Annotated in this window: 51 protein-coding genes and 1 riboswitch (2 of these 52 cut by a window edge); of the genes, 22 read left to right on the forward strand and 29 right to left on the reverse strand. The window is 63.8% G+C overall.

Annotated elements, in window-relative coordinates; all coding sequences use genetic code 11:
• Together ACNFCJ_RS01870 and ACNFCJ_RS01875 are read left to right on the forward strand one after the other, a co-directional pair.
• Nucleotides 1–506: the 3' portion of a chemotaxis protein CheB gene (locus ACNFCJ_RS01870; RefSeq protein WP_416769452.1), read on the forward strand. It extends 514 nt beyond the left edge of the window; only the last 506 of its 1,020 coding nucleotides appear in the window; the start codon falls outside the window, past its left edge; its stop codon occupies nt 504–506.
• A 10-nt stretch (nt 507–516) separates the two neighbouring features.
• On the forward strand, nt 517–987 hold the full coding sequence (locus ACNFCJ_RS01875) for a chemotaxis protein CheW (protein WP_143504588.1): 471 nt from the start codon (nt 517–519) through the stop codon (nt 985–987).
• Nucleotides 988–1,067: 80 nt separating this feature from the next.
• On the opposite strand, the gene ACNFCJ_RS01880 is transcribed toward ACNFCJ_RS01875, so the two are convergent.
• From ACNFCJ_RS01880 to ACNFCJ_RS01890, 3 genes are all read right to left on the reverse strand, one after another.
• Nucleotides 1,068–2,549, reverse strand: a complete 1,482-nt coding sequence (locus ACNFCJ_RS01880; RefSeq protein WP_416769454.1) for an alanine/glycine:cation symporter family protein — start codon at nt 2,547–2,549, stop codon at nt 1,068–1,070.
• A 207-nt stretch (nt 2,550–2,756) separates the two neighbouring features.
• A complete protein-coding gene (locus ACNFCJ_RS01885) occupies nt 2,757–3,482 on the reverse strand; it encodes a 16S rRNA (uracil(1498)-N(3))-methyltransferase (protein WP_416769456.1) in 726 nt (241 codons plus the stop codon).
• Between the two features lie 67 nt (nt 3,483–3,549).
• On the reverse strand, nt 3,550–4,953 hold the full coding sequence (locus ACNFCJ_RS01890) for an adenosylmethionine--8-amino-7-oxononanoate transaminase (protein ID WP_416769458.1): 1,404 nt from the start codon (nt 4,951–4,953) through the stop codon (nt 3,550–3,552).
• Nucleotides 4,954–5,207: 254 nt separating this feature from the next.
• Here ACNFCJ_RS01890 and ACNFCJ_RS01895 point away from each other — a divergent pair, with 254 nt between their 5' ends.
• Together ACNFCJ_RS01895 and ACNFCJ_RS01900 are read left to right on the forward strand one after the other, a co-directional pair.
• On the forward strand, nt 5,208–5,753 hold the full coding sequence (locus ACNFCJ_RS01895; protein WP_416769459.1) for a cytochrome b: 546 nt from the start codon (nt 5,208–5,210) through the stop codon (nt 5,751–5,753).
• 57 nt (nt 5,754–5,810) lie between these two features.
• A complete protein-coding gene (locus ACNFCJ_RS01900) occupies nt 5,811–6,386 on the forward strand; it encodes a YceI family protein (protein WP_106733649.1) in 576 nt (191 codons plus the stop codon).
• A gap of 235 nt (nt 6,387–6,621) precedes the next feature.
• Here the strand turns inward: ACNFCJ_RS01900 and ACNFCJ_RS01905 are convergent, their stop codons facing one another.
• The 7 genes from ACNFCJ_RS01905 to ahcY form a co-directional block, all read right to left on the reverse strand.
• A complete protein-coding gene (locus tag ACNFCJ_RS01905; protein WP_416769461.1) occupies nt 6,622–8,517 on the reverse strand; it encodes a DEAD/DEAH box helicase in 1,896 nt (631 codons plus the stop codon).
• A gap of 187 nt (nt 8,518–8,704) precedes the next feature.
• On the reverse strand, nt 8,705–9,463 hold the full coding sequence (locus ACNFCJ_RS01910) for a substrate-binding periplasmic protein (protein WP_416769463.1): 759 nt from the start codon (nt 9,461–9,463) through the stop codon (nt 8,705–8,707).
• 51 nt (nt 9,464–9,514) lie between these two features.
• A complete protein-coding gene (ppnN, locus tag ACNFCJ_RS01915) occupies nt 9,515–10,888 on the reverse strand; it encodes a nucleotide 5'-monophosphate nucleosidase PpnN (protein ID WP_143504581.1) in 1,374 nt (457 codons plus the stop codon).
• A 97-nt stretch (nt 10,889–10,985) separates the two neighbouring features.
• Nucleotides 10,986–11,750 carry a DUF3142 domain-containing protein gene (locus ACNFCJ_RS01920; RefSeq protein ID WP_416769465.1) on the reverse strand — a complete coding sequence of 255 codons (765 nt, stop codon included), beginning with the start codon at nt 11,748–11,750 and terminating at the stop codon, nt 10,986–10,988.
• Entirely contained in the window at nt 11,720–13,882 is a 2,163-nt protein-coding gene (locus ACNFCJ_RS01925) for a hypothetical protein (protein ID WP_416769467.1), read from the reverse strand. Before ACNFCJ_RS01925 ends, ACNFCJ_RS01920 begins: the two co-directional genes overlap by 31 nt.
• Nucleotides 13,883–13,928: 46 nt before the next feature.
• Nucleotides 13,929–14,774, reverse strand: coding sequence for a methylenetetrahydrofolate reductase [NAD(P)H] (gene metF / locus ACNFCJ_RS01930; protein WP_416769470.1), 846 nt, complete (start codon nt 14,772–14,774; stop codon nt 13,929–13,931).
• 98 nt (nt 14,775–14,872) lie between these two features.
• The gene (gene ahcY, locus ACNFCJ_RS01935) at nt 14,873–16,261 is read right to left on the reverse strand and encodes an adenosylhomocysteinase (RefSeq protein WP_416769472.1); all 1,389 of its coding nucleotides are present in this window, start codon (nt 16,259–16,261) and stop codon (nt 14,873–14,875) included.
• 23 nt (nt 16,262–16,284) lie between these two features.
• Nucleotides 16,285–16,437: riboswitch (S-adenosyl-L-homocysteine riboswitch) on the reverse strand.
• A gap of 183 nt (nt 16,438–16,620) precedes the next feature.
• Between ahcY and ACNFCJ_RS01940 the strand changes: the two genes are divergently transcribed.
• The 3 genes from ACNFCJ_RS01940 (at nt 16,621) to ACNFCJ_RS01950 (ending at nt 18,086) form a co-directional block, all read left to right on the forward strand.
• The gene (locus ACNFCJ_RS01940; RefSeq protein WP_416769473.1) at nt 16,621–17,010 is read left to right on the forward strand and encodes an acyl-CoA thioesterase; all 390 of its coding nucleotides are present in this window, start codon (nt 16,621–16,623) and stop codon (nt 17,008–17,010) included.
• Nucleotides 17,011–17,135: 125 nt separating this feature from the next.
• A complete protein-coding gene (locus ACNFCJ_RS01945; RefSeq protein WP_099522877.1) occupies nt 17,136–17,525 on the forward strand; it encodes an MAPEG family protein in 390 nt (129 codons plus the stop codon).
• A gap of 111 nt (nt 17,526–17,636) precedes the next feature.
• Nucleotides 17,637–18,086: a cytochrome c gene (locus ACNFCJ_RS01950; RefSeq protein ID WP_343352209.1), complete on the forward strand. Its 450-nt coding sequence runs from the start codon at nt 17,637–17,639 to the stop codon at nt 18,084–18,086.
• On the opposite strand, the gene ACNFCJ_RS01955 is transcribed toward ACNFCJ_RS01950, so the two are convergent.
• From ACNFCJ_RS01955 to ACNFCJ_RS01975, 5 genes are all read right to left on the reverse strand, one after another.
• A complete protein-coding gene (locus tag ACNFCJ_RS01955; RefSeq protein ID WP_416769475.1) occupies nt 18,080–18,475 on the reverse strand; it encodes a DUF1090 domain-containing protein in 396 nt (131 codons plus the stop codon). The two genes, ACNFCJ_RS01950 and ACNFCJ_RS01955, sit on opposite strands and share 7 nt — an antisense overlap.
• 84 nt (nt 18,476–18,559) lie before the next feature.
• Nucleotides 18,560–20,251, reverse strand: coding sequence for an NAD-dependent DNA ligase LigB (gene ligB / locus ACNFCJ_RS01960; RefSeq protein ID WP_416769477.1), 1,692 nt, complete (start codon nt 20,249–20,251; stop codon nt 18,560–18,562).
• 136 nt (nt 20,252–20,387) lie between these two features.
• On the reverse strand, nt 20,388–21,578 hold the full coding sequence (gene metK, locus ACNFCJ_RS01965; protein ID WP_416769478.1) for a methionine adenosyltransferase: 1,191 nt from the start codon (nt 21,576–21,578) through the stop codon (nt 20,388–20,390).
• Nucleotides 21,579–22,580, reverse strand: coding sequence for an ArsR/SmtB family transcription factor (locus ACNFCJ_RS01970; protein WP_416769480.1), 1,002 nt, complete (start codon nt 22,578–22,580; stop codon nt 21,579–21,581).
• Between the two features lie 73 nt (nt 22,581–22,653).
• Nucleotides 22,654–23,535, reverse strand: coding sequence for a LysR family transcriptional regulator (locus tag ACNFCJ_RS01975; protein ID WP_416769482.1), 882 nt, complete (start codon nt 23,533–23,535; stop codon nt 22,654–22,656).
• Between the two features lie 110 nt (nt 23,536–23,645).
• On the opposite strand from ACNFCJ_RS01975, the gene ACNFCJ_RS01980 reads away from it, so the two are divergent.
• The 10 genes from ACNFCJ_RS01980 (at nt 23,646) to ACNFCJ_RS02025 (ending at nt 33,313) form a co-directional block, all read left to right on the forward strand.
• Complete coding sequence (locus ACNFCJ_RS01980; RefSeq protein WP_416769484.1) at nt 23,646–24,800, forward strand: TDT family transporter; 1,155 nt, start codon at nt 23,646–23,648, stop codon at nt 24,798–24,800.
• Between the two features lie 109 nt (nt 24,801–24,909).
• A complete protein-coding gene (gene tkt / locus ACNFCJ_RS01985; RefSeq protein WP_416769486.1) occupies nt 24,910–26,910 on the forward strand; it encodes a transketolase in 2,001 nt (666 codons plus the stop codon).
• Between the two features lie 63 nt (nt 26,911–26,973).
• Nucleotides 26,974–28,029 (forward strand): erythrose-4-phosphate dehydrogenase, encoded by a 1,056-nt coding sequence (epd, locus tag ACNFCJ_RS01990; RefSeq protein ID WP_416769488.1) that lies wholly within the window; start codon nt 26,974–26,976, stop codon nt 28,027–28,029.
• Nucleotides 28,030–28,040: 11 nt separating this feature from the next.
• Complete coding sequence (locus tag ACNFCJ_RS01995; protein WP_416769490.1) at nt 28,041–29,201, forward strand: phosphoglycerate kinase; 1,161 nt, start codon at nt 28,041–28,043, stop codon at nt 29,199–29,201.
• A gap of 105 nt (nt 29,202–29,306) precedes the next feature.
• A complete protein-coding gene (locus tag ACNFCJ_RS02000) occupies nt 29,307–29,492 on the forward strand; it encodes a hypothetical protein (RefSeq protein WP_106733667.1) in 186 nt (61 codons plus the stop codon).
• Nucleotides 29,493–29,504: 12 nt separating this feature from the next.
• A complete protein-coding gene (locus ACNFCJ_RS02005; RefSeq protein ID WP_179546051.1) occupies nt 29,505–29,831 on the forward strand; it encodes an MliC family protein in 327 nt (108 codons plus the stop codon).
• 123 nt (nt 29,832–29,954) lie between these two features.
• The gene (fba, locus tag ACNFCJ_RS02010; RefSeq protein WP_037003821.1) at nt 29,955–31,019 is read left to right on the forward strand and encodes a class II fructose-bisphosphate aldolase; all 1,065 of its coding nucleotides are present in this window, start codon (nt 29,955–29,957) and stop codon (nt 31,017–31,019) included.
• 169 nt (nt 31,020–31,188) lie between these two features.
• On the forward strand, nt 31,189–31,665 hold the full coding sequence (locus ACNFCJ_RS02015; protein ID WP_416769492.1) for a hypothetical protein: 477 nt from the start codon (nt 31,189–31,191) through the stop codon (nt 31,663–31,665).
• A 13-nt stretch (nt 31,666–31,678) separates the two neighbouring features.
• The gene (locus ACNFCJ_RS02020; RefSeq protein ID WP_416769494.1) at nt 31,679–32,779 is read left to right on the forward strand and encodes a PQQ-dependent sugar dehydrogenase; all 1,101 of its coding nucleotides are present in this window, start codon (nt 31,679–31,681) and stop codon (nt 32,777–32,779) included.
• 39 nt (nt 32,780–32,818) lie between these two features.
• Nucleotides 32,819–33,313: a YgjP-like metallopeptidase domain-containing protein gene (locus ACNFCJ_RS02025; protein ID WP_179546271.1), complete on the forward strand. Its 495-nt coding sequence runs from the start codon at nt 32,819–32,821 to the stop codon at nt 33,311–33,313.
• Nucleotides 33,314–33,409: 96 nt separating this feature from the next.
• On the opposite strand, the gene ACNFCJ_RS02030 is transcribed toward ACNFCJ_RS02025, so the two are convergent.
• The 4 genes from ACNFCJ_RS02030 to yccS all read right to left on the reverse strand — a co-directional run bounded on the left by ACNFCJ_RS02030 (nt 33,410) and on the right by yccS (nt 38,269).
• The gene (locus ACNFCJ_RS02030; protein ID WP_099522861.1) at nt 33,410–33,643 is read right to left on the reverse strand and encodes a DUF2789 domain-containing protein; all 234 of its coding nucleotides are present in this window, start codon (nt 33,641–33,643) and stop codon (nt 33,410–33,412) included.
• A 62-nt stretch (nt 33,644–33,705) separates the two neighbouring features.
• The gene (locus ACNFCJ_RS02035; protein ID WP_416769496.1) at nt 33,706–34,188 is read right to left on the reverse strand and encodes a GreA/GreB family elongation factor; all 483 of its coding nucleotides are present in this window, start codon (nt 34,186–34,188) and stop codon (nt 33,706–33,708) included.
• A gap of 46 nt (nt 34,189–34,234) precedes the next feature.
• A complete protein-coding gene (locus ACNFCJ_RS02040; RefSeq protein WP_416769497.1) occupies nt 34,235–36,040 on the reverse strand; it encodes a 7TM diverse intracellular signaling domain-containing protein in 1,806 nt (601 codons plus the stop codon).
• Between the two features lie 57 nt (nt 36,041–36,097).
• Nucleotides 36,098–38,269 carry a YccS family putative transporter gene (gene yccS / locus ACNFCJ_RS02045; protein WP_416769499.1) on the reverse strand — a complete coding sequence of 724 codons (2,172 nt, stop codon included), beginning with the start codon at nt 38,267–38,269 and terminating at the stop codon, nt 36,098–36,100.
• Between the two features lie 174 nt (nt 38,270–38,443).
• Here yccS and ACNFCJ_RS02050 point away from each other — a divergent pair, with 174 nt between their 5' ends.
• From ACNFCJ_RS02050 to ald, 4 genes are all read left to right on the forward strand, one after another.
• Entirely contained in the window at nt 38,444–38,983 is a 540-nt protein-coding gene (locus ACNFCJ_RS02050) for a TetR/AcrR family transcriptional regulator (protein ID WP_416769500.1), read from the forward strand.
• A 62-nt stretch (nt 38,984–39,045) separates the two neighbouring features.
• Nucleotides 39,046–39,747, forward strand: a complete 702-nt coding sequence (locus ACNFCJ_RS02055; protein WP_416769502.1) for a glutathione S-transferase family protein — start codon at nt 39,046–39,048, stop codon at nt 39,745–39,747.
• Entirely contained in the window at nt 39,744–40,427 is a 684-nt protein-coding gene (locus ACNFCJ_RS02060) for a glutathione S-transferase N-terminal domain-containing protein (protein WP_416769503.1), read from the forward strand. Before ACNFCJ_RS02055 ends, ACNFCJ_RS02060 begins: the two co-directional genes overlap by 4 nt.
• Before the next feature lie 92 nt (nt 40,428–40,519).
• A complete protein-coding gene (gene ald / locus ACNFCJ_RS02065; protein ID WP_416769504.1) occupies nt 40,520–41,641 on the forward strand; it encodes an alanine dehydrogenase in 1,122 nt (373 codons plus the stop codon).
• 40 nt (nt 41,642–41,681) lie between these two features.
• On the opposite strand, the gene ACNFCJ_RS02070 is transcribed toward ald, so the two are convergent.
• A complete protein-coding gene (locus ACNFCJ_RS02070; RefSeq protein WP_416769505.1) occupies nt 41,682–43,493 on the reverse strand; it encodes an SLC13 family permease in 1,812 nt (603 codons plus the stop codon).
• A 109-nt stretch (nt 43,494–43,602) separates the two neighbouring features.
• Nucleotides 43,603–44,787: an NAD(P)/FAD-dependent oxidoreductase gene (locus ACNFCJ_RS02075; protein ID WP_416769506.1), complete on the reverse strand. Its 1,185-nt coding sequence runs from the start codon at nt 44,785–44,787 to the stop codon at nt 43,603–43,605.
• Between the two features lie 207 nt (nt 44,788–44,994).
• On the opposite strand from ACNFCJ_RS02075, the gene ACNFCJ_RS02080 reads away from it, so the two are divergent.
• The gene (locus tag ACNFCJ_RS02080) at nt 44,995–45,726 is read left to right on the forward strand and encodes a substrate-binding periplasmic protein (protein ID WP_416769508.1); all 732 of its coding nucleotides are present in this window, start codon (nt 44,995–44,997) and stop codon (nt 45,724–45,726) included.
• On the opposite strand, the gene ACNFCJ_RS02085 is transcribed toward ACNFCJ_RS02080, so the two are convergent.
• The 8 genes from ACNFCJ_RS02085 to ACNFCJ_RS02120 all read right to left on the reverse strand — a co-directional run.
• A complete protein-coding gene (locus ACNFCJ_RS02085) occupies nt 45,727–46,962 on the reverse strand; it encodes a diguanylate cyclase domain-containing protein (protein WP_256836828.1) in 1,236 nt (411 codons plus the stop codon).
• Between the two features lie 99 nt (nt 46,963–47,061).
• Nucleotides 47,062–48,438, reverse strand: a complete 1,377-nt coding sequence (gene dbpA, locus ACNFCJ_RS02090) for an ATP-dependent RNA helicase DbpA (protein ID WP_416769510.1) — start codon at nt 48,436–48,438, stop codon at nt 47,062–47,064.
• A 49-nt stretch (nt 48,439–48,487) separates the two neighbouring features.
• On the reverse strand, nt 48,488–49,912 hold the full coding sequence (gene mdtD, locus ACNFCJ_RS02095; protein WP_416769511.1) for a multidrug transporter subunit MdtD: 1,425 nt from the start codon (nt 49,910–49,912) through the stop codon (nt 48,488–48,490).
• 187 nt (nt 49,913–50,099) lie between these two features.
• A complete protein-coding gene (betA, locus tag ACNFCJ_RS02100; protein ID WP_416769513.1) occupies nt 50,100–51,797 on the reverse strand; it encodes a choline dehydrogenase in 1,698 nt (565 codons plus the stop codon).
• A gap of 141 nt (nt 51,798–51,938) precedes the next feature.
• The gene (betB, locus tag ACNFCJ_RS02105) at nt 51,939–53,411 is read right to left on the reverse strand and encodes a betaine-aldehyde dehydrogenase (protein WP_416769515.1); all 1,473 of its coding nucleotides are present in this window, start codon (nt 53,409–53,411) and stop codon (nt 51,939–51,941) included.
• Between the two features lie 185 nt (nt 53,412–53,596).
• Entirely contained in the window at nt 53,597–54,187 is a 591-nt protein-coding gene (betI, locus tag ACNFCJ_RS02110) for a transcriptional regulator BetI (protein WP_416769517.1), read from the reverse strand.
• Between the two features lie 234 nt (nt 54,188–54,421).
• On the reverse strand, nt 54,422–55,273 hold the full coding sequence (locus ACNFCJ_RS02115; RefSeq protein ID WP_179575305.1) for a glycine betaine ABC transporter substrate-binding protein: 852 nt from the start codon (nt 55,271–55,273) through the stop codon (nt 54,422–54,424).
• 207 nt (nt 55,274–55,480) lie between these two features.
• On the reverse strand, nt 55,481–55,889 hold the end of the coding sequence (locus ACNFCJ_RS02120) for a choline ABC transporter substrate-binding protein (protein ID WP_179575306.1). Its footprint extends 536 nt past the window's final position; the window shows 409 of its 945 coding nt (coding positions 537–945); the start codon falls outside the window, past its right edge — the gene reads right to left on this strand; the stop codon is at nt 55,481–55,483.

Genomic DNA, 55,889 nt, shown 5'->3' on the forward strand with positions numbered 1-55,889 from the left:
CCTTGCCGGGTGGTCTGCCCATCGGCTTCATCTACGCCCAGCACATCGATGCCAGTTTCGAGGCGGCCCTGCCGCAGGCGGTGGGTCGACATAGCCAGTGGCACGTCAACTCGGCACGTCATGGCGATCCGGTGCGATGCGGTGAAGTGGTGGTGGTGCCGATCAGCAATGAACTGGGCTTTGCCGAAGACGGTGCGATGCAGATTACCGAACGCGGTTGGCCGGAGCCCTACAGCCCTTCCATCGATCAGATGATGCTCAATCTGGCGCAGCAATTCGGCGGCCTGTGCGGTGTGATCGCGTTCAGCGGCATGGGCAGCGATGGCAGTGCCGCTGCCGCTTACGTCAAACGCCAGGGTGGCTTGATCTGGACCCAGCGCTCCGACAGTTGCGCCAGCCCGAGTATGCCCGACAGCCTGCGCGAGGGCGGCTACAGCAGTTTCAGTGCCGACCCGCGTGAGTTGGCCGCGGCCCTGGTCAATCACCTCGCCGAACATTGCAGTTGAGGACGTTTCAATGAGCCAAGCCGTCGCTACCCAGAACAGCACCGAAGGTCTGACCGGCCTGCTGGTGCCGCTGGCCGACCGCACCCTGTTGCTGCCCAACGTGGCCGTGGCCGAGCTGATTCCCTATCGCGCACCGCAGGTCAGCGAAGGCATGCCCGAGTGGTTTCTCGGTCAGATTGCCTGGCGTGATCTGCGCTTGCCGCTGTTGTCCTTCGAGGCGGCCAGCGATGGCCAGGCGCAGGTTGCCGGTGGCGCCCGTGTCGCGGTGATCAACGCTCTGGGGGGGCGGCCCAAGGTCAAGTTCATTGCCCTGCTGGTGCAGGGTATCCCGCGCTCGCTGAAGGTCGGCAGCGACCTGCCTGCGGCCGATGTCGAGCTGGCGCCGCTGGAACTGGGTGCCGCACGTGTCGGTGACGATGTCGTGCGTATTCCCGACCTGGCCGCACTGGAGCAATTGCTCGCCGATGCCGGTTTGATCTGAAGTCGCCATGCGCTCAGGCGAGCGCCCATGAAAAAGCCCCTGCACTTGGCCGGGGCTTTTTCGTTACTGCCGGGAGTTGATCAGCGCTGCACTTGCTGCGCTTCAGTTTTCTCTGCAGTCAGGTTCTCTTCCGAGGTGTTGCTGCCCCAGTAGTCGGCATTGGTGATGCCAAGCTTCTCGGGGTGGAAGACCGGATCCTTACCCTCATCCAGCTGTTGTTCGTAGTCTTTCAGGCACTTGTAGGCAACCTTGTGCATGAGCACGATAGCGATGATATTCAGCCAGGCCATCAGGCCCACGCCGAGGTCACCCAAGTCCCAGGCGAAGGTGGCGGTGTGCACGGTGCCGTACACGGTGGCCGCGATGATGCCGAACTTCAGCAGCAGGGTGAGGATGGGGCGCTTCACCTTGCGGTTGATGTAGGCGATGTTGGTTTCGGCGATGTAGTAGTAGGCCAGGATGGTGGTGAAAGCGAAGAAGAACAGAGCAATGGCGACGAAGGCGTTGCCGAAGCCGGGCATCATGTTTTCCATCGCGGTCTGTACGTAGCCCGGACCTGCGGCTACGCCGGCGATACCGGTGAACATCGCGCTGCCATCAGGCGCCTGGACGTTGTATTGACCGGTGATCAGCAGCATGAAGGCGGTGGCGGAGCAGACAAACAGGGTGTCGATATAGACCGAGAAGCCCTGTACCAAACCTTGCTTGGCCGGGTGGCTGACGGCAGCGGCGGACGAAGCGTGCGGCCCAGTGCCCTGGCCTGCTTCGTTGGAATACACACCACGCTTGACGCCCCACTGGATGGCCATGCCGACGATGGCGCCGAAACCGGCCTCGAGGCCGAATGCGCTCTTGACGATCAGCAGCACGACTTCCGGCAGCTTTTCGATGTTCAGCAGGATGATGACCAGGGCGACCAGGATGTAGCCCAGCGCCATGAACGGTACGACCACCTGGGTGAAGTGGGCGATACGCTTGACGCCGCCGAAGATGATCAGGCCGATCAGCACGGCCAGAGCCGCCGCGGTGACGTTCGGGTCAATACCGAACGCGGTTTGCGCACTGGAGGCAATGGAGTTGGCCTGAACACCGGGCAGCAGCAGGCCGCAGGCGAATACGGTAACGATGGCGAACAGCCAGGCGTACCACTTCAGACCCAGACCGCGCTCGATGTAGAAGGCCGGGCCACCACGGTATTCACCATTGAGCTTTTCCTTGTACACCTGGCCAAGGGTGGATTCGACGAACGCCGAGCTGGCGCCGAGGAAGGCCACCATCCACATCCAGAACACGGCACCCGGACCACCGAAGGTGATCGCAGTGGCCACACCGGCGATGTTGCCGGTACCGACACGACCGGCGAGGGTCATGGTCAGTGCCTGGAAGGAGGTGATGCCATGTTCATCGGTCTTGCCGGTGAACATCAGGCGAATCATTTCTTTGAAGTGGCGAACCTGGAGAAAGCGGCCGCGCAGAGAGAAGTAGAGACCAACGCCGAGACATAGATAAATCAGCGCCGGGCTCCAGACCAGACCGTTTAGGGTCGAGACCAGTTCGTTCATGCAATGCTCCTGGGCATGCGGTCGCTTTTTGGGCGGTGCCGAGGCCCGTTGTTTGTTATTGGAAGAGAGCCGACGCTAACGGGCGTCGGCCTCGGCCGTGCGCGGTTCGCTGGTGAGCGGCCCGCGCATGCGGCGCGAAGAGCATGACAAAGACTGTCGATCTTGCAATCTCTTGAAATCACATTTTGTTACGTCCAAGCGACATTCTTATGCCTGGAGGTCGCCCCAGAGCTGTTGAGCGACAGTCAGCGCCACCACGGGTGCCGTTTCCGTGCGCAGAACGCGTGAGCCCAGGCGGGCAGGATGGAAGCCGGCGCTCGTGGCTTGGTCGACTTCGGCATCGCTAAGGCCGCCTTCCGGGCCGATCAGAAAGGCCAGGGAATGGGGCTTTTCATGGCTTTGCAGAGCAGCGGCAACGGGGTGCAGCACCAGCTTCAGCTCGGCTTCGGTCTGCTGCAACCAGGCGTCCAGCTCCAGCGGGGCATGGATCACCGGCAGTACCGAGCGGCCGCACTGTTCGCAAGCGCTGATCGCCACCTGACGCCAATGCGCCATGCGCTTGTCGGCACGCTCGTCCTTCAGGCGTACCTCGCAGCGTGCCGAGACGATGGGGGTGATTTCGCTGGCCCCCAGTTCGGTGGCTTTCTGGATGGCCCAGTCCATGCGTTCGCCGCGTGACAGGCCCTGGCCGAGGTGAATATGCAGCGGCGACTCGCTTAGGCCGGCAAAGGCCTCACGCAGCTCGACGCGCACGCTTTTCTTGCCCACTTCGATCAGCTCACCGAGGTATTCGTGGCCGCTGCCGTCGAACAGCTGCACGGCATCGCCCACCGCATGGCGCAGCACGCGGCCAATGTAATGGGCCTGCGCTTCGGGCAAGTCGTGTTGACCGAGGGAGAGCGGGGCATCGATAAAGAAGCGGGACAGGCGCATGACGTATCAACCTTGAGCAGAGGCGCGAATTCTAGCTGTAGGGTGCGCTGTGCGCACCGCTCCTGAGTCAGCCCGGATCGCGATGATCGGGGTAACGGTTGTCCACTGCCACGCTGATTGACTCTCGGGTGGCGATATCGATGCCCTCGCTGGCCACCTCGGCGAGCAAATCGATCTCCTCGGGTGTGATGACATAGGGCGGCAGGAAATACACCACGCTACCCAGTGGGCGCAGCAGCGCACCCCGTTCCAGTGCATGCTGGTAGACGTGCAGGCCGCGCCGCTCCTGCCATGGGTAGGCTGCCTTGCTGGCCTTGTCCTGCACCATCTCGATGGCCAGGGCCATGCCGGTCTGGCGCACTTCGGCGACATGCGGATGGTCGGCCAGGTGCGCGGTGGCACTGGCCATACGCGCCGCCAGGGCCTTGTTGCGTTCGATCACATCGTCGTCACGGAAGATGTCCAGCGTCGCCAGCGCGGCGGCGCAGGCCAGCGGGTTGCCGGTGTAGGTGTGCGAGTGGAGAAAGGCGCGCAGGGTGGCGTAGTCGTCGTAGAAGGCGCTGTACACCTGGTCGGTGGTCAGCACCGCAGCCATCGGCAGGTAACCACCGGTCAGTGCCTTGGACAGCACTAGAAAGTCCGGGGTAATGCCGGCCTGTTCGCAGGCGAACATCGTGCCGGTACGGCCGAAGCCGACAGCAATCTCGTCATGGATCAGGTGCACGCCATAGCGGTCGCAGGCCTCGCGCAGCAGCTTGAGGTAGACCGGATGATACATGCGCATGCCGCCGGCACCCTGGATCAGCGGTTCGACGATCACCGCGGCGACTTCGTGGTGATGCTCGGCCAGGGTCTGTTCCATGTGGGCGAACATGACGCGCGAATGCTCTTCCCAGCTCACGCCTTCCGGGCGCAGGTAACAGTCCGGGCTGGGCACCTTGAGGGTGTCGAGCAACAGCGGCTTGTAGGTGTCGGTGAACAGCGACACGTCGCCCACCGACATCGCTGCCACGGTTTCACCGTGATAACTGCTGCTCAGGGTGACGAAGCGCTTCTTGTTCGCCTGGCCGTTGTTGAGCCAGTAGTGAAAGCTCATCTTCAGCGCCACCTCGATGCCCGAGGAGCCGTTGTCGGCGTAGAACACCTTGTTCAGGCCGGCCGGGGTGATCTGCACCAGACGCTCGGACAGTTCGATCACCGGCTGATGGGTGAAGCCGGCGAGCATGACGTGCTCAAGGCTGTCCAGTTGCTCGCGGATGCGCGCATTGATACGTGGGTTGGCGTGACCGAAGACGTTGACCCACCAGGAGCTGACGGCATCCAGATAACGCTTGCCGTCGAAGTCTTCCAGCCACACGCCGTACGCCTTGCGAATCGCTACCAGCGGCAGGCGCTCGTGATCCTTCATCTGGGTGCAGGGGTGCCACAACACGTCGAGATCGCGTTGCATCCAGTGATCGTTCAGGCTCATGAGCTATCTCCCAGGGTTCGGCGGCACAGCCTACCAGAAGCCGTCACCGAGTCACGGCGTTGCCGCTGGTCTGGCAGAATGTACCGCTGGTGCCGTTGCCGGGGAACTCCATGGGCGGCGCGTCATACCAACTGGGTCGGCTTGAGGGGGACGCGCGAAATATCGCATTTCCTGATATTTCATAGCGAAATTTTCCGCTTTAAATCGATATATTTGCAGTTAGTCTTGCTCGGATCTGGATTAGGAAAGCCACCATGCAATGGCGTAACACTTCTGCTCGTTATGGTCTGGTCAGCGTGCTGCTGCACTGGTCGGTCGCGCTGGTCGTCTTTGGCCTGTTCGGCCTTGGCTTCTGGATGGTGGGGCTCAGTTACTACGACCCGTGGCGCCAGAGTGCGCCAGACCTGCACAAGAGCATCGGTATCCTGCTTTTCGCGGTGATGCTGCTGCGCGTGCTGTGGCGTCTGCTCAACCCTGCGCCGGTAGCTCTGGCCAGCCACGGCCAGCTCACTCGTCTGGCCTCCAAGCTGGGTCATGGCGTGCTCTATTTCGGCCTGTTTGGCGTGATGATTTCCGGCTACCTGATTTCCACTGCCGATGGCCGTGGCATCGAGGTGTTCGGCCTGTTCAGTGTGCCGGCCACCCTGACCGGTATCGCGCAACAGGAAGACATTGCCGGAGCCATTCACGAATACCTGGCCTGGGGCCTGGTGATTTTCGCTGGCCTGCATGGTCTGGCCGCAATCAAGCATCATTTCATCGACCGCGACAGCACCCTGCTGCGGATGTTCGGGCGCTGAAGCATTCAAATCGGGTCAAGGCCCATCTAGATCGACAACCTCGCAAGGAGAACACCCATGTTGAAGAACGCCCTCGCTGCACTGGTTCTGGGTTCCGCTCTGATCGGCGGCCAGGCCATGGCGGCAGACTACGCCATCGACAAGCAAGGCCAGCACGCATTCGTCAATTTCAAGATCAGCCACCTGGGCTACAGCTGGCTGTACGGCACATTCAAGGATTTCGACGGCAAGTTCAGCTTCGACGCCGCCAATCCCGAGGCGAGCAAAGTCAGCGTTACCCTGAAGACTGCCAGCGTCGATACCAACCACGCCGAACGTGACAAGCACATCCGCAGTGCCGACTTCCTTAATGCGAGCAAGCACGCTACTGCCACGTTCGAATCCACTTCGGTCAAGTCCACTGGCGAAGGTACTGCCGACGTTACCGGCAACCTGACTCTGAACGGCGTGACCAAGCCGGTGGTGATTGCTGCCAAGTTCATCGGCGAGGGCAAGGACCCGTGGGGCGGCTACCGCGCCGGCTTCGAGGGCACCACCACCCTGACGCTGAAAGACTTCGACATCTCCATGGATCTCGGCCCGGCTTCGCAAACCGTGGAGCTGATCATCTCGGTCGAAGGTGTGCGTCAGTAAAGAAAGCGGCCGCTTGCGGCCCACTGATGACCCTCTCACATTTATGGGGCGAAGAGGCGTGTTTTTGGAGGCACCGCCTCCTACGCCGATGAGCGCCTGATCGCTGGCGATCAGGCGGGGGCGCGGAGCGGGGTGCCCGCAGGGCGGGAGAGGGCTATTTAGCTGTTCATTCTGACTCTGCCGGCACCAGCAAAAACGCCACCCCATGGGGTGGCGTTTTTGTTTGCGTGGCAGCTTACTCTTCGCGATTACGCGTCAGCAGCGCCGGCTTCTCGCCGCGTGGCCGAGTGCTGTTGCTCAACTCGTCTAGCTGTTCGGCGCTGGGGAAACGATCCAGGCGCGAGCCCTTGTGCACGATGATCGGCTGTTTCTCGCGCGGGTTGCGCACGGCCGCTTCGGCGCGTGGCAGTTCGTCGCGGTCCAGCGAGGTGATGCGACCATCCGCCTGCCGGCCACGGCCCCCGCCGTTGCGGCCTTGACCACCCTGGCCACCTTGACGGCGATTCTTGCCGGGATTGCCTGGGTTGCCGCCAGTGTTGTTGCGGGGCTGCCTGTTGTTGCTGTTGGCTCTCTGACCTTGGCCCTGAACGGCGCCATTGCCAGATGCCCCGCCGCCTGAGCGGCGGCCGCGACCTTGCGGCTTGTTCTGCACCGGGACGTAATCGGCACGGTTGCCGAAATTGTCGATTTCGTCGTCGAGAAACTCTTCTGGATCGCGATCCGGCGGCAGTACGGGAACGGCCGGGGCTGCGCCACGATTCTGGTTACGAGGCTGCTGACCGCGACGGTTCTGCCCTTGGCCCTGACCTTGCTGCTGCGGCTTGGCTTTCTGATCCTTGCCGCCATCCTTGCCCTTGTCTCTGCGTCCGCCGTTATTGCGGTCGCCCTTGGGCTTGTCGGCGCCTTCGGCTTTCTGTTTCTTCTGGCCGGCACCACGTGGTTGGCGTGGCTCACGTACTTCCGGGCGCTCCGCTTCCACGGCGCTGGCGTCGAAGCCCATCAGATCGCCGTCGGGGATCTTCTGCTTGGTCATGCGCTCGATGCTTTTCAGCAGCTTCTCTTCGTCCGGAGCGACCAGCGAGATGGCCTCACCACTGCGGCCGGCACGGCCGGTGCGGCCGATACGGTGAACGTAGTCTTCCTCGACGTTGGGCAGCTCGAAGTTGACCACGTGCGGCAGTTGGTCGATATCCAGGCCGCGTGCGGCGATATCGGTGGCTACCAGGATGCGTACCTGGTTGGCCTTGAAGTCGGCCAGGGCCTTGGTGCGTGCGTTCTGGCTCTTGTTGCCATGGATCGCGGCAGCCGGCAGACCATGCTTGTCGAGGTACTCGGCCAGGCGGTTGGCGCCGTGTTTGGTGCGGGTGAACACCAGCACCTGTTCCCAGGCACCCTGGGTGATCAAGTGGGCGAGCAGGGCGCGCTTGTGGCTGGCAGCCAGACGGAACACACGCTGTTCGATGCGCTCGACTGTGGTGTTCGGCGGCGTGACCTCGATGCGCTCGGGGTTGTGCAGCAGCTTGCCGGCCAGGTCGGTGATGTCCTTGGAGAAGGTGGCCGAGAACAGCAGGTTCTGGCGCTGTGCGGGCAGTTTGGCCAGCACCTTCTTGACGTCGTGGATGAAACCCATGTCGAGCATGCGGTCGGCTTCATCGAGCACGAGGATTTCGACATGAGACAGGTCGATGGCTTTCTGATTGGCCAGGTCGAGCAGGCGGCCAGGGCAGGCCACCAGCACGTCGACGCCCTTAGCCAGGGCCTGGACCTGAGGGTTCATGCCAACGCCGCCGAAAATGCAGGCGCTGACGAATTTCAGATCGCGGGCATAGACCTTGAAGCTGTCATGCACCTGGGCGGCCAGTTCGCGAGTGGGTGTCAGCACCAGCACGCGCGGCTGTTTCGGGCCGTGACGTTGTTCGCGATCCGGATGACCGCCCGGAAACAGGCGCTCGAGGATCGGCAGGGCGAAACCGCCCGTCTTACCTGTACCCGTCTGGGCCGCCACCATGAGATCGCGACCTTGCAACACGGCGGGAATGGCCCGCTGTTGCACCGGAGTGGGTTGGGTGTAGCCGGCGGCTTCGACCGCACGGACTAAAGCCTCGGAGAGACCGAGGGAGGCAAAGGACATGAGCAATCCTGTACTAGTGAGGGCGTGGCCCTGGGGGTGTAGAGCCTGGCTTGAATCACGCATTGGGGGGCGTGATCCCGTCCGGTACTGCTGGCTTTAGAGCACCAGCATCCGGGCGCAAGCCTGGCGGGAAGGCCCGATTATAACAGAGCGCAAGGCTTGCGCACCTATCAGCCTGTCGGCTGGTTCACGGTTGGCGTTCGTGTGGCCTGGCGTAGCGTGCCTGCAGGCGGGCATAGGCGGGTTCGCGCTTGAAACGGCGTAGCTCGCGAGCGAACGCCTGCGCCAGTGGCTGCAGCGCCGGATCCTTGCGCAGCGCCAGGTACAGATGGTCGCGCCCGAGTCTTTTGCGGTGGTAGTCGATTTGCCCCTCGATGCCCATCTGCGCGATCAGGTAGAGGCCGGCGCGCCGGTCATTGACCACCAGGTCGACGCGGTGGCGTATCAGCTTGCCCATGTTGGCTTCATGGCTCTGTGCTTCTTCGCGGCTTAACAGGGTCGAGGTGCGGAAGGCCTCGTCGTTGTACCAGTAGCCTGGCGAGACACCGATTACCAGGTCGCTCAGGTCTTCCATGCTGGTGTAGCGGAAGGGGCGATTACGTGCATGGAACAGCACCAGCTCGACCTCGCTCAGTGGCTCTGCGACGAAGAGCATGTCGGCCTCGCGCTCGGGCAGGTGGAAGATATCCAGAATGCCATCGGCCTGCCCGTGCTCCAGTGCCAGTAGGCAACGCTTCCAGGGCAGGAACTGCAGCTCCAGCTCGATGCCCAGACGCTGCAGCACCGTCTGCGTAATCTCATAGTCGAGGCCGGTGGCCTGGCCGTGTTCCTCGAAGACGTAAGGCGCCCAGGCTTCCGTGACCAGGCGCAGCGTTTCACCGCGAGCGGCGAAAGCACAGAAGCACAGTAAAAGTATGGTGATAATCTGACGCGGCAATAGTGGCATCGCGCCAGATTAGCGATTTTTTAATGGCCTTTGAAGTGCGCCTACGCGACCTCAATCGATGACGCGATAGCAGGGCTCATAGGCGCTGCCGCCCGGCAGCTTCATGCGGTGCTGCTCGACGAAGGCCTGCAGCAGGCGATCCAGCGGGCGCATGATGGTGGCTTCGCCGCGAATCTCGTAGGGGCCGTGCTCCTCGATCAGACGGATGCCGTTCTCCTTGACGTTGCCGGCGACGATGCCGGAAAAGGCACGACGCAGGTTGGCGGCCAACTGATGCAATGGCTGCTCGCGGGTCAGGTTGAGGCTGGCCATGGATTCATGGGTTGGCTCGAAGGGGTGCTGGAAGCTCTCGTCGATCTTCAGCAGCCAGTTGAAGTGGAAGGCGTCGTTGCGCTCGCGGCGGAACTGACGCACGGCCTTGATGCCGACGGCCATTTCGCGGGCGACTTCAGCCGGGTCGTTGACGATCATTCGGTAGCGTTGCTGCGCGGCTGCGCCGAGAGTGGCGCCGATGAAATCATGCAGCTGCTGCAGGTACGGCCCGGCGCTTTTCGGTCCGGTAAGAATGACCGGGAAGGGCAGATCCTGGTTGTCCGGGTGGGTGAGGATGCCCAGCAGGTAGAGGAATTCTTCGGCAGTACCAGCGCCACCCGGGAAGATGATGATGCCGTGGCCGACGCGAACGAAAGCCTCCAGGCGCTTTTCGATATCCGGCAGAATCACCAGCTCGTTGACGATCGGGTTCGGCGCTTCGGCGGCGATGATCCCCGGTTCGGTCAGGCCCAGGTAACGGCCGGTGAGGTTGCGCTGCTTGGCGTGGCTGATGGTGGCGCCCTTCATCGGCCCCTTCATCACGCCTGGGCCGCAGCCGGTGCAGATGTCCAGGCCGCGCAGGCCCAGCTCGTGACCGACCTTCTTGGTGTACTTGTATTCCTCGGTGCTGATCGAATGGCCGCCCCAGCACACCACCATCTTCGGCTCGACGCCGCTGCGCAGGGTCTGTGCGTTGCGCAGCAGGTGGAAGACGTAATCGGTGATACCTTCGGAGCTGTCCAGGTCGATGCGCTTGTGCTCCAGCTCGCTTTGCGTGAAGACGATGTCGCGCAGCGCGCTGAACAACATCTCGCGGGTGCTGGCGATCATCTCGCCATCGACGAAGGCGTCGGCCGGGGCGTTGATCAGCTCCAGACGGATGCCGCGATCCTGCTGGTGAATCTTCACTTCGAAGTCCGGGTAGGCTTCGAGGATGGTCTTGGCGTTGTCGCTGTGCGAACCGGTATTGAGGATCGCCAGGGCGCACTGGCGGAACAGGCGGTAGACGCTGCCCGAGCCGGTCTCACGCAGTTGCTGCACTTCGCGCTGGGAGAGGGTTTCCAGGCTGCCCTTGGGGCTGACGGAGGCGTTGATCGTGGAGCGTTTGAGCATGAAATGTGGTCCTGGTGGCAAGCTTGCGCCGAAGGTTGGCGCGGAGGCGTTCGAATAGGTTGTCGCCGTGGGTGTTGCGGTTGTCTGTGTCGGGCGTTCAGTGCCTGGTGGCTGGTGCGTCGGTTGCGGGTTCGCTCGGGTTCAGCAGAAATACCACATAGCCACGGAACCAGGGGCTGCTTTGCAGGTAATCCGGCGCCTGCCATTCGCCGTTTTGTATCAGGCCGATGCGAAACGGCAACTGCAGCCGCGCGATGCTCGGCAGGTAGCGCTGGTAGCCAGCGATGCTGTGGCGGCCCTGGTAAGTCTGCATCACCACTTCATCGACCACCCCGGCGAGACGGTTGAGCGCCGCCGGGTCGGCATTACCGGCCCAGTCGAGCAGGCCGGTGATACTCAGGCGGTACTGCTGCGGCAGGCGCTGGCGCAGGTCTTCGAGGAAGGCGGCGTAGCGATCCAGGCGCAGCGTTTGTGCATCGAAGTCGATCTGCACCCCGCTGACCCGGTTGCCGGAACGCTGCCAGCGCTGCAATTGGCTCAGCAGCAGGGCGAACACTTCCTCGTTCCAGTCCAGGGTATGCGCGCGATACACCACCCAGAGTTCGATATCCTCCGACAGCCTGGGCGTGGCTGGGTTCTGTGCCTGCATCCGCGCCGATGGATCGCCAGCGCGGCGTGGACCATCGATCTGCCCCTGCAGCACGTATAGGGTACGGGCTTGGGCCAGCACCGACTGTGGCGTCACGCCGGCCCACAGCCAGAAGGCCTGATGCTCGGCGGCGTCGACGCGCGCGGCCTGCACCGGCAGGCCGGCTGCCAGCAGGAGCAGGCCTACCAGTAGTACTTGAGTCGCTGTGCCCACTGGGTGTCCGCGTAGCTACGCTTGAGAGTCTGGAACCACTGCTTGCGCTGATCCTTGCCGATGTCCTGGCCGTCGCAGCTGTTGTAGCCGCTGGGCGCGTAGCAGTTGATCGCGCGAAACAGCGCGTAGGCCTTGTCCTCGCGGCTGACCTGGGGCGCAGCCAGCAACATCTGGTAGGCGGCCAGGCGAGAAAAGGACGACCCCTGGAACTGACTTGGCGCGCTGCCCAGTTCGCCAGTCGCCGGCGGACGGTTCAGCCAGTGTTCGTCGAGGCCGTGGACACGGACGAAGTCGCCCAGGCACAGCATGCCTTGGGCGTCCTCGGCATTGGCGGCGAGGCGTTCGGCGATCTTGACCAGACTGGGGCAGGCGTAGCCGGCATCGCTGCCGCCGGCCCAGGCAAACAGGCCTGGGTCGAGGCGCGGTGCAGGCTGTTCCGGCTTGTAAGGGTATTGCGCGAAATCGCTGAGAAAGTCGGCGTAGCGGCCGTAATCCAGGTCACGGTAGAGCAGGGCATACAGCGCAGTTGCCCGCTCGCTTGCAGGTGCCTGTGCGTCGCCAGCCTGCTTGCGCAGCAGCTCGGGGCCGGCACCATAGGCCAGCAGGCGTTCGCGGATCGGCGCGGTGGTGATCGGCGAAGCGGCGGCGAATACCTTGTCCAGTTCGCCACTGCGCTCGTAGTTCAAGGCCAGCGCCAGTTGCAGTTGTGCCTGCTGCAGCGGGTCTTGGCTGCGTGCCAGTAGCGCCTGCCAGTGCTGCAGTGCCTGGGTCGTCTCGCCCTTGGCTTCCAGTGCCAGGCCGTGCAGCGTTTCTTGGCTGAAGACGAGGGCGTTCAGAGGCCCACCTTCGGCATCCGGCAGGGCGGCGAGAGTCTGTTCGGCATCGTCGCCGCGGTAGAAGTGCCAGGCAGCGACCAGGTAGGCGTGCAATCCGGGCTGGCTGGCGAAGCGCGGTTGCTGCGCCTGCAGTTGTTCGAGGGAGAGACGCGGCTCGCTATTGGCGCCGGGATCGCGCAGATGAATCAGGTCGACCATCGCCAGCAGCAGCGGGTCATCGATGGCATCCGGGGCGAGGCTGGGCAACAGCTTGCCGTCCAGTTCCTCGATCAGCGCGGGCATATCGACCTGCTGCGCACCTCGCTGAAATTGCCGGGCAAAGGCCTCGGCAAATCGCCGTGTGTCGCCTGCCAGCCAGTACACGCGGCGTTGTAGGCCGCGAGCCGAATCGCTGTAGAGCCCCTGCGGATAGTTATCCAGATACTGCTCGAAGGCCTTCGCGCTGGCGTCGAGATTGGTCTTGTCGACCTGCTCCGGGCTGAAGAAGCCGTACTCGTCGAAGGCATCGAGTTGCGCCTGGTTCAGCGCGACACGGCCGAGCAGGTACTGGGCGGTTTCGCTCAGCCAGGGCTGCTCGCTGTGTGCGAGTTCGGCGAAACGTTCATGCGCCTGATCGAAGTCGCCGCGATAGAACGCGTCGGCGCCGCGCAGGTAGTCCCCGAAGGCCTGGGCCGCGGGCGACTGCAGTTGCGTCGCTTGCGGCAGAATGTCCTGCGTTTGTGGATCGCCCTCACCGCACAGGCTCAGCAGGCTGCGCCGCGAACGGGCCAGCGCCTGTGCCTCGCTCGCGGCCAGCTCTGGCGTGGCGCTGAGCGCATCGACGAAGCCGCGCATGGCCTGCAGGTCGTTGCTGCGGCAGCGATTGCCCTCGCCTTCAGCGAAGTGGTGCACGGCGAAAGCATCCGCCTCGCTGTCGACGCCCAGGCGCTGCAGGGCCTCGATCAGGTACGCCGCGTCCGGTTCGGCGGCTTGCTCGTCCGTCTCGGCCGCTTCGCTACGAGCGCGGCTCGGGTCGAGCATGCCGAGGCTGAAGGGCACCAGGCCGTAGCCGTATTCGTAGCCTTCGAGTGCCAGCGGTTCGCGCGTCAGTTTCAGGTGGCCGGCGTCGTCGAGCAGCAGTTGCAGATTGACGCGGCTGTCGTTGCCGGGGCTGAGAAAGGCCAGGTTGTTGCACCCCGAAAGCTGGTCGGAAATCAGCTTCCAGCTCGGTGTGCAGGTCATGTCGGAGCTGGCCAGTGCAGCGGGCGTATGCAGGCCGGCGAGCAAGGCGAAGGGGAGGAGGCGCTTGATTGTCATAGGGCTCATCCTTGAGCGTGGGAGCCGCTGTACGGCTCCCTGCCCGTCAGCGTTTGAGATCGAGGTTGTTCCAGATGGCCAGGCTGGGACCTGCCAGGTTCATGCTGTAGAAGTGCAGGCCGGGCGCGCCGCCTTGCAGCAGGCGTTCGCACATCTCGGTGATGACCTGTTCGCCGAAGGCGCGAATGCTGTCGGCATCGTCGCCGTAGGCTTCCAGCTGCTTGCGCACCCAGCGTGGGATTTCAGCGCCGCAGGCGTCGGAGAAGCGCGCCAGCTTGCTGTAGTTGGTGATCGGCATGATGCCTGGCACCACTGGAATGTCCACGCCCAGCTTCTGCACGCGCTCGACGAAGTAGAAGTAGCTGTCGGCGTTGAAGAAGTATTGGGTGATGGCACTGTCGGCACCGGCCTTGGCCTTGCGCACGAAGTTGGCGATATCGTCCTCGAGGTTACGTGCCTGCGGATGCATCTCCGGGTAGGCGGCTACCTCGATGTGGAAGTGATCACCGGTTTCGCTGCGGATGAACTCGACCAGTTCGTTGGCGTAGCGCAGCTCACCGCTGGCCATGCCCATACCCGACGGCAGGTCGCCGCGCAGGGCAACGATGCGCTTGATGCCGGCATCCTTGTACAGGTTCAGCAGCTCGCGCAGCTCTGCTTTGCTGTCGCCCACGCAGGACAGGTGCGGTGCGGTGGGTACCTTGATCTCGCCATCGAGTTGCAGCACGGTATTGACGGTACGGTCGCGGGTCGAACCGCCGGCGCCATAGGTGCAGGAGAAGAAATCGGGGTTGTAGGTCGCCAGTTGGCGCGCCACATCCATCAGTTTTTCATGCCCGGCTTCGGTCTTGGTAGGGAAGAACTCGAAGCTGTAGCGGCGTTGTTGGCTCATAGGGTTTCTAGCCTTGGAGACGTAGGGTGGATGGCGTTAACCATCCACCTTGCTGGAAGTCGGCGGTGGATAAGCCTGGGGCTTATCCACCCTACGCATTAGTAGCGGTAAGCGTCCGGCTTGAACGGGCCTTCCACGGTCACGCCAATGTATTCGGCCTGCTGCTTGGTCAGTTGGGTGACCACGCCGCCGAAGCCCTTGACCATTTCCAGGGCGACTTCTTCGTCGAGCTTCTTCGGCAGCACTTCGACGGTCAGGCGCTCGGCCTTCTTCTCGGCGGAGAGATCAGCGAACTTCTGCTCGAACAGGAAGATCTGCGCCAGCACTTGGTTGGCGAAGGAGCCGTCCATGATGCGGCTCGGATGGCCAGTGGCGTTGCCCAGGTTCACCAGACGGCCTTCGGCCAGCAGGATCAGGTAATCGTCGTTGGTCGGATCGAAGCTGCCGGAGCCGGTGCGGTGAATCTTGTGCACCTGCGGTTTGACCTCTTCCCACGCCCAGTTCTTGCGCATGAAGGCGGTGTCGATCTCATTGTCGAAGTGACCGATGTTGCACACCACGGCGCGCTTTTTCAGGGCCTTGAGCATGCCGGCGTCGCAGACGTTGACGTTACCGGTGGTGGTGACGATCAGGTCGATCTTGCCCAGCAGTGCAGCGTCGACGCTGGCCTCGGTGCCGTCGTTTAGACCGTTCTTGTACGGGGAAACCAGCTCGAAGCCGTCCATGCAGGCCTGCATGGCGCAGATCGGGTCAATTTCGGAGACCTTGACGATCATGCCTTCCTGACGCAGCGACTGGGCCGAGCCCTTGCCCACGTCACCGTAGCCGATGACCAGCGCCTGTTTGCCCGACAGCAGGTGGTCGGTGCCGCGCTTGATCGCGTCGTTGAGGCTGTGACGGCAGCCGTACTTGTTGTCGTTCTTGCTCTTGGTGACCGCGTCGTTGACGTTGATCGCCGGGACTTTCAGGGTGCCGGCCTTGAGCATGTCGAGCAGACGGTGCACGCCGGTGGTGGTCTCTTCGGTGATGCCGTGGATGCGCTCGAGCATCTGCGGGTATTTCTTGTGCAGGATCTCGGTCAGGTCACCGCCGTCGTCGAGCACCATGTTGGCATCCCACGGCTGGCCGTCCTTGAGGATGGTCTGCTCGATGCACCACTCGTACTCTTCTTCGGTCTCGCCCTTCCAGGCGAACACCGGGATACCGGCAGCGGCGATGGCGGCAGCGGCCTGATCCTGGGTGGAGAATATGTTGCAGGAGGACCAGCGCACTTCGGCGCCCAGGGCGGTGAGCGTCTCGATCAGCACGCCGGTCTGGATGGTCATGTGGATGCAGCCGAGGATCTTCGCGCCTTTCAGCGGTTGGCTGGCGGCGTACTTGCGGCGCAGGCCCATCAGTGCCGGCATCTCGGACTCGGCGATGATCAGCTCTTTGCGGCCCCAATCGGCCAGGGAAATGTCAGCGACTTTGAAATCATTGAAAGACATGCAATAGCACTCCATTCGTTGTCTGCGAATGGGCGCCGTTGATGCGTATGGTTAACGCCCCATCCGAGCCTGACAGTCTGGAAGGCTGATTCGAATCTACCGCGAAGCATTGTAGGAATGCAGGGCTTGGGGATTCGAAACAGATCTTTCAGGCTGCTGCAGCGCCCCTCGGACAGGTGGCGGGCACAACCGGAGCGGTGCCGGTTGCGTGAAACCGGCAAATTATAGCCGTGTACGCGGCGCAGCCCAAGGCTTTCCGTCGCATTTGCCTGGCTATGATTGTCATAGCCAGCGATACAACGACAAGCGCAGCGCTGCGGGCGCATCATGGGCGCCCAATCTGGTACGGAGGACACTGCATGAATTTCCATACTCGCAAGTGGATCAAGCCCGAGGATCTCAATCCCAACGGCACTCTGTTCGGCGGCAGCCTGCTGAAATGGATCGATGAAGAAGCAGCGATCTACGCCATCGTCCAGCTCGACAATCAGCGCGTGGTGACCAAATTCATCTCCGAGATCAACTTCGTCAGCTCGGCGCGGCAGAGCGACATCATCGAGCTGGGTATCACTGCTACCGAGTTCGGTCGCACCTCCATCACCCTGCGCTGCGAAGTGCGCAACAAGGTCACGCGCAAGAGCATCCTGACCATCGACAAGCTGGTGTTCGTCAACCTCGGTGAGGATGGCTTGCCGGCCCCTCACGGCAAGACTGCGATCACCTACGCCAAGGATCGCTTCACGGACTGAGCGTCGCTGGCGCGGATGGCTGCGGGCTTGGCCGAAGCGCCGGCATCATTGGCGGGTGCGGCCATGGATGGTAACGGGGCGCTCGCTCATGCTTGGCTTCCCGACCTTTCGAGTGAAGCCACACCATGACCCTTGCCTACTGGTGCGTACTGATCGCCATCTTTCTGCCCTATCTGGGCACTGCCACTGCCAAGTTTCTTGGCCCCGGCTACGGACCGCGCGCCAATCAGGACCCGCGCGCCTTCCTGGGCACGCTGGAGGGCTGGCGTAAGCGCGCCAACAACGCCCAGCTCAATGGCTTCGAGGTGACTCCGGCGTTCGCCGCTGCAGTGATCATCGCGCACCAGGCCGGTGGCGCCGAGCAAGCGCTGCTCGACCAGTTGGCCATGGCATTCATCGTCAGCCGTGTGCTGTATTTCATCTGCTACCTGGCCGACTGGGGCCCTGTTCGTTCGCTGGTGTGGTTCGCCGGGATGGGGCTGATCGCGGCGTTGTTCGTGGTGTCCGCTAGCTGAACACTGGCTGACTGCAAGGCAGGAAAGGCATCCGTTGTGACAAGAGGTCGCTTGGCCCGGCCGGGGTGAGCCGCGATACTGTCGGCCCCTTGTCGCCTGGAAGTCGTGTCGATGACCTTGAAGAAACTCCTGCTGCTCACCTGCATCTGCCTGACCCTGGCTGCTTGTGGTGGGGTCGACCCCAACTCGCCGTTGGGCAAGCGCCAAGCCGCGTTCAAGGAGATGCTCAAGGTCAGCGAAGACCTCGGTGGGATGTTGCGCAATCGTATTCCCTACGACGAAGCCGCATTCATCAGCGGCGCAGCCAAGCTCGAGCGTCTGTCGCACGAGCCCTGGCAGCACTTTCCACAGGTACGTGACGACGAGCGCAGCAAGGCCAATCCCGAGGTCTGGCAGCGCCAAGAGCAATTCCAGAAGATGGCGCGTGATCTGGAGCAGGCCACCGCCGCACTGGTGCAGGCGACGACCGCTCCGCCGTTACGCCGCTCCGAGCTGGAGCCGGCAGTGCAGGCTGTCGAGGATAGTTGCGAGGCCTGTCACAAGGCGTTTCGCGCTTACTGATCGGCGCGCGCTTCGGCCTCCGCCTGCTCCAGTTCGGCGCGCGCCTCGGCCAACTTGGCCTGACGCTTGGCGATCTTTTCCTGATCGCCCTTGCCCATGGCTTCGCGCAGATCCATCTCGCGCTCCTGCACTTCCTTACGGGCTTCCTTGACGCTGGCCAGGCGATCACTGTGCAGGGTGGCGTCGTCGCAATTCATTTCCACATTGCCCAGCGCCCTTTGCAATCCATCCAGTTGCTGTGAGTTGCCGTTCTTGCGCGCGGCCTCGATCTTTTCTTCGATGACCTGGCGCTTGGCCGCACAGCCACCGTCGCCGTCGGCAGCGAGGATGGGCGTGGCGTTGAGATTGGCGGCCAGCAACAGGCCGAGCAAAGCGGTTTGACGAATCATGGTCTGTCCTCGTGTAGGTCTACTTCGAAGTGACCCTGGTTGCCGCGCGAGGTTCGACCCGAGTGAGTCATCGGCTGACCAGGGTCAACCGCGCGGAGAGTTTTCCTGCGGCAGGAAACCGACGGTGCCGGCCTCCTGCAGTTGCGCGCCCAGGCGCTGAACCTCGGGGTGGCTGAAGAACGCCAACAGACGTTCAGCGCTCTTTTGGCTCACGCCGGGCTGCTTCATCCAGTCGGCGTGGCTGCGACCCAGTAGCGTGGCCCAGTCATCCTCCGCGCCTAGCTGGATGCCAGGTGGTGCGCCGAGGGCCTGCAGCCATTGCTGCAGTGAGCGCCGCTGGGCCTGGGCGAAGGCCTGCTGCAACTGCGAGGCGCGCCGTGGACCGATACCTGGCAGTTGCAGCAGGTGCTCGCTGTCGAATTCCAGCCAATCGAGCAGGCCATGCAGTTTCTGCCCCGCCAATAACGTGCTCCAGGTGCCTGGTCCTACGCCGGGCAGGTTCAGCCCCTGTTTGCCGGCGAGCCAGTTCAGGCGTGCCTGGAACTGTTGCTGGCACTCGTCGCTGAGTCGCCAGCAACTCATGGCGTGGTATCGATTAGGGTCAGGTGCCTGCACCGCTGCGCGCTCCTGGCTGCGCCAGATCACCTGGTCGAGGCGCGGAATGGTCAGGCCAGCCAGGCGTATCGCCACCTGATCGCCGGGGCGAATGTCCAGTTCTTCCCAGGCTTGCAGCGAGCCGAGCGCGACCCGGCTGATACGCCGCTCGTCAAGGTCGACCGGCTGCAAGCGCAGGATGGGCGTGATGCGCCCAGTGCGGCCGATATTGAAATCCACCGCCTGCACCACTGCCAGAGCCTGGCTGGCGGGGTATTTCCAGGCAATCGCCCAGTGTGGCGCTTCGGCCTGCCAGCGCTCTCCTGGGGGTCGTATGCCGTGGCGTATGACCACACCGTCGCTGGCGAACGATAGCGGCGCATTAAGCCAGTGCTGGCGCCAGCCGCGGGCATCCACCGTGCTATTGAGTGGCTGGGTGTAATGCAGGCTGTCGCTGAAGCCTAGATTTTGCAGGGCTTTCAGGCGCTCGGGCATGTTCTCAGGGCCGTTCGGCCAGTCCCAGACGAACAGGCCAATGGCGTTGGTTTCCTGCTCATCGAGTGACTGTCGCGCCATCAAGCCTGCCACCTTGCCGCGTGCTCCGGCGCCACCGTCGCGGCCCTGAACATGGTCGTCCAGGCGCCAGTAAAGCTCGCCTTGCAGCACGGCATCTAATGGCTGTTTCAGGTGCTTGGGAATGGCTGGTAGCTGTCTGGCGCGCGCCGTCCAGTCCTGTCCATGGCGTCCATCGCCGCGGCTGATGGCTTGTTTCAGGATGCCGCCCTGGTAGACCAGAGTAACTGCGACACCATCGACCTTGGGCTGAATCCACAGGCTGTCGCGGCTGGCGACCCATTCGGCTACTGCCGCATCGTTCAGCTTGCGCAGGCCGGTTTGTGCCACGGGGTGAGCGAGCTTGCCCGTACTGCCGGCCAACGGTTCCGGCAGGTCAACGAGCGCGTTCGGGAAGCACTGATGCCAGGATTGCAGGCGCTCACGGGCTTGATCGTAAAGTTCATCGGCGATCAGCGAGCGACCATGATTGTGGTAGGCATCATCCCACTCGGCGATCTGCTGGCTAAGGACAGAGAGTTCGCTCTTGGCGCGGTTGGCCGGCCAGTCGGGGCAGGGGGCTGCCTGTGCGGTCAATGGAAAAAGGAGCAGCGCGATCCAGCGTGTCATGGCAAGCGTCCGTGCTTGGGATTGAATTCTCAGCCTAGACGATTTCGCGACGCCTGTCGGGTGAAGGGTGCTTTCACCTACTCCAGCAAAGAGAAAGCCCTGCGCAGGGCAGGGCTTCTCTTGTCGTCGCTGAGCCTTACAGGCCAGCGGCGGCGCGCAGATCGGCAGCCTTGTCGGTGCGTTCCCAGGTGAAGGTGGTGAAGCTGTCGTCACCAACGGTTCTGGACTGCGGCGTGCGACCGAAGTGGCCGTAAGCTGCGGTGTCCTGGTACATCGGGTGCAACAGGTCGAGCATCTTGGTGATGGCGTAGGGGCGCAGGTCGAACACGTCACGCACCAGTTTGATGATCTTGTCTTCAGCGATCTTGTGGGTGCCGAAGGTGTTGATCGAGATGGAGGTCGGCTGGGCCACGCCGATGGCGTAGGACACCTGGATCTCGCAGCGCTCGGCCAGGCCGGCGGCGACGATGTTCTTGGCCACGTAGCGGCCGGCGTAGGCAGCGGAGCGGTCGACCTTGGATGGGTCCTTGCCGGAGAACGCGCCGCCGCCGTGACGGGCCATGCCGCCGTAGCTGTCGACGATGATCTTGCGCCCGGTCAGGCCGCAGTCGCCCACCGGGCCGCCGATGATGAACTGGCCGGTCGGGTTGATGTGGAACTGGGTGTCCTTGTGCAGCAGTTCGGCCGGCAGCACGTGCTTGACGATCAGCTCCATCACGCCGTCGCGCAGGTCGTCGTATTTCACTTCCGGGTTGTGCTGGGTGGACAGTACCACCGCGTCGATGGCGACGACCTTGCCGTTCTCGTAGCGGCAGGTGACCTGGGATTTGGCGTCCGGGCGCAGCCACGGCAGCAGGCCGGATTTGCGCGCTTCGGCCTGACGCTCTACCAGGCGGTGCGAGAAGCAGATCGGCGCCGGCATCAGCACGTCGGTTTCGTTGCTGGCATAACCGAACATCAGGCCCTGGTCGCCAGCGCCCTGATCTTCCGGCTTGGCGCGGTCGACGCCCTGGTTGATGTCCGGGGACTGCTTGCCGATGATGTTGAGCACGCCACAGGTGGCGCCGTCGAAGCCGACGTCGCTGCTTGTGTAGCCGATGTCGCAGATCACATCGCGGACTATCTGCTCCAGGTCGACCCAGGCGCTGGTGGTGACTTCACCGGCAACGATGGCCACACCGGTCTTGACCAGGGTTTCCACGGCCACGCGGGCGTGCTTGTCCTGGGTGATGATGGCGTCGAGCACCGCATCGGAGATCTGATCGGCGATCTTGTCCGGATGCCCTTCGGACACGGACTCGGAGGTAAACAGGGAATATTCGCTCATCTATCGGTTCCTTTCTTGCCGGAGGCTGAAGGCGCTGTGCGCATCGGGTTTGGCAAAGTGCCGTAATTGAATCTGAAAGCCGTTTTTCAGGCCTATGTAGAGGCTTTCGCCGGGTGTCAGGCCGGCGGCCGTCGCCCAGCGCGCCAGGTCTTCCTGTTCGAAGCCGAGCCAGAGGTCGCCGCACGCTTCGCGCGCCCAGCTCTGGTCGTGGCTGCACAGTTCGCTGAGCAGCAGGCTGCCGCCTGGTGCGACCAGGCCAGCCAGCTTGCGAAAGGCCTCGGCCGGGGTGGCGAAGTGGTGCAGCACCATGTTCAGTACCACGCAATCTGCCGTGACTGGCGCGTCCTGCAGCGCATCGGCCAGTTTCAGCTCGACGTTATGCAGGCTTTCAGCGGCGCAGCGTTGGCTGGCCAGTTCGAGCATAGCCGGGCTGTTGTCCAGTGCCGTGACCTGGGCGAAGCGCCGCGCCAGTTCGGGCAGGAAGGCGCCATCGCCCGGGCCGATTTCCAGCGCGCTGGCGCTGGGGTCGAAGTGCAGGGCATCGAGCAGCGCCAGCAAGCTGTCGCGGTACTGCGGCAGGCCGGCGATCAGGTCCTGCTGGGCCTGGAAGTTGCTGGCCATGCGTGCGAAGAAATCGCGGCTGACGGTGGCGCGCTGCTGGTGCACGGTGGCGATGCGTGCCTGCACATCGCCGGGCAGCGGCAGCTCGTCGATATCGTCCAGCAGGGCGGCATGCAGGCGGCCATTGGGCAGGGCGCGGCGATAGAAGATCGCGTTGCCTTCGCGGCGCGTTGCCACCAGCCCGGCCTGGGCCAATACCTTGAGGTGATGGCTCATGCCCGATTGGCCGATGGCGAAGATTTGCGCCAGCTCCAGCACACCGAACGAATCGTTGCTCAGGACGCGCAGCACGTTCAGGCGCAGCGGATCGCCGCCGGCCTTGCACAGGGCGGCGAGTGTGTCGCAGGGGTCGAATTCCAACTGGGGGGCGCGCAGGGTCATGGTGGCGCAGTCTAGTCGGTCATTTTTCATACAGCAATACCAATATCAAAAAGTTTTGATATTGGTATTGTTGCTACTCCGACGTTTGAGTCAGCGCCAGGAAAGCCGCGGGTGCCGGGCTCAGGCTGGCACCCAGGCGCCACAGCACATGCAGCTCACGTTCGATCTGCAGGTCCTGTACCGGCAGATGGCGCAGTTCGCCGCTGGCCAGTTCGCGCTCCACCACTCGCTGCGACAGCCAGGCAATGCCCTGGCCGTCAGCGAGCAGACGCTTGAGCGCCTCGGTGCTGCCGATGGCCATGCCGGCGCGGGGTTCGAGGCCGTGCACGCGGTAGGCCTGCTCGACGCTGACCCGCGCGCCGGAGCCCGGCTCGCGCATGTACAGCGGGTAATCCTGCAGTTTCTCCGCCGCGAGCGTCTGGCTGGCGGCCAGCGGATGGTGTGGTGCAACGACCGGTAGCAGCGCGTCGCGCGCCAGCAGGCGATGGGCGTAGTCGGTGCGGACGAACGGGCCTTCGACGAAGCCCAGGCTGATGCGGCCTTCGTCCAGCTGCCGAGTGACGGCGTCGGTGTTGCTCACCTCCAGGCTGACGAATATCTGCGGATGCAGGGCGCGGAAGCGGGTGAGCAGGGGCGGCAACAGGTAGGAGCCGAGGGTGGCGCTGGCGCCCAGGTGCAGTTCACCTTGTTCCAGTTGGGCGAAGTCACGCAGGTCGCGTTCGGCGGCGCGTTCCAGGCTGAAGATGCGCTGGGCGTAGTCGAGCAGGCGCAGTCCGCCCTCGGTCAGTTGTACGCCGCGCGGCAGGCGGTCGAACAGGCGCAGGTCGAGGCTGGCTTCGAGGTCGCGAATTTCTCGCGTCACCGCCGGCTGGCTGATGTGCAGGCGCTCGGCACCAGCGCTGATGCTGCCGGCCTCTGCTACGGTAAGGAAGACCTTCAGGTGATGGAGGTTCATGATTCATGCATAAGTGAAAGGCATGGTTAGGATGCTGAATATGTATTTTTCATATGGCAAGCCTCTTCTTAACCTTGCGCTATCACTCATGTCACGGGGCAACCCGATTCATGCCGCGCCCTTTCAGTCGTTTGCCCGAGCCTCTCGCCTTCATCCGTCACTTCACGCCCAACTGGTTCGCCATGACCATGGGCACCGGTGTGCTGGCGCTGGTTATCGCTCATCTTCCCTGGCGTCTGCCTGGTCTGGCGTTGCTGGCCGAAGGCCTGTGGTTCTTCGCTGTCAGCTTGTTCGCCGTGTTCACGGCGCTGTTTCTGCTGCGCCTGGCACTATTTCGCGACACCGTATGGCCGATGCTGCTGCATCCGGTGCAGTCGATGTTTCTCGGCGCGATCCCGATGGGGCTGGCGGTGCTGATCAAGGGGCTGTTGCTGTTCGGCGTCCCGCGCTGGGGCGAGGGCGTCTATGCGCTGGCGCATGCTTTGTGGTGGCTGGATGCGGCGCTGGCGCTGGTCGGCGCCCTGCTGGTGCCCTACCTGATGTTCACCCGCCAGCATCACGCACTGGAAAAGCTCACGGCCGTCTGGCTGCTACCTATCGTCGCACCCGAGGTTGCTGCCAGCACGGCGGGAGCGTTGGCACCGCACCTGGACGCTGTGGCCGCGCAGCAGTTGCTGGTCGCCGGCTTCATTCTCTGGGGATTGTCGCTGTCGCTGGCGTTCTCGCTGATCACCCTGGTGCTGTTGCGCCTGGCCCTGCACAAGTTGCCGGATACCGATTTCGCTGCCACCAGCTGGCTGCCGCTGGGGCCGCTGGCGACCGGCTGCCTGGGGCTGCTGAGCATGGGGCAGGCCGCGCCGCTGGCGTTCGCTGGCACACCCTTGGCCAGCGCTGCCGAGCTGGCCCGTGACCTTGGCCTGATCGGCGGCCTGGCGCTGTGGGGCGCGGGGCTGTGGTGGCTGGTGATCGCCACCCTGTTCACCCGCCACTACATCCGCGACAACATGCCCTTCAACCTGGGCTGGTGGGGCTTCACCTTTCCGCTCGGAGTCTTCGCCCTGGCCACCTTCGAGCTACAGGCGCTGACCGGGCTGACCTTCTTCACTTGGGTCGGCGTGGCGCTGGCGATCCAGCTGGCGGCGGTATGGTCGCTGGTGTTCAGTCGTACGCTCGCTGGCGTCTGGCATGGCGAGCTGTTTCAGGCGCCCTGCCTGGGTGGGCCGGGTAGCCCGGCGGTGAGTGTGCTGAGCGAGCAGACAGGTTGATTTGGTCTCTACGACCATCTGTCATTGCCCCGCGGGGGCTGGCTGGGCGAAAATAGGCGTCTTTTTTCGCCCCCTTCATTCAGAAGCAGCCCCCGTAGGAGATTCAGCGATGCCCAGCCGTCGTGAGCGAGCCAATGCCATTCGTGCCCTGAGCATGGATGCCGTGCAGAAAGCCAACAGCGGCCACCCCGGTGCCCCCATGGGCATGGCGGACATCGCCGAAGTGCTGTGGCGCGACTACCTGAAGCACAACCCGCAGAACCCGAACTTCGCCGACCGTGACCGCTTCGTGCTGTCCAACGGCCATGGTTCGATGCTGATCTATTCGCTGCTGCACCTGACCGGCTATGACCTGTCCATCGACGACCTGAAGAACTTCCGTCAGCTGCACAGCAAGACCCCGGGTCACCCGGAATACGGCTACACCCCGGGCGTGGAAACCACCACTGGCCCGCTTGGCCAGGGCATCGCCAACGCCGTGGGTTTCGCCATCGCCGAGAAGGTACTGGGCGCGCAGTTCAACCGTGAAGGCCACACCATCGTCGACCACAACACCTATGTGTTCCTCGGCGACGGCTGCATGATGGAAGGCATTTCCCACGAAGTCTGTTCGCTGGCCGGCACCCTTGGCTTGGGCAAGCTGATCGCCTTCTACGACGACAACGGTATCTCCATCGACGGTGAGGTCGAGGGCTGGTTCACCGATGACACGCCGAAGCGCTTCGAAGCCTACGGCTGGCAGGTGATCCGCAATGTCGACGGCCATGATGCCGAAGAAATCAAGATGGCCATCGACACCGCGCGCAAGACCACGGATCAGCCGACCCTGATCTGCTGCAAGACCACCATTGGCTTCGGTTCGCCGAACAAGCAGGGCAAGGAAGAGTGCCACGGCGCGCCGCTGGGCAATGACGAAATCGCCCTGACCCGCGCCGCGCTGAGCTGGAACCATGGCCCGTTCGAAATCCCCGCCGAGATCTACGCCGAGTGGGACGCCAAGGAAGCCGGCGCTGCCGCCGAAGCCGCCTGGAACGACAAGTTTGCCGCCTACGCCGCTGCCCATCCTGAGCTGGCTGCCGAGTTCAAGCGCCGCATCGCTGGTGAGCTGCCGGCCGACTTTGCCGAGAAGGCCGCTGCCTATATCAAGGACGTCGCCGAGAAGGGCGAGACGATCGCCAGCCGCAAGGCCAGCCAGAACGCGCTGAATGCTTTCGGTCCGCTGCTGCCGGAATTCCTCGGTGGTTCGGCCGACCTGGCCGGTTCCAACCTGACCCTGTGGAAGGGCTGCAAGGGCGTCTCCGCTGAAGATGCGTCCGGCAACTACATGTTCTACGGCGTGCGCGAGTTCGGCATGAGCGCGATCATGAACGGCATCGCCCTGCACGGCGGTTTCGTGCCGTACGGCGCCACCTTCCTGATCTTCATGGAATACGCGCGCAACGCCGTGCGCATGTCTGCGCTGATGAAGAAGCGCGTGCTGTACGTGTTCACCCATGATTCCATCGGTCTCGGCGAAGACGGCCCGACCCACCAGCCGATCGAGCAACTGGCCAGCCTGCGTGGCACGCCGAACCTCGACACCTGGCGCCCGGCCGATGCCGTGGAGTCCGCCGTGGCCTGGAAGTACGCCATCGAGCGCGCCGACGGCCCGAGCGCCCTGGTATTTAGCCGTCAGAACCTGCCGCACCAGCCGCGTGATGCCCAGCAGCTGGCTGACGTCGCCCGTGGCGGTTACGTGCTCAAGGACAGCGCTGGCGAGCCGGAGCTGATCCTGATCGCCACCGGTTCGGAAGTCGGCCTGGCCGTGGCTGCCTACGACAAACTTACCGCTGCCGGCCACAAGGTACGCGTGGTGTCGATGCCGTCCACCAGCGTGTTCGACGCCCAGGACGCCGCCTACAAGCAGGACGTGCTGCCACTGCAGGTCGGTGCGCGTATCGCCATCGAGGCCTCGCACGCCGACTACTGGTACAAGTACGTGGGTCTGGAAGGTCGCATCATCGGCATGACCAGTTTCGGCGAGTCGGCCCCGGCCCCGGCGTTGTTCGAGCACTTTGGCTTCACCGTCGACAATGTCGTCGCCACGGCCGAAGAACTGCTGGACGCCTGATGCGTTGATGCCCCTCTCCCCGCCCGCGGGAGAGGGGGTTGAACTGCGAACCTGCGAGACGCCATGTCCAATCGCCCCTATCGTGTCGCCCTCAACGGCTATGGCCGCATCGGCCGTTGCGTGCTGCGCGCGCTGCACGAGCGTGGCAATTCAGCGAGCCTGGAAATCGTTGCGCTGAACGACCTGGCCGATCAGGCCAGCATCGAATACCTGACTCGCTTCGACTCCACCCACGGGCGCTTTCCCGGCGAGGTCAAGGTCGATGGCGACTGCCTGCATATCAACGGCGATTGCGTGAAGGTGCTGCGCCAGAGCGAGCCCGAGGCGATCGACTGGGCCGCGCTGGACATCGACCTGCTGTTGGAGTGTTCCGGGCAGTACGTCACCCGCGATCAAGCGCAGCGTTTCATCGACGCTGGTGCTCCGCGGGTGTTGCTGTCGCAGCCGATGGCCAGCGAGGCGGATATCGACGCCACGGTGGTTTATGGCGTCAATCAGCAGTGCCTCAGCGGTGCCGAACAACTGGTCTCCAACGCCTCCTGCACCACCAATTGCGGTGTGCCGCTGCTGAAACTTCTCGATGAGGTGGTGGGTCTGGAGTACGTCTCCATTACCACCATTCACTCGGCGATGAACGACCAACCGGTGATCGATGCCTACCACCACGAAGATCTGCGCCGCACGCGCTCGGCCTTCCAGTCAGTGATTCCGGTGTCCACCGGCCTGGCACGGGGTATCGAACGCCTGCTGCCGGAACTGGCCGGGCGTATCCAGGCCAAGGCCATCCGCGTGCCGACGGTCAACGTCTCGTGCCTGGACATCACCCTGCAGACCGCACGCGATACCTCTGCCGAAGAGATCAACCGCGTACTGCGCCAAGCGGCGGAAAGTGGCCCGCTCAAGGGGCTGCTGGCCTACACCGAACTGCCGCACGCCAGCTGCGACTTCAACCACGACCCGCACTCGGCCATCGTCGACGGCAGCCAGACCCGTGTGTCCGGCCCGCGCCTGGTCAACCTGCTGGCCTGGTTCGACAACGAGTGGGGGTTTGCCAACCGTATGCTCGATGTCGCCGAACATTTTCTCCTACAAGCCAATCAAGCCAATCCTGCCCCGTGAAGGACTGATCTATGACCGTTCTGAAGATGACCGACCTCGACCTCGCTGGTAAGCGCGTGTTGATCCGCGAAGACCTCAACGTTCCGGTGAAGGACGGTGTGGTCAAGAGCGACGCGCGTATCCTCGCGTCCCTGCCGACCATCAAGCTGGCGCTGGAGAAGGGCGCTGCCGTGCTGGTCTGCTCGCACCTGGGCCGCCCGGAAGAGGGCATTTACAGTGAGGAAGATAGCCTGGCGCCGGTCGCCGCCTACCTGAGCAAGGCGCTCGGTCGCGAGGTGCCGCTGGTCAAGGACTACCTCGACGGTGTCGAGGTCAAGGCCGGCGAGCTGGTGCTGCTGGAGAACGTACGCTTCAACAAGGGCGAGAAGAAGAACACCGACGAGCTGGCCCAGCAGTACGCTGCCCTGTGCGACGTGTTCGTCATGGACGCCTTCGGTACCGCTCACCGCGCCCAGGGCTCGACCCATGGCGTGGCCAAGTTCGCCAAGGTCGCCTGTGCCGGCCCGCTGCTGGCTGCCGAGCTGGACGCGCTGGGTAAGGCGCTGGACAAGCCGGCCCGCCCGATGCTGGCCATCGTCGCCGGCTCCAAGGTGTCGACCAAGCTCGATGTGCTCAACTCCCTGGCCGATATCTGCGACTCGCTGATCGTCGGTGGCGGCATCGCCAACACCTTCCTCGCGGCTGCCGGCCTGCCGGTGGGCAAATCGCTGTACGAGGCCGATCTGGTCGACACCGCCAAGGCCATCGCGGCCAAGGTCAGCGTACCGCTGCCGGTCGACGTGGTGGTGGCCAAGGCCTTCGCCGAAGACGCCGAAGCCACCATCAAGGCCGTCGCTGACGTGGCCGAAGACGACATGATCCTCGACATTGGCCCGCAGACTGCAGCGATGTTCGCCGAGATGCTCAAGGCCTCGCAGACCATCCTGTGGAATGGTCCGGTCGGCGTGTTCGAGTTCGATCAGTTCGGCAATGGCACCAAGGCCCTGGCCCTGGCTATCGCCGAAAGTCCGGCGTTCTCCATTGCCGGTGGCGGCGACACCCTGGCGGCCATCGACAAATACGGCGTGGCCGAGAAGATTTCCTACATTTCCACCGGTGGCGGCGCTTTCCTCGAATTCGTCGAGGGCAAGGTGCTGCCGGCCGTGGAAGTGTTGGAGCAACGCGCACAATAAACACCAGCTAGGGTGAATGGAGTCACCCTGCGCCACGGCGGATAAAACCCTGACGTGAACGGGTGGTCTGTAAGAAGACCGGATCATCGAACAAGGAGTCATGTCATGGACAAGTTAGCCGCCCTGGGCGTCATTGGTATGTTGCTGGCCGGTTGTGCCGGCGGTGGTCGTGAAGCGGCCTGCGAGGTGTTCAGCCCGGCGCAGATCGAAACCCCGACCACTCAGGATGATCAGCGTGTCGAGCAGAACAGTGGTGAGCCCACTGGCCCGGCACCGGAACAGCGTTGCTGAGAAGGAGAGACAATGATCGCTATCAGACTCGCAGGGCTCGCCGCCACCGGCTTGCTGCTTGCGGCCTGCAGCAGCAAGCCGCCAGTGTCGGATCAGTGGACTCGCTGGGTGTGCGACAGTCAGACCGAAGTGCTATGGCGCTTCGCCAATGGCAGTGTCGAGCAGGTGGACGTGCGCCTGGGCGGTGATGACATCGTCTACCGCCTGACCCAGGAGCCGGCGGCATCCGGCGTGCTGTACAGCGATGGACGCCTGTCCTTCCACACCAAAGGTGAGGAAGGCCTGGTCTACTGGACCGCGACCGATGACCTGATCGGCCGCGGCTGCAAGGCCCCGTAACACCTTCGGCGCTGCCGAGACGGGCCGCGGGCACAGGCTCCGGCACGACGAAACTTGAACAACGCCTGCCCCTGCGGCAGGCTTGCACGATTAACGACCTCCAAACCGGGAGACAGAAACACCATGGCACTTATCAGCATGCGCCAGATGCTCGACCACGCCGCCGAATTCGGCTACGGCGTGCCGGCCTTCAACGTCAACAACCTCGAGCAGATGCGCGCCATCATGGAAGCCGCCGACAAGACCGATTCGCCGGTCATCGTCCAGGCTTCCGCTGGTGCCCGCAAGTACGCAGGTGCGCCGTTCCTGCGCCACCTGATCCTGGCTGCCATCGAAGAATTCCCGCACATCCCGGTGTGCATGCACCAGGACCATGGCACCAGCCCTGACGTGTGCCAGCGCTCCATCCAGCTGGGTTTCTCCTCGGTGATGATGGACGGCTCGCTGAAAGAAGACGGCAAGACCCCGGCTGACTATGACTACAACGTCGCCGTCACCCGCCAGACTGTTGCCTTCGCCCACGCCTGTGGCGTGTCCGTGGAAGGCGAGCTGGGTTGCCTGGGCAGCCTGGAAACTGGCATGGCCGGTGAAGAAGACGGCGTCGGCGCCGAAGGCGTGCTGGATCACAGCCAACTGCTGACCGACCCGGAAGAAGCGGCGGCCTTCGTCAAGGCTACCCAGGTCGACGCCCTGGCCATCGCCATCGGCACCAGCCACGGCGCCTACAAGTTCACCAAGCCACCAACCGGCGACGTGCTCTCTATCGAGCGCATCAAGGAAATCCACAAGCGCATCCCCAACACCCACCTGGTGATGCACGGTTCTTCCTCCGTTCCGCAGGAATGGCTGAAGGTGATCAACGAATTCGGCGGCGACATCAAGGAAACCTACGGTGTGCCGGTCGAGGAAATCGTCGAGGGCATCAAGCACGGCGTGCGCAAGGTCAATATCGATACCGACCTGCGCCTGGCCTCCACCGGCGCGATCCGCCGCATGATGGCCGAGCACCCGAGCGAGTTCGACCCGCGCAAGTTCTTCGCCAAGACCATCGTCGCCATGCGTGACATCTGCATCGCCCGCTACGAAGCCTTCGGCACCGCCGGCAATGCCTCCAAGATCAAGCCGATCTCCCTGGAGGGCATGTACCAGCGCTACGCCAAGGGTGAGCTGAACGCCAAGGTCAACTGAGCCTGATGCGTGACCCGGAGCCCCGCCATGTGCGGGGCTTCTGCTTTTTATACACGGGGCTCGGCGTCAGCAACGCGGCGAGAGGTAAAACCCTGTAAAACTCCCGAAGCCTGAGGGCAGGCGGGGTGCGCCATAATTCGTGGACTGTCGTTCCGGGAAACTGCCACCCATGTCCAGCAAGCCACGTCTGTTGCTCGCTTTTCTCCTCGCCGTGTTGCTGGCCTCGCTGCTCGCCTCGATCTTCCAGACCCAGACCAACCTCGCTGCCTTGCAGGCGCTCGGCGCGCCGATGCCGCTGGATGTGCGCGTTGGCACCACCTGCCTCGATCTGATCGGTTTCGCACCAACCTTCGCTTTGCTCAGCACCCTGGGTTTTCTGGTTGCCTTGCCATTGGCTGCCTGGTTGGCGCGGCGTGTGCCGCCGCTGCGTTGGCTGATTTTCGTACTGTCGGGCGCTGCAGCCATCTGGACGGCACTGGCGCTGGCCAATGCTGTAGCGCCGATGCCGACGCTGATCGCCGCCGACCGCAGCCCGTTCGGCACGCTCGGGCTGATGGCTTGCGGCAGCGTCGGTGCATTGCTGTTCGGCCTGCTCGGCCGGCGGGTGCGCTACCGCGTGCAACCGACTTCTTCCGATTCTCTGTGACAAGGCGTTGCCCATGTTGAGAAGCACCCGTGCGCTGATGCTCTGCGCCCTGTTCGTCAGTACGCCGCTGCTGGCCCTGGATTACCGTATCGAAACCTTCAGCGAAGGGCTGGAGAACCCATGGGCCGTGGCTTTCCTGCCGGACGGGCGCCTGCTGGTTACCGAGCGCGTCGGACGCCTGCGCATCATCGAGGCCGATGGCAGTGTCGACCCGGAGCCGGTGGCTGGCCTGCCTGACGTCTTCATCGCTGCCCAGGCCGGGCTGATGGAAGTGGCGCTGGACCCGGACTATAGCGATAACCGCTGGCTGTACCTGACCTATGCGTACGGCTCGCAGGAGGCCAACAACACGCGTCTGGCGCGTGCCCGCCTGGTGGATGACGAGCTGCACGACTTCGAGGTGTTGTTCACCGCCCAGCCGCTCAAGGCCGGCGCGGCGCATTACGGTGGGCGCATCGCCTTTCTCGCCGACAAGACCCTGGTGCTGACCCTGGGCGACGGTTTCGACTGGCGAGAAGAGGCGCAGAACCCGACCAACCACCTGGGCAAGATCGTGCGCCTGAACCGAGACGGCAGCGTACCGCAGGACAACCCGCTGATCGGCCAGGAAGGTGCCGCGCCGGAGATATACAGCCTCGGCCATCGCAACGTGCAGGGCATCTTCTTCGATGCCGAACACAATCGCCTGTACAGCCACGAGCATGGCCCGCGCGGGGGAGACGAGTTGAATCTGATCGAGGCCGGCAACAACTATGGCTGGCCGCTGGCGACCTTCGGTATCGACTACACCGGCGCGCGCATCAGCCCCTACACCGAGCTGCCGGGGCTGACCGCGCCGCTGCTGCACTGGACGCCCTCGGTCGCGCCGTCGAGCCTGACGCTGTATCGCGGCGAGTTGTTCCCCGACTGGCAGGACGACCTGTTCGCAGCCACTCTGGCCGAGCGCAGCGTACGGCGCATCCGTGTGCGCGACGGCATGCTGGCCGGGGAGGAAATTCTCTTCGAAGAGCTGGGCGAGCGGATTCGCGATGTACGCAGCGGGCCGGATGGCGCGCTCTACCTGCTTACCGATAACCCGCAGGGGCGCTTGCTGCGTGTGGTGCCCAGCGAGTAATGCGGCATCCGTTACACTGACGGTCCAGATGAACGCGGAATCGTATCGTTGAAGTATCTACAGGGTTATCCGGTCGCCTTGCAGCAGCAGGTCCGTCAGCTGATCGCCGATGATCGGTTGGGCGACTACCTGGCGCAGCGCTATCCGGGGCGGCATGAAGTGCAGAGTGACAAGGCGCTGTACGGCTACGTCATGGCGCTCAAGCAGGAGCACCTGAAGAACGCGCCGGCCATCGACAAGGTGCTCTACGACAATCGGCTCGACCTCACGCACCGCGCTCTGGGCCTGCACACGGCTGTCTCGCGTGTGCAGGGCGGCAAGCTCAAGGCGAAAAAGGAAATTCGCGTTGCCTCGCTGTTTCGCGATGCGGCGCCGGCCTTTCTGCAGATGATCGTGGTGCACGAGCTGGCGCACCTGAAAGAGAGTGATCACAACAAGGCGTTCTACAAGCTGTGCGACCACATGCTGCCGGGCTATGCACAGATCGAGTTCGACCTGCGCATGTTCCTGACCTGGCGCGAGATGAGTTCGTAGGGTGCGCCGCGCGCAACGATGCCTCGGCGATAGGGAAAAACGGTGCGCACGGCGCCCCCCACCTGTCCGGCCCGGTATTTGACGCCAGGCGCGGTATCAGCCGTGCAGGCGCACGTTGAGCTGATCGACCACTGGCGCCCAGTCGGCGTCTTCGAGAATTTCTTCGCGCAGCAGCGCGGCCTGCGCAGGCGTCCAGAATGGGGCGTCGGACAACTTGCATGCGTCCGGCAGTGGCGAATGGGTGCTGATGAAGGCGTTGATACTGGCGGCATCGTCGGGCAGGCCAAGCTGCTTGAACAGGGCTGGCAGGCTGTGGATGGGCTTTTCCATGATGGGCTCTCCAAACGTAAGGTTCATCGTTAATTACCCCACCCGGGCGCAGATAGTTCCGCTCAATCGACCGTCAATACCTCGAAGGCCTGCAGCCGCTGGCCCATCGGCAGGGTAATTTTGTCGCCGGGGTGCTTGCCGAGTAGCAGGCGTCCCAGCGGTGCAGCATTGCTCAGTACCTGGATATTCTGCCCGGCATGCTGCAGCTTCATGCTGGCACCTTGCGGACCGAGAAACAGCCACTGCTCATGACCGTCTTCGCTGGCCAGCAGAATCAGCGCGCCCAGTTCGATACCTTGCACCTCGTCGAATGGCCGTGGGCGTAACTGGCGCCAGGTGATCAGGGTCTGGCGCAGTTCTTCGACGCGGCGCGCCTGACCGCTGGCCAGGTAGGCCGCTTCCAGGCCCAGGGTGTCATACTTGTTCTCGGCGACGTTCTCTTCGTGGGTGGCCGCTTCGTGTGCACTGAGAGCGGCGAGGCTGGCCTGTTCTAGGTCGGCCTGCAGGTGGGCGAGCACGTCTTGCAGCAGCTGATTCTTGTCCATGGCGGGCTATCGGATTTGGGGTGATGAGAGGGGCAGCGGCCCCACTTCAAAGCTGTTGGGTGGCCAGCTGTACGCGGTTGCGGCCTTCGGCCTTGGCCCGGTACATCGCAGCATCAGCCAGGCGAATCAGCATAGTGGCATCGTCGGCGCCGTGGCTCAGGGCGATACCGATGCTGGCGCCGACGCGCACGGAACGATCTTCCAGGTACATAGGCGTGTCCAGGCCTTCCAGCAGGCGTTTGGCCAGGTCCTGGGCATCCTCGGCCGATTGCACGTTCTCGCAGATCACCACGAACTCGTCACCGCCCAGACGCGCTGGCAGGTCGGCATCGCGGATGTACTGGCGCAAGCGACCGGCGATTTCGGCCAGTACCTGGTCGCCAAAGCCATGGCCGTGTTGATCGTTGATGGGTTTGAAACCGTCGAGGTCGATCAACATCACCGCGAGCAATTCATTGCGTCGCAGGCTGCGCGCCAGTGCTTGCTCCAGATGCTGCTGCAGGGCGGTGCGGTTGGCCAGGCCCGTCAGCGGGTCCTGCAGGGCCAGCTCACTGAGGCGTTGGTTGGCCTGCTCCAGCGCCATGGTGCGCTCGGTGACGCGTTTGGCGAGGATCTGTTCGTTGAGTTGCAGCGCGGCCTCGCGCTGGCGTTTGAGTTCGTTGAAACGGGCTGCCAGAGCGAAGGACAGCAGGATCATCTCCAGCCCCGAGCCAATCTGCATGGCGTACAGGGTGAGGAAGTTCGACGGAATCAGGGCGAAGTTGCGCAGCGCCAGTAGCACCGCGCCGGTCAGCAACATCAGCCAGGCCAGGGCGAACAGTCGAGCGCCCGGCACGCGGTAGCTGATACAGACGAAACTGGTGAGCAGCAGCGTCAGGGTGGCGATCAGGCCGGTCAGCGACATCAGCTGCAGCGCACGCTGCAGTGGTAGCAGCATACTGGCCAATACGGCCCCACCGATGGCGATGGCCAGTATCAACAGGCCCTTGTCCCAGCGCGGCAGCCACTGGCGGGTATCGAGAAAGCTGCGCGCAAAGACCACCGACAGCAGCGCCGCTGTCGTCAGGCTCACCGGCAGCATGCGGTTGCTCCAGGGCGCGGCTTCGGACCACAGATACTGCGCGCCAAGGCCGTTGAGCGACAACACGCTGAGGGCGAAGGCGCACATGAACAGCACGTAATTGAGGAAGGGCCGCTCGCGCAGGGCGAGAAACAGCAGCAGGTTGTACAGGCCCAGGGCGATCAGCACGCCGAAGTAGATGGCATGCACTAGGTAGCCGTTCTGGCTGTGTTGCTCGAAATCGCGGGCAGACATCAGGGCGCCGCTGAGGGTCATGCTGCCACGCGAGTCGACGCGCAGGTACAGCGTGCGTTGTTCGCCGGGCTGCAGAACGATCTCGAATACCGGGTTGCGATGGCCGACGCTGCGCTGCACGTAGGGCACGGTGTCGCCGCTGCGCGACTCGCGCACGCCATCGGCGCCGATGTCGTACAGACGCACCTCGTCCAGCGAGGCGTAGTTCAGCTCCAGTCTCCAGACGCGTGTTTGCTGGGCATCCGATTGCAGCGCCAGGCGCAGCCAGATCACTCCCGGCACGTAGCCGAAGCTGAGGTCACGGCGGTCCAACGAGGGTTGGAAAGGGGCATCGACAGCGCGAACGTCGTCCAGGCTCAGGGTGCTCTGGGGATCGGCGAGAAAGTCGACCAGGCTGTAGAGATCCTGTGCTGCGCTGCTATCGTCCAGGCGCGTACTGGCGAGGGTGGCCTGGCTGGCCAAAAGCAGGCTGCACACCAACAGCAGACCCGGCAGCGAGACCAGGTAGGCGAGGGCGGTGTGTCGATTGGCTGGCATGGGCAAGGTCTGGGAGCTCGGCGTCGTCAGATAGTGGCAGAAAGCCCCATGAACCTGCTAGTGGCGATCCTTTTGCAGATGCACGGCCAAGGTACGCAGCGGCGCCAGTTGGCGGCAGATCAGCGCCAGTTGCGTCTGCACCAGACGTTGACGTTCGTCGACGTCGTCGGCAATCTGCTCCAGGCTTTGCGCCAGTGCCTGTTCTTCATCGCTGTGGATGGCCAGCGGCTGCTCGCCGCGCAGGCCGGTGGCGATTTCATCGAGGCTGCTCGCCAGCGCTTCGGCCTGTTCCAGCAATTGTGCCTGGGCCGCCTGCGGCAACTGCTCGCCACGATGGGCGCCGAGCCCGGAGAGATAGCTGAGCAGGGTGTGCGATAGCACCAGAAAGCGAAAGCCGAGGTCGGCGTCCTTACGGAAGTGGCCGGGCTCCATCAGCATGTTGCCGAGGGTGGTGGATAGCGCCGCGTCGGCGTTATGCGCATTGCGTCGGGCCAGGCGGTAGCCGAGGTCGTCACGCTTGCCGTGTGCGTACTGGGCGATGATCTGCCGCAGGTAGGCGCTGTTGCAGCTCAGTGTGTTCGCCAGCATGCGCCCCAGGCGCCGCCCCTGCCAGTCCGGCAGGATCAGGAACACCGCCAGCCCGGCCAGCATACCGCCGAGCAGGGTGTCGACCAGGCGCGGCAGGAACAGGCCGTAGCCATTGCCGATCTGGTTGAAGCAGAACAGCACCAGCAGGGTGATCGCCGCTGTGGCCAGGGTGTAGCGGGTGGTGCGTGTGGCGAAGAAGGCGACCCCGGCGATCACGGCGAACAGTGCCTGGATGCGTGGGTCGGGGAACAGATCGAACAATGCCCAGCCGAGGCCCAAGCCGATCAGGGTGCCGACGATACGCTGCACCAGCTTGAGACGCGTGGCGCCGTAGTTCGGCTGGCAGACGAACAGGGTGGTCAGCAGAATCCAGTAACCCTGAGTCGGATGGATCAGATGCAGCAGGCCGTAACCGGCCGCCAGGGCAATGGACAAGCGCAGCGCGTGGCGGAACAGCAGCGAAGTGGGCGTCAGTTGCTGGCCGATCCGCTCGATGACTTCGCGCAACGAATGCGGCTCGCGGTCCAGCAGGCTGCTGTCCTGCTCATCGGCCAGAGCGTCGGGGTTGCTGGCATTGCCGAGCAGCAGGTCGAGGCTGGCGAGGTTGCCGGCCAATGCACCGAGCGAGCGCAGCAGGCGGCGCCAGGCCGGGTTGCTCTGCAGGTGCAGGTGATCGAGCGAGGCATGCAGATCTTCCAGGGCCTGGCTGCATAGTTCGCGGTATTCGAAGGGCTGGCGCAACTCGATGGCGCTGCCCAGGCGCTGGCAGGCCTCGCCGTGCAGGCGCAGCAGGCGCTGGCAGCGAAACAGCACATCGCTGTGGAAAAAGGCTTCGGCCAGTTCGTTGTAGGGATAGTGCGACGAACTGGCGCGCTCGTGAATGTCCTGGGCGAGGAAGTACAGCTTCAGGTAGCGATTGACCTTAGGGGCCGGCCGACCGCCACCGACCCGATGCAGAATGATCTCCTTGGCTGCGTTGAGTGCTGAGACCACGCGGCCATTCTGCTGAGCCAGCTCCAGGCGGCGTTGCTCCACATCCAGCTGGCGCACCGGCTCGAACAGTGCCGCTTTGAGCTTGAGGTACTTACCCAGTTCGCGAAACAGTCGGGCCAGGGCGAGCTGCACCGGCTGATGAGCGAACAGCGCGTGCCAGATCACCGAAAGCAGGCCGTACCAGGCGGCGCCGGCCACCAGCAGCAGCGGCTCCAGCCACAGGCCGGCGACGCCGCCGCGCTGCTCGACGCCGATCATGCTGTACACGGCGAGGATCAACGTGCCCGAACCCAGTGTGGCGAAACGCTCGCCGAGCGCGCCGAGCATGGTCAGGCAGAAGGCGGAAAAGGCCAGGGCGATAACGAACAGCCAGGGATAGGGAAAGAGGAACTCCACCGCATAGGCTGCTGCGCTGAAGCAGGCCAGGGTAGCCAGCACCGCGCCGAGGCGGCCTTGCCAACTGTCGTCGGTCTCGGTCAGGGCGCTGGCGATAATGCCGAGAAACAGCGGGATCAACCCATGCATCCAGCCCTGCCACCAGCACAGCGAAAGGGCTCCGGCCAGGGCGATGAACACCCGCAGACTGGCGCTGAACTTGTCCAGTGCCCAGAGGCGGCGCAGTGATTGACGGAGGCGAGGGCGGGGCATACGAAGCCTGATCTGAAGCGATGCATGAAGCCTACCGGAACTCATCGGTCACTGGGTATCGGTAGCGATACGCAGATCGTGTTGATTATTTGGACCGATTGGTTCTAAATTCGGCGTATGACGACACGTGGACGCCCCAAAAGCTTCTGCCCGGACCGGGCCCTGGAAAATGCCATGCAGCTGTTCTGGCAGCGCGGTTATGAGGCCGCGTCGCTGCAGGACCTGCAGGCGGCCACCGGGCTGTCCAAGAGCAGCCTCTACCAGACCTATCCGAGCAAGCAGGCTTGGTTCGTCGCGGCCTTCAGCCTGTATGTAGCGCAGCGCCGCGCCCTGCTGCTGGAGCAGTTGCAGGCCAGCGCCTCGCCGCTCGCCTTCATCCGCGAGCGTCTGCTCAGCGTGCTGGAGGACGACGGCCCCGATGGCGTGCCGCGTGGCTGCATGCTGGTCAACGTCGCCAATGAATTCTCCTTGTCGGAGCCAGCGCTGGTGCCGGTGCTGCAACAGGCCACGGCGGGCATCTGCCAGATTTTCCAGCAGGCGCTCGAGCGCGCCGTGGCCTGCGGGGAGCTGAGCAATGCCCAGGACCTTGCGGCCCGTGCCGGCTACCTGCAGTGCGTGATGAGCGGGCTGCGCACCCAGGTGAAATCCGCAGTGCCGGCGGACTCGATTCGCGCCACCGTGGCGGTGGTGATGGCCAGCCTGGATTGCGCATGAGCGGTGTTGCGCAGGTTTTTATTCGTCCAACTCTGGACTGACTGGTTTTTAAAGGAGCTGATATGCGGGAATTGTTCGAGCTGTGCGGCGCCGATCCTGAGCTGGTGTTCTCGCCCTACTGCTGGCGCGTACGTCTGGCGCTGGCGCACAAGGGCCTGGATTGGCGGAGCCGGCCGACACGTTTCACCGACAAGGAGCTGATCGCCTTTTCCGGACAGAAGCTGGTGCCGGTGCTGATCGATGACGGTGAAACCGTGCATGACAGCCTGGCCATCTTCGCTTACCTCGACCAGCAATATCCGCAACAGCCTCTGCTCGGTGATGCCTTGGCTGCCGAGCGCGCGCGGCTGGTCGAGCGCCTGACTTTCAACATGGTGCGTGCGCCGCTGTTGAAGATGCTGATCCCGCGGGTCTGGCAGGTGATCGACCCCGCTGATCGCGATTACTTCCGCAGCAGCCGGGAGAAGGCGCTGGGCATGAGCCTGGAGGCGTTCGCCGATCCGCAGGGTGGTGAGCGGCTGTTCCGTGAGGGCGTGGCGCCGCTGGAAATGTGGCTACGTGATCAGCCCTTCCTCGAAGGCCAGGCGCCCGGTGGCTGCGACTACCTGCTGGCCGGCATGTTGTTCTGGGCATGGTGCCTGGGCGCACAACCCTGGGCCGACGATTCGGCGCTGGGCGCCTGGTTCGCGCGCATCCTGCAGGCGTATGAGGCGACTCACGGCCCGGTCAAGCGGGCCGCGATCCACGTGGAGGAAAAGCAATGATCGACCTGTACTACTGGACCACACCCAACGGCCACAAGGTCAGCATCTTTCTCGAGGAGGCCGGGCTCGACTACCGCATCGTCCCCGTGCACATCGGCAAGGGCGAGCAGTTCGCGCCGGAGTTTCTCAAGATCGCGCCGAACAATCGCATTCCCGCCATCGTCGATAACGCGCCGGCAGATAGCGGCGAGCCCATCGCCCTGTTCGAGTCCGGGGCAATTCTCGAATACCTGGCGGACAAGAGTGGGCAGTTCCTGCCGCGCGAGACGCGGGCACGCTTCGACGTGCTGCAGTGGCTGTACTGGCAGATGGGCGGCCTCGGGCCGATGGCGGGGCAGAATCATCACTTCGTGCGCTACGCACCGGAGCCGATCCCCTATGCCATCGACCGCTACGTGAAGGAAACCGCGCGCCTCTACGGTGTGCTCGACCGCCAGCTGGCCGGGCGCGAGTATGTGGCGGGCGAGTATTCCATTGCCGACATGGCCATCTACCCCTGGGCCAAACTGTGGAAGATGCAGCAGCAGAAGCTGGAGGACTTCCCCAACATGGCCGCCTGGCTAGAACGCATCGATGCACGCCCTGCGGTGCAGCGTGCCTACGCGCTGGTAGAGCAGGTGAATGCCGATCCGCAGGCATTGCTCACGGCCGAGGCGCGGCGCCTGCTGTTCGGGCAGTGACGGACGGGCGAACTTTCTCGCGGATTTTCCTGTGATACGGCTCACGCTTTCCTAGACTTCAGACTGTTGGCCCGCAATGGTTGGAGATGGTGATGCGAATCGGCGTACCCAAGGAAATCAAGAACCACGAATACCGCGTCGGTCTCACGCCGCAGTCGGTGGCCGAGCTGAGCGCGCTCGGTCATGAGGTGTGGGTCGAAACCCATGCCGGAGCCGCCATCGGTTTTGCCGACGAGGATTACCTCGAGGCCGGCGCGCAGATCGCCAGGAACTCGGCCGAGGTGTTCCAGCAGGGGCAGTTGATCGTCAAGGTCAAGGAGCCGCTGGCAGTGGAGCGCGCCAGGTTGCGCGCCCATCACACGCTGTTCACCTACCTGCACCTGGCGCCGGACCGGGCGCAGACCGAAGAGCTGATGGCCGGCGGCGCCACCTGTATTGCCTATGAGACGGTGACCGATGCACAGGGGCGACTGCCGTTGCTGGCACCGATGTCGGAAGTGGCCGGACGCATGTCCATTCAGGCCGGGGCCGGCTGTCTGGAAAAGGCCCGCGGCGGGCGTGGCGTCCTGCTCGGCGGTGTGCCAGGCGTGGCGCCGGGCAAGGTGGTGATTCTCGGCGCTGGCGTGGTCGGCAGCCATGCCCTGGCCATGGCGGTTGGCCTTGGCGCCGATGTCACGGTGCTGGACAAGAGCGTCGATGCACTGCGCCGGCTCGATGCCCAGTATGGCAATCGCATCACCACGCTCTATTCCACCCGCGCGGCGGTGCGCGAGCAGGTCTTGGCTGCTGATCTGGTGATCGGCGGGGTACTGATTCCCGGCGCCGCCGCGCCGAAGCTGATCACTGCGGAGATGGTCCGGCAGATGAAGGTGGGCGCAGTGCTGGTGGATGTCGCCATCGACCAGGGCGGCTGCGCCGAGACGTCGCGCGCCACCACCCATGCCGAGCCCACCTATGTGGTGGATGATGTGGTGCATTACTGCGTGGCCAACATGCCTGGCGCGGTGGCGCGCACCTCGACCCTGGCGCTCAACAACGCCACGCTGCCGTTCGTCGTGGCGCTGGCGCAAAAGGGCACACGACGCGCCTTGCAGGAGGACCCACACCTGCTCGCTGGCCTCAACGTCGCGCGCGGCATCATCACCTGCGCCAGTGTCGCCGAGGCACATGACCTGCGCTTCCAGTCGCCGGCCAGCGTGATCGAGCAGCTCTGAGGCAGGATGGCCCCGGTGCAACGGTTAGCCTGGCGGCGAGTTACAGCGGCCAGACCCAGAGCAGCAACGGGATGCTGACCAGCACTACCAGGATCTCCAGTGGCAACCCCAGGCGCCAATAGTCGCCGAAGCGAAAACCGCCAGGGCTGAGAATCAGGGTGTTGTTCTGATGGCCGATGGGCGTGAGGAACGAACACGAGGCGCCGATGGCCACCGCCATCAACAGTGCGTCCGGGCTGACGCCAAGTTGGCTCGCGGCGCTCAGTGCAATCGGGCACATCACCGCAGCGGTTGCCGCGTTGTTCATGAAGTCCGACAGGGTCATGGTCACCACCAGCAACAGGGTCAGGGTGATGATGGCGTTGCCCTGCGCCAGATTTTCCATCAGCACCCGTGCCAGCAGATCGGCCGCGCCTGTGCTGGACATCGCCCCAGCCACCGGGATCAACGCGCCGAGCAGCACGATCACCGGCCAGTCGATGGACTCGTAGACGGCCCGCAGCGGCACCAGGCGCAGCAGCATGTAGGCCAGCACCCCGCAGGCGAAGGCGATTGCCGTGGGCAGCAGACCAAAGGCCGCCGCGACGATGGCCAGGATCATGATGCCAAGGGCCAGGTTGGCCTGACGTGGATCGGGAATGTTGATGGCGCGTGCCGCCAGCGGCACGCAGTCATAGTCGCTGGCGAACTCACCGATATCCTCGGCGCTGCCCTGCATCAGCAGCACGTCACCACCCAGGATCAGGGTCGAGCGCAGGCGCTTGATCGAGCGATGGCTCTGCCGTGAGATGGCCAGCAGGTTGATGGAGTAGCGGCTGCGCAAGCGCGTGCTGCTGGCGGAGCGCCCGATCAGCGAGGAGTCAGGTTTGACCAGCAGTTCCTGCATTGCACGGTCTTCGTCGTTGCTGACTTTCTTCTCGGTATCACTGTTCTTGTCGTTCTGTTGCTCGGCCTCCCTGGCTTCGCGCTCGGCTTCCAGCAGCAGGTCCAGCTTGCCGAGCACTTCGCCCAGCTCTGCCGGGTCGGCCTCGATCACCAGCACGTCGTCGGCCTGCAGCATACGCCGCGGGTTGGGGGCAGTCAGGCGCAGCTTGTTGCGCACCATGGCCACCACCTGGGCGTCGGCTTCATCAAGCAACTGTTCGATCTCGCGCAGGGTCTTGCCCTCGGCGCTGCCGCCTGCCTTGACCCGCGCCTCGGTCAGGTAATGGCCAGTGTCGAAGCTGGCGGCGTTGCCCACTTCGCGCTTGGGTACCAGGCGCCAACCGAGCAGACTGATGAACAGTACGCCGGACAGCGCCACGGCCACGCCGACCGGGCTGAAGTCGAACATTTCGAAGGGGCCACCGCCATGCTGGGCGCGGAAGCTGGAGACGATCAGGTTTGGCGGTGTGCCGATCAGTGTGGTCATGCCGCCGAGTATGGTGCCGAAGGCCAGCGGCATCAGTACGCGTCCTGGCGGCAACTCCAGGCGTGCGGAAATCTGCAGGGCGATGGGCATCAGCAGGGCGAGGGCGCCGACGTTGTTCATGAATGCCGAGAGCAGCGCCCCCAGGCTGGTCAACGCGGCGATGGACACTAGAGCGCCCGCGCCGCTGGGCAGCAGGCGTTGCGCCAGGCGGTTGACCGCGCCAGTGCGCTGCAGGCCATGGCTGAGCACCAGCACGCAGGCAACGGTGATCACCGCCGGGTGACCGAAGCCAGCGAAGGCGTCGCGGTCTGGCACGATGCCGACGATCACGCAGGCCAGCAGTGCCCCCAGTGCGACCACATCGTGGCGCCAGCGACCCCAGATGAACAAGCCCATGCTGGCGATTAGAATAGCGAAGATCAGGCCTTGTTCGAACGTCATGATGCGGCGTCATCCCTGTGATTGCAGCGTTGCATAAGCTGTTCACAGCAGAGTCTGCGCCGCGCCGGCAGTTCCCGGCGCGCCTTCAAATGGGGCGCAAAATTTTGTCTCAGACGTATTGCGCGGCGGCGTAGCCCGAAGCCCAGGCCCATTGGAAGTTGAAGCCGCCGAGGTGGCCGGTGACATCCAGTACTTCACCAATGAAGTACAGACCCGGCATCTTCAGCGATTCCAGGGTTTTCGACGACACCTCGTCGGTGTTCACTCCACCCAGGGTTACCTCCGCGGTGCGGTAGCCTTCGGTGCCGGCTGGTACCAGTTGCCAGTCGGACAGGCGCTCGGCAATCGCCTTCAGCTCGCCAGCGGTGTACTGCTTCATCGGTTTGTTGGTGAACCAGCTGTCGACCAGCAGGGTCGCCATCTTCTTGGTGAACAACTCGGCCAGCAGGGTTTTCAGCTCGCTGTTGCCGCGTTCGCGCTGCTGCGTGGCCAGCCACTCGGGCAGGTCGATATGCGGCAGCAAGTCGATGTGCAGGGTGTCACCTGGCTGCCAGTAGGATGAAATCTGCAGAATCGCCGGACCGGACAGGCCACGATGGGTGAACAGGATGTTCTCGACGAAGCTCTGGCCGTTGCAGCTCACCCGGCAGTCTTCCACCGAGGTGCCGGAAAGCTCCGTGCACAACGCCTTGAGCTGCGGTTCGGTGATGGTGAAGGGCACCAGCCCGGCGCGAGTCGGCAGCAGTTGGTGGCCGAACTGCCTGGCCACCTGATAGCCGAAGCCGGTGGCGCCGAGGGTTGGAATCGACAACCCGCCGGTGGCGATCACCAGGGATTGGCAAGCCACCTCGCCAAGATCGCTGTGCAGCAGGAAGCCTCCTTCGCGTTTCTCGATGCGCTGCACCGCCGTGTTCAGACGAATCTCCGCACCCGACTCGGCGCACTCGGCCAGTAGCAACTCGAGGATGTCGCTGGACTTGTTGTCGCAGAACAGCTGGCCGAGTTTCTTCTCGTGGTAGGGCACGCCGTGCTTGGCCACCAGGCCGATGAAGTCCCATTGAGTGAAGCGCGCCAGGGCAGACTTGCAGAAGTGCGGGTTACCGGAGAGGAAATTACCCGGCTCGCAATACATGTTAGTGAAGTTGCAGCGCCCGCCGCCGGACATGAGGATCTTCTTGCCAGCCTTGTTGGCGTGGTCGAGCACCAGCACGCGGCGACCACGGGCAGCTGCACTGGCTGCGCACATCAGGCCGGCGGCGCCTGCGCCGATGATCAGTACGTCGGTTTGCAACACGGGATGTCCTCAGGTGAATCTGCTGACGCAGCCAGCGCCGCGCGAAAATCGCTGAAGTTTACCCGAACCGTTCTGTGCCGACGCTTCTGTCAGCGCGCTACTGGCTAGAAAGGCACACTGCGAATGACTGTCTCAGATATGAGGTAGTGACGAGTGGCATTGTGCCTGCTATGACTAAAACTGATCATTTCGGATAGATCTCCACTCATGACCGTCGTGCGTGCCTGGCTATTGCTCTTGCTGCTGTCGCCGGCATCGGCCTCGGCTGAGCTTTTGCGTCTGGTGGCCGACCCCTGGCCGCCGTTCAATGATCAACGCTTGCCCGGCAAGGGGCTGGCCAGTGATCTGGTGGAGCAGGCGCTGGCCCGCGCTGGCTTCACTACCAGTTATGTGGAAGTGCCCTGGGAGCGTGCTGTGTCAGGGCTCAAGCGCGGGGATTACGACGTGCTGATCAACGCCTGGTATAGCGCCGATCGCACCGAGTACGGTTATTTCTCCCAGCCCTATCTGGTCAATCGCATTCGCTTCATGCGGCGCAAGGGCAGCGACATCCGCTTCGAGACCCTGGCCGTTCTCTATTCGCATAGCATCGCGGTGGTCAGGGGCTATGCCTACTCCAAAGAGTTCGACAGCGACCCGCAGTTGCTCAAGGTCGGTGTCGGCAGTTTCGAGATCGCCGCGCGCATGCTGCATGCCGGGCGCGTGCAGCTGGCGCTGGAAGATGAGCTAGCCGCGCGCTACATGCTCGGGCGCACACTGAGCAGCATTCGTGATGAGCTGGAGTTTCTGCCACTGCCGTTGAGCGAGAACGGCCTGCATATCTTGGTGCGGCGCAGCCATGCACAGCATCGCGAGATCGCCCGGCGTTTCGATGCGGCGATCCAGGCCATGAGCGAAGACGGCAGCTATGCCGCCACGCTGAGGCGCCACGGTCCCTGATCAGGCCAGTACGGTGCGGGCACGGCCCTGCTGCTTGGCGCGATACAGGCGAATGTCGGCCTCGTGCAGCAGGCTTTCCAGGTCTTCGGGTTCACCCTGGTAAAGGCCGGCGCTGAACGACAGCGCAGGCGCACCAGCGGCGTAGTGCAGGCCGGCGCACTGTCGGCGCAGTTTATCCAGTGCCTGCACCACATGCTCCGCGCCGTGCAGGGTGAGCAGGGCAAATTCCTCGCCGCCCAGGCGGCCCAGCAGCATGTCGGGGAAGGCAGTGCTCATCGCCCGGGCGAACACCACCAGGGCGCTGTCGCCGCTGGCATGACCGAAGCTATCGTTGATCTGCTTGAAATGATCGAGATCGAGCATCGCCACGCTGACTTCGCGACTTTCCCGTTGCGCCTTCTGCAGTATCTGCATGCCTTGCTCGTAGAAGGCGCGGCGGTTGTTCAGGCCGGTCAGGGCATCGAACTGCGCGGCCTTCTTCAATGCGCGCAGCAGGTCGCGTCGCTCCAGGGTGGACATCACCCGGCAGTTCAGCTCTTCCGGGCAGAAGGGTTTGCGCAGGAAGTCGTCGGCGCCGTGCTTGATGAATTGCGCACTGAGCGAACCCTTGGGGTCGGCGGACACGCCGATGATGATCAGGTCATTGAGGCGCAGCTTCTGCCGCAGCAGTTTGACCAGCTCGAAACCGCTGACGCCTGGCATGGCGTGATCGAGTACCAGCAGGTCGAGGTCCGGGTGCTCGTTTAGCTGGCGCAGCGTCTCCTTGCCGTCACAGGCCTCGATGATCTGGTAGTGGTGCGGCTCGAGGATATGACGGATGTAGTGGCGCTGCGCCGTGGAGTCGTCAGCGACGAGAATCTTGATATGGCTGTTGTGATCCAGCCTGTGCAGCAGGCGGAAGGCGTACTCGTAGGAATGCTGGCTTTCCTTGAGCACGTAATCGACCACGCCCTTCATCAGCAGCTCGTCGCGGCGCTGCTCGTTGTAGCTGCCGCTGAGCACGATGCACGGCAGGTGATAGCGCATCACCAGATCGACGCTTTCGCCATTGGGCGCATCCGGCAGGTGCAGGTCGACGATGGCGGCGAAGAACAGCGAAGCGGAGGTTTCCAGCATCACCTCGGCCTCGGCCAGCGAAGCGCAGAAGATCGGCTCCAGATCGGTTTCCTGGCGGAACAGATGCTCGAGGATCTTCAGTACCAGTGGACTGTCTTCAATGACCAGAATATTGCGCATGGGTAACTCCGGCCCAGGCCGTTTGATCCTTTATATCAGCCCGGGAGGCCGTTCGCGATCCTGCGACCTAGAGCGAGCACGGTCGATCTGAGTCGGCTCTCACAATAACCGCACACGCAGCGTTCTGCCCTTGATTTTGCCTTCGCTCAGGCGTTTCAGGGCCTGGCGCGCCACATCGCGTTGCACTGCAACCAGGGCCTGGTAATCGAACAGGGCGATCTTGCCGACCTGATCGCCCGGGATGCCGGCATCGCCGGTCAGGGCGCCGAGGATGTCGCCGGGGCGCAGTTTTTCCTTGCGCCCGGCACCGATGCACAGGGTATGCATCGGCGGCAGCAACGGCTCACCCGTTGCCTTGACCGCGGGTAATGGGTACCAGGCGAGTTCCTTGCCTTGCAGGGTTTCGATGGCCTGGGCGCGACCGGCTTCAGCGGGCGCCACCAGGCTCAGTGCCAGGCCTTTCTCGCCAGCGCGACCACTACGGCCGATACGGTGGATATGCACCTCGGCATCACGCGACAGCTCGACGTTGATCACCATTTCCAGCCCGGCGATATCCAGGCCGCGCGCGGCCACGTCGGTGGCTACCAGTACACTGAGGCTGCGATTGGCGAACAGGGCGAGGATCTGATCGCGATCGCGCTGTTCCAGATCGCCATGCAGGGCCGCGGCGGAAATCTTCTCGGCTTCCAGTTGCGCGGCCAGTTCGTCGCACTGCTGGCGCGTGGCGCAGAAGGCCACGGTTGGTTGCTTGCGGAAATGCCGCAGCAGGATGCTGACCGCTTCCATGCGCTGGCTCGGCGCTATTTCGTAGAAGCGCTGCTCGATCTGTCCGTCATCATGCTGAGCCTCCACTTCGACCCGCTCCGGGCTACGCAAGAAACGTGCGGCAAGCTGCTCGATGGCGGGTGGATAGGTGGCGGAGAACAGCAGAGTCTGACGGCGTGCCGGGGTCTGCTCGATGATTTCACTGATGCTGTCGATGAAGCCCATGTCGAGCATGCGGTCAGCTTCATCGAGCACCAGAGTATTGAGTCCATCGACTTTCAGCGTGCCCTTGCGCAGGTGCTCCTGTACCCGCCCCGGGGTGCCGACTATCACGTGCGCACCATGCTCCAGCGAGCCGATCTGCGGTCCGAAGGGTACGCCGCCGCAGAGGGTGAGCACCTTGATGTTGTCGGCGGCGCGGGCCAGGCGGCGGAGTTCCTTTGCCACCTGATCGGCCAGCTCGCGCGTCGGGCACAGCACCATGGCCTGGCAGCCGAAGTAGCGCGGGTTGAGCGGGTGCAGCAGGCCGATGCCGAAGGCTGCGGTCTTGCCGCTGCCGGTCTTGGCCTGGGCGATGAGATCGCGGCCCTTGAGAATCAGCGGCAGGCTGGCGGCTTGGATCGGCGTCATCTCGGCATAGCCGATGGCGGCGAGGTTGGCCTGCATGGCGGCAGAAATGGGCAGGCTGGCGAAGGCGGTAGCGGTCACGGCAAGTGCTCGGGGATGGTGAAACAGGGCGGCAGTGTAGCAGGCCCGATCATTCGTCCGCTGAAACCTCGATATTGCGGCCGCTGCGGCCATCTTTCGCATCCAGTTGCAGGAAGATCGCCGCCGCCAGCATCGACAGCAGGCCGACGCACAGGTAGGTGGCCTGGAACGCCTGCAACACATGCCCAGTGTCGCCCAGTTCACGGCTGAAACCACTGAGCAGCGCTGCCGCCGACGCAACGCCGAGGCCCATCGCCAGTTGCACCACCACCGACAGCAGGCTGTTGCCGCTGCTGGCGTCGCGGTTGTCCAGGTCGATCAGGGTCACTGTATTCATTGCGGTGAACTGCAGTGAGTTGCAGGCGCCGATCAGGCCTAGCTGGATGATCAACTGCAGCGTCGAGGTCTCGGCATCGACCAGCGCCAGGCTGGCGATCAGGGCGCCGAGCAGCAAGGTGTTGCTGGTGAGGATGGTGCGGTAGCCGAGGCGTTCTATCAGCGGTTTGGCCAGGGGCTTGGCCGCCATCGCCGCCAGTGCCAGCGGGATCAGGCTCATCCCGGCCTGGGCCGGCGAATAGCCCATCGCCAATTGCAGCAACAGCGGCGTGAGGAAGGGCAGCGCGCCGCTGCCGAGGCGCGCGAACAGGTTGCCGATGATGCCCACGGCGAAGCTGCGGGTGTGAAACAGCGCGGGTGAGAACAAGGGGTGCTCGATGCGCCCGGCGCGCAGCCAATAGGCGGCCAGGCAGGCCATGCCGCCGAGCAACAGCAGCACCACGCGCATGGTTGGCAGGTGCAGCTCGCCGAGCCCTTCCAGCGCTACGGTGATCAGCAGCATGGCGGCGCCGAACAGCAGAAAGCCGGCGGTATCGAAGCGGCTGCGCTCAGGGCCGCGCAGATCCGGCATGTGCCGCCATACCGCCCAACATCCGAGCAGTCCCACCGGCAGGTTGATCAGGAAGATCCAGTGCCAGCTGGCCACCTCCACCAGCCAGCCGCCCAGGCTTGGGCCGATCAGCGGGCCGAGCAGGCCGGGCAGGGTGATGAAGCTCATGATCCGCACCAGCTCCGAGCGCGGATAAGCGCGTAACACCACCAGGCGCCCGACCGGCATCATGAGCGCGCCGCCCAGGCCCTGGATGACCCGTGCGCCGATCAGCATGCTGAGCGACTCCGACAGTGCGCAGAGCAGTGAACCGAGGCTGAATAGGGCGATGGCGCCGAAGAAGATACGCCGCGTACCGAAACGGTCGGCGACCCAGCCAGAGGCCGGGATCAGCAGGGCCACGGTGAGCATGTAGGCGATCACCACCGACTGCATGCGCAGTGGGTCTTCGTTGAGGTCGCCGGCCATCGCCGGTAACGCAGTATTGAGGATGGTGCCGTCCAGCGTCTGCATGAAGAAGGCGATGGCCACTATCCATGGCAGCAGGCGGGCGGTGCGTGGGTCGAGTTGGTTGAGCGTGGGTTGCATGAGGCGTCCGGCAGTCAGTGGCGGCTGTCACCGCTCCGCCATTATTGCGCAAGTGCTCCCGTTCGACGGCACTGGCGCGAATAAATTCGCTCCGGCCTGCAAGCGGTATTCAGCCGGCTCGGTATGGCTCGGGGCTCCGACGATAGGCGCGGATTGATCCGCGACGGGGCGCGCGAGCCCTTCGAACTCAGGCTACCGAGACTTCTCGCTGCGGTTGCCCGCGTACCGGGCGCTCGCCGGCGACGAAGTAGGGCGCGGTGCTGCGCGGCAAGGGCTGGCGACCACGAATCCGGTCCGCGATCTTCTCCGCCATCATGATGGTGGTGGCGTTGAGGTTGCCGGTGATGATCTCCGGCATGATCGACGCATCCACCACGCGCAAACCCTGCATGCCGTGCACGCGGCCCTGGCTATCCACGACTGCCATGTCGTCCTCACCCATCTTGCACGAGCAGGACGGGTGGAAGGCGGTTTCCGCGTGCTCACGAATGAAGGCATCGAGCTCGGCGTCGCTCTGCACATGCGCGCCAGGGCTGATTTCACGGCCACGGTAAGGGTCCAGTGCCGGCTGCGCCATGATCTCGCGGGTCAGGCGAATGCCGTCGCGGAACTCCTGCCAGTCCTGCTCATGACTCATGTAGTTGAAGAGGATGCTCGGGTGCTGGCGCGGGTCCTTCGACTTGAGCTGGATGCGTCCGCGGCTGGGCGAGCGCATCGAGCCGACATGAGCCTGGAAACCGTGCTCGTTCACTGCGTTGCTGCCGTTGTAGTTGATCGCCACCGGCAGGAAGTGGAACTGGATGTTGGGCCAGGCGAATTCCGGGCGGGTGCGGATGAAACCACCGGCCTCGAACTGGTTGCTGGCGCCGATGCCGTTGCCGGCGAACAGCCATTGCGCGCCGATGCCCGGTTGGTTGAGCAGCTTGAGCGCCGGATACTGTGACACCGGCTGGGTGCAGGCGTACTGCAGGTACATCTCCAGGTGATCCTGCAGGTTCTGGCCGACGCCAGGCAGTTCGTGCACCAGCGAGATGTCCAGCTCGCGCAGCAGCGCGGCGGGGCCAACGCCGGAGCGCTGGAGTATCTGCGGCGAGGCGATGGCACCGGCGCACAGCAGTACCTCGCGACGGGCGCGGGCTTCAGTGGCGTTGTTAGAGTTGCCGATCAGGTAGCTCACGCCGCTGGCGCGCTTGCCGTCGAACAGGATGCGGTCGGTGGTGGCGTGGGTGACGATGGTCAGGTTCGGCCGCTCGCGGGCTTGGTCCAGATAACCGCGCGCTGTGCTGGCGCGACGGCCTTCCGGGGTCACGGTGCGGTCCATCGGGCCGAAGCCTTCCTGCTGATAGCCGTTGAGGTCATCGGTGCGCGGGTAACCAGCCTGCACGCCGGCCTCGACCATGGCGTGGAACAGCGGGTTGTTGCCGGCCTTTGGCGTGGTCACACTAACCGGGCCATCGCCGCCGTGGTAGTCGTTGGGGCCTATGTCGCGGGTTTCCGCCTTGCGGAAATACGGCAGGCAGTCCAGATAGGTCCAGTCTTCCAGGCCTTTGGCTGTGGCCCAGTTGTCGAAATCCAGCGCGTTGCCGCGGATGTAGCACATGCCGTTGATCAAGGATGAGCCGCCCAGGCCCTTGCCGCGTCCGCACTCCATGCGGCGGTTGTTCATGTACGGCTCGGGGTCGGTCTCGTAGGCCCAGTTGTAGCGCCGCCCCTGCAGCGGGAAGGCCAGGGCGGCCGGCATCTGGGTGCGAAAGTCGAGACGGTAATCGGGGCCGCCAGCTTCCAGCAGTAGTACGCTGACGTCTGCGTCTTCGGTCAGCCGGGTGGCCAGGACGTTACCGGCCGAACCGGCGCCGATGATGATGTAGTCGAATTCCTGGGTCATGGCTCCTCCTGTTGCCCGGCTGCGAACCGGGAAAACCTGGATGAATGTCCCCGGATGGCATCCGGGCTACGGGGGCGACGATTCTTTGTAGGAGAGGCCGCGATGCTTTTCGCGGCCGCTCCCACAAGGTTTTTGCTGCGATCAGAACACCGAGGCGTAATCGCCCATTTCTAGCTGTACCGACTTGATGCGGGTGTAGTGGCCGAGGGTGACCAGGCCGTTCTCGCGGCCGACGCCGGACTGCTTGTAGCCGCCCACCGGCATCTCGGCCGGCGACTCACCCCAGGTGTTGATCCAGCAGATGCCGGCTTCCAGCTTGTGGATCACCCGGTGCGCGCGGTTCAGATCGCGAGTCACCACACCGGCAGCCAGGCCGTAGTCGGTATCGTTGGCGCGGCGGATCACTTCCTCTTCACTGTCGTAAATGAGGATGCTCATCACCGGGCCGAAGATTTCCTCGCGCACGATGGTCATGTCGTCGCGGCAGTCGGTGAACACGGTCGGCGCGACATAGGCGCCCTTGGCGTAGTCGCCGTCGGTGACACGTGCGCCGCCGATCAGCAAACGCGCGCCTTCGCTGCGGCCCTTGTCGATGTAGCCGAGCACGCGCTCCATATGCGCGTAGCTGACCAGCGGGCCGAAGTTAGTGGCGTCGTTCAGCGGGTCGCCAAGGCGGATGCGCTTGACCCGCTCCAGCACCTTGGCCTCGAAACGCGCCTGCAGCATGCGCGGCACGAACACGCGGGTGCCGTTGGTGCAGACCTGGCCGGAGCTGTAGAAGTTGGCCATCACCGCGATGTCGGCGGCGCGGTCGAGGTCGGCGTCTTCGAATACGATCAGCGGCGACTTGCCGCCCAGCTCCATGGTCACTTCCTTGAGGCTGGAACTGGAGGCGCTGGCCATCACTTTCTTGCCGGTGACGGTGCCGCCGGTGAAGGACACCTTCTCGATGCCTGGATGCTCGGTGAGCCATTGGCCCACAGCGCTGCCCAGCCCGGTCACCACGTTGAACACGCCCGCGGGCAGGCCGGCCTCGGTATAGATCTCGGCCAGTTTCAGCGCAGTCAGCGAGGTGACTTCGCTGGGCTTGAATATCATCGCGTTACCGGCGGCCAGGGCCGGAGCGGACTTCCACAGGGCGATCTGGATCGGGTAGTTCCAGGCACCGATGCCGGCGACCACGCCCAGCGGTTCGCGACGGGTGTAGACGAAAGAGGTCTCGCGCAGCGGGATCTGCTCGCCTTCGATGGCCGGGATCAGGCCAGCGTAGTACTCCAGCACGTCGGCGCCGGTAACGATATCGACGTAGCGGGTTTCCGACAGTGGCTTGCCGGTGTCGAGGGTTTCCAGTTCGGCCAGCTCGTCGTTGCGCTCACGCAGGACGTCCACGGCTTTACGCAGGATGCGCGAGCGCTGCATGGCGGTCATCGCTGCCCACACCTTCTGCCCTTCGGTGGCACTGGCCACGGCACGGTCGACGTCGGCCTGGCTGGCGCGCTGCACCTTGGCCAGCACCTCACCGGTGGCCGGGTTGATGCTGTCGAAGGTTTCTCCACTGCTGGCGGCGACGTACTGGCCACCGATGTAGAGCTGCTGTTCGGCGAAACGGGGCATGGGCTGTCCTCTGCACTTGGCAATCTGCTAAGAGAACAGCCTATTTTATTTAAATTGAACGATCAATCAACAAAAACGACAGCGCGCAGCCAAACGCGACATGCACGCAGGCGAACGGTCGTCCGGTGGGCTTTAGCCCACCAGGGTTGAAGGATCGAGCTCCTGAGGCCTAGCCGCCGACAACCCTAACGGGCCTTGGCCAATTGCAGGTCGAGGTAGTCGTAGGCGATGCGGCGCGCCTGTTCGGTGTCGAAGGCCTCGCCGGACAGCGCGCCGCGCAGCCACAGGCCATCGATCAGCGAAGCCAGGCCGCGGGCGGCGAAGCGCGCCTGATCCTGCGGCAGCGCGCGATGGAACTGGCCACACAGGTTGGAGTAGAGGCGGTGATCGTTGACCCGCTGCAGGCGGCGCAGGGCCGGCTGGTGCATGCTGCTGGCCCAGAACGCCAGCCAGGTTTTCATCGCCGGGCCGCTGACCTGACTTTCATCGAAGTTGCCATCGATCATCGCCTTCAGGTGTGCCCGCGGGCTGTCCTCGCGCAAGGTGCGACGGCGTTCCCCCACGGCATTGCTGAGCGCCTGCATCAAATGGCGCATGGTCGCTTCGAGCAGCCCGTTCTTGTCGTTGAAGTAGTGGCTGATGATGCCGTTCGACACCCCCGCCAGACGGGCGATATAGGCGATGCTGGCATCGGCCATGCCGACCTGGTCGACCGCTTCCAGGGTGGCGGCGATCAGTTGCGAACGACGAATGGGCTGCATGCCGACCTTGGGCATGGGGATCTCCAGCGGGTGAAGTTGGGCCGGAGTCTAGGCGGATTTTGATCGTTCGATCAATCAAGCGAGGTGGGGGGCGGGGGCGGGGCGCCGATTCCGCAGGCTGTCACGGGGCCACTTTGGTCGTGCACACCGCCTTATCATCGGTGCCTGCGGTGCGTACGCGACCTGGCGACATCCTACGGAAACGACAAAGCGGGCCGAAGCCCGCTCTGTGATGCGACAGGGTAAGGCTTACTTCAGCCACTCCGCAACGCGGTCCGGGTTCTGGGCGATCCAGTCCTTGGCGGCCTGGTCAGGCTTGGCGCCTTCGCGGATGGCCAGCATGACTGCACCGACTTCTTCGCCGCTCCAGGAAATCTTGCTGAGGAAAGCAGCAGCGTCGGCGGCCTTGCCCTTCAGTTCCGGGTTGGCCACGGTGTCGACACGCTCGTCGTCGCCGAAGACTTTCTTCGGATCTTCAAGGAAGCGCAGTTTCCACTTGGCGAACATCCAGTGCGGAATCCAGCCGGTGACCACGATCGGCTTCTGCGCCTTCTCTGCACGGGTCAGGGCGGTGGCCATGGCCGGGCCCGAGCTCGGCATCAGCTTGATGCTGGCCAGGTTGTACTCCTTGATGGCGTCTTCGGTGCGGCGCATCACGCCGGCACCGGCGTCGATACCGGTGATCTTGCCGTCGAAGTCCTTGGAATATTTTTCCAGGTCTTCGATGGTCTTGGCTTGTACGTAGTCCGGCACGATCAGGCCGATCTTGGCGCCGGAGTAGTTGGTGCCGAGGATTTCCACCTTGTCCTTGAGCTTGTCGTAGTACTCGCCGTGGGTAGCCGGCAGCCAGGCGGAGAGCGTGGCATCGAGGTCGCCACGGGCCACACCCTGCCACATGATGGCGGGTTCGACCGGTTTCAGCTCGACGCTGTAGCCGAGTTTGCTTTGCAGGATTTCACCGGCGACATGGGTGACGGCGACGCTGTCGTCCCAGCCGTTGACGTAGCCGATCTTCAGGGTGGGTTTGTCGGCGGCCAGGGCGCTGCCCATGCCGATGGCCAGGGCGGCAGCGCCGAGGCAGAGGTGCTTAAGTACGCGCATGTTGTTGTGCTCCATCAGTGAGTGGCAGTTGCAAAATCGTTGACTGGCTCGTTCTCATTGCGGGCCTTGCGAATCCGTGTTGCGCAGCAGATAGCGGTTTCGCGGGCAAAATCTCCCCGTCACGGCCGGAAATCAGCCGCTAGTGGTTTACGAGGAGATTTTCGGGCTCGACCCCTGAGGTTCGAGCCCGAATCGGGTCGTGGCTTGTTACAGCCCGACGTGTTTCTTCACGGCGGCAACGCCGTCCTGACCGTCAAAGGTGGTCACGCCGTTCAGCCATTGGTCGAGGATCGCCGGGTTGGCCTTGATCCACTCTTTGGCGACGGTCTGCGGGTTTTCCTTCTCCAGCACCTTTTCCATCAGTTGGCTTTCGATATCGACGGTGAACTGCAGGTTGTTCAGCAGTTTGCCAACGTTCTCGCAGCGCGCTTCGTAATCCGGAGTTACCACGGTGTAGACCTTGGCTGCACCGTAGTCGGGGCCGAACACGTCGTCACCGCCGGACAGGTAGGTGATGTCGTGCTGAGTGTTCATCGGGTGCGGCGCCCAGCCGAGGAAGACCACTGGCTCTTTCTTCTTGATGGCGCGCGATACTTGCACCAGCATCCCGGCTTCG

Source organism: Pseudomonas sp. NY15364, assembly GCF_048068235.1.
Lineage (GTDB): Bacteria > Pseudomonadota > Gammaproteobacteria > Pseudomonadales > Pseudomonadaceae > Aquipseudomonas > Aquipseudomonas mendocina_D.

What these genes read in the sequence shown, in the direction of transcription:
- ACNFCJ_RS02055 (WP_416769502.1), top strand. Translation starts at nt 39,046, where the DNA reads ATGCGGGAATTGTTCGAGCTGTGCGGCGCCGATCCTGAGCTGGTGTTC.
- ACNFCJ_RS01905 (WP_416769461.1), bottom strand. Translation starts at nt 8,517, where the DNA reads ATGTCCTTTGCCTCCCTCGGTCTCTCCGAGGCTTTAGTCCGTGCGGTC.
- ACNFCJ_RS01945 (WP_099522877.1), top strand. Translation starts at nt 17,136, where the DNA reads ATGACCCTTGCCTACTGGTGCGTACTGATCGCCATCTTTCTGCCCTAT.
- ald (WP_416769504.1), top strand. Translation starts at nt 40,520, where the DNA reads ATGCGAATCGGCGTACCCAAGGAAATCAAGAACCACGAATACCGCGTC.
- ACNFCJ_RS02085 (WP_256836828.1), bottom strand. Translation starts at nt 46,962, where the DNA reads ATGCGCAATATTCTGGTCATTGAAGACAGTCCACTGGTACTGAAGATC.
- ACNFCJ_RS02080 (WP_416769508.1), top strand. Translation starts at nt 44,995, where the DNA reads ATGACCGTCGTGCGTGCCTGGCTATTGCTCTTGCTGCTGTCGCCGGCA.
- ACNFCJ_RS02005 (WP_179546051.1), top strand. Translation starts at nt 29,505, where the DNA reads ATGATCGCTATCAGACTCGCAGGGCTCGCCGCCACCGGCTTGCTGCTT.
- ACNFCJ_RS01975 (WP_416769482.1), bottom strand. Translation starts at nt 23,535, where the DNA reads ATGAACCTCCATCACCTGAAGGTCTTCCTTACCGTAGCAGAGGCCGGC.
- ahcY (WP_416769472.1), bottom strand. Translation starts at nt 16,261, where the DNA reads ATGTCTTTCAATGATTTCAAAGTCGCTGACATTTCCCTGGCCGATTGG.
- ligB (WP_416769477.1), bottom strand. Translation starts at nt 20,251, where the DNA reads ATGACACGCTGGATCGCGCTGCTCCTTTTTCCATTGACCGCACAGGCA.
- ACNFCJ_RS02115 (WP_179575305.1), bottom strand. Translation starts at nt 55,273, where the DNA reads ATGCGCGTACTTAAGCACCTCTGCCTCGGCGCTGCCGCCCTGGCCATC.
- ACNFCJ_RS01875 (WP_143504588.1), top strand. Translation starts at nt 517, where the DNA reads ATGAGCCAAGCCGTCGCTACCCAGAACAGCACCGAAGGTCTGACCGGC.
- ACNFCJ_RS01900 (WP_106733649.1), top strand. Translation starts at nt 5,811, where the DNA reads ATGTTGAAGAACGCCCTCGCTGCACTGGTTCTGGGTTCCGCTCTGATC.
- ACNFCJ_RS02040 (WP_416769497.1), bottom strand. Translation starts at nt 36,040, where the DNA reads ATGCCAGCCAATCGACACACCGCCCTCGCCTACCTGGTCTCGCTGCCG.
- yccS (WP_416769499.1), bottom strand. Translation starts at nt 38,269, where the DNA reads ATGCCCCGCCCTCGCCTCCGTCAATCACTGCGCCGCCTCTGGGCACTG.
- ACNFCJ_RS01910 (WP_416769463.1), bottom strand. Translation starts at nt 9,463, where the DNA reads ATGCCACTATTGCCGCGTCAGATTATCACCATACTTTTACTGTGCTTC.
- ACNFCJ_RS01925 (WP_416769467.1), bottom strand. Translation starts at nt 13,882, where the DNA reads ATGACAATCAAGCGCCTCCTCCCCTTCGCCTTGCTCGCCGGCCTGCAT.
- metF (WP_416769470.1), bottom strand. Translation starts at nt 14,774, where the DNA reads ATGAGCCAACAACGCCGCTACAGCTTCGAGTTCTTCCCTACCAAGACC.
- ACNFCJ_RS01950 (WP_343352209.1), top strand. Translation starts at nt 17,637, where the DNA reads ATGACCTTGAAGAAACTCCTGCTGCTCACCTGCATCTGCCTGACCCTG.
- ACNFCJ_RS01980 (WP_416769484.1), top strand. Translation starts at nt 23,646, where the DNA reads ATGCCGCGCCCTTTCAGTCGTTTGCCCGAGCCTCTCGCCTTCATCCGT.
- betI (WP_416769517.1), bottom strand. Translation starts at nt 54,187, where the DNA reads ATGCCCAAGGTCGGCATGCAGCCCATTCGTCGTTCGCAACTGATCGCC.
- ACNFCJ_RS02030 (WP_099522861.1), bottom strand. Translation starts at nt 33,643, where the DNA reads ATGGAAAAGCCCATCCACAGCCTGCCAGCCCTGTTCAAGCAGCTTGGC.
- ACNFCJ_RS01955 (WP_416769475.1), bottom strand. Translation starts at nt 18,475, where the DNA reads ATGATTCGTCAAACCGCTTTGCTCGGCCTGTTGCTGGCCGCCAATCTC.
- ACNFCJ_RS02015 (WP_416769492.1), top strand. Translation starts at nt 31,189, where the DNA reads ATGTCCAGCAAGCCACGTCTGTTGCTCGCTTTTCTCCTCGCCGTGTTG.
- metK (WP_416769478.1), bottom strand. Translation starts at nt 21,578, where the DNA reads ATGAGCGAATATTCCCTGTTTACCTCCGAGTCCGTGTCCGAAGGGCAT.
- ACNFCJ_RS01885 (WP_416769456.1), bottom strand. Translation starts at nt 3,482, where the DNA reads ATGCGCCTGTCCCGCTTCTTTATCGATGCCCCGCTCTCCCTCGGTCAA.
- ACNFCJ_RS01940 (WP_416769473.1), top strand. Translation starts at nt 16,621, where the DNA reads ATGAATTTCCATACTCGCAAGTGGATCAAGCCCGAGGATCTCAATCCC.
- ACNFCJ_RS02050 (WP_416769500.1), top strand. Translation starts at nt 38,444, where the DNA reads ATGCAGCTGTTCTGGCAGCGCGGTTATGAGGCCGCGTCGCTGCAGGAC.
- ACNFCJ_RS02035 (WP_416769496.1), bottom strand. Translation starts at nt 34,188, where the DNA reads ATGGACAAGAATCAGCTGCTGCAAGACGTGCTCGCCCACCTGCAGGCC.
- tkt (WP_416769486.1), top strand. Translation starts at nt 24,910, where the DNA reads ATGCCCAGCCGTCGTGAGCGAGCCAATGCCATTCGTGCCCTGAGCATG.
- epd (WP_416769488.1), top strand. Translation starts at nt 26,974, where the DNA reads ATGTCCAATCGCCCCTATCGTGTCGCCCTCAACGGCTATGGCCGCATC.
- ACNFCJ_RS01995 (WP_416769490.1), top strand. Translation starts at nt 28,041, where the DNA reads ATGACCGTTCTGAAGATGACCGACCTCGACCTCGCTGGTAAGCGCGTG.
- ACNFCJ_RS01970 (WP_416769480.1), bottom strand. Translation starts at nt 22,580, where the DNA reads ATGACCCTGCGCGCCCCCCAGTTGGAATTCGACCCCTGCGACACACTC.
- ACNFCJ_RS01895 (WP_416769459.1), top strand. Translation starts at nt 5,208, where the DNA reads ATGCAATGGCGTAACACTTCTGCTCGTTATGGTCTGGTCAGCGTGCTG.
- ACNFCJ_RS01890 (WP_416769458.1), bottom strand. Translation starts at nt 4,953, where the DNA reads ATGAGCCTGAACGATCACTGGATGCAACGCGATCTCGACGTGTTGTGG.
- ACNFCJ_RS02020 (WP_416769494.1), top strand. Translation starts at nt 31,679, where the DNA reads ATGTTGAGAAGCACCCGTGCGCTGATGCTCTGCGCCCTGTTCGTCAGT.
- mdtD (WP_416769511.1), bottom strand. Translation starts at nt 49,912, where the DNA reads ATGCAACCCACGCTCAACCAACTCGACCCACGCACCGCCCGCCTGCTG.
- ppnN (WP_143504581.1), bottom strand. Translation starts at nt 10,888, where the DNA reads ATGCTCAAACGCTCCACGATCAACGCCTCCGTCAGCCCCAAGGGCAGC.
- betA (WP_416769513.1), bottom strand. Translation starts at nt 51,797, where the DNA reads ATGACCCAGGAATTCGACTACATCATCATCGGCGCCGGTTCGGCCGGT.
- ACNFCJ_RS02000 (WP_106733667.1), top strand. Translation starts at nt 29,307, where the DNA reads ATGGACAAGTTAGCCGCCCTGGGCGTCATTGGTATGTTGCTGGCCGGT.
- ACNFCJ_RS02060 (WP_416769503.1), top strand. Translation starts at nt 39,744, where the DNA reads ATGATCGACCTGTACTACTGGACCACACCCAACGGCCACAAGGTCAGC.
- betB (WP_416769515.1), bottom strand. Translation starts at nt 53,411, where the DNA reads ATGCCCCGTTTCGCCGAACAGCAGCTCTACATCGGTGGCCAGTACGTC.
- fba (WP_037003821.1), top strand. Translation starts at nt 29,955, where the DNA reads ATGGCACTTATCAGCATGCGCCAGATGCTCGACCACGCCGCCGAATTC.
- ACNFCJ_RS02070 (WP_416769505.1), bottom strand. Translation starts at nt 43,493, where the DNA reads ATGACGTTCGAACAAGGCCTGATCTTCGCTATTCTAATCGCCAGCATG.
- ACNFCJ_RS01880 (WP_416769454.1), bottom strand. Translation starts at nt 2,549, where the DNA reads ATGAACGAACTGGTCTCGACCCTAAACGGTCTGGTCTGGAGCCCGGCG.